At 69.1% G+C, this 56,723-nt stretch carries 52 protein-coding genes, 1 tRNA gene and 1 pseudogene (2 of these 54 running past the window's edge); 28 read left to right on the forward strand and 26 right to left on the reverse strand.

Features of this window, described 5'->3' with window-relative positions:
* From BHQ18_RS06800 to BHQ18_RS06825, 6 genes are all read left to right on the forward strand, one after another.
* Positions 1–35 carry the final stretch of a PucR family transcriptional regulator gene (locus BHQ18_RS06800; protein WP_069412837.1) on the forward strand. It extends 1,243 nt beyond the left edge of the window, so the window shows 35 of its 1,278 coding nt (coding positions 1,244–1,278); the start codon falls outside the window, past its left edge; it ends in the stop codon at positions 33–35.
* A gap of 138 nt (positions 36–173) precedes the next feature.
* Positions 174–1,094 carry an ACP S-malonyltransferase gene (locus tag BHQ18_RS06805; RefSeq protein WP_084293921.1) on the forward strand — a complete coding sequence of 307 codons (921 nt, stop codon included), beginning with the start codon at positions 174–176 and terminating at the stop codon, positions 1,092–1,094.
* 67 nt (positions 1,095–1,161) lie between these two features.
* Positions 1,162–1,464, forward strand: coding sequence for a meromycolate extension acyl carrier protein AcpM (acpM, locus tag BHQ18_RS06810; protein ID WP_068148804.1), 303 nt, complete (start codon positions 1,162–1,164; stop codon positions 1,462–1,464).
* Complete coding sequence (kasA, locus tag BHQ18_RS06815; protein WP_069412839.1) at positions 1,461–2,711, forward strand: 3-oxoacyl-ACP synthase KasA; 1,251 nt, start codon at positions 1,461–1,463, stop codon at positions 2,709–2,711. Before acpM ends, kasA begins: the two co-directional genes overlap by 4 nt.
* Before the next feature lie 22 nt (positions 2,712–2,733).
* The gene (gene kasB, locus BHQ18_RS06820) at positions 2,734–4,005 is read left to right on the forward strand and encodes a 3-oxoacyl-ACP synthase KasB (protein ID WP_069412840.1); all 1,272 of its coding nucleotides are present in this window, start codon (positions 2,734–2,736) and stop codon (positions 4,003–4,005) included.
* A gap of 36 nt (positions 4,006–4,041) precedes the next feature.
* Positions 4,042–5,463 (forward strand): acyl-CoA carboxylase subunit beta, encoded by a 1,422-nt coding sequence (locus tag BHQ18_RS06825; protein ID WP_069413027.1) that lies wholly within the window; start codon positions 4,042–4,044, stop codon positions 5,461–5,463.
* 89 nt (positions 5,464–5,552) lie between these two features.
* On the opposite strand, the gene BHQ18_RS06830 is transcribed toward BHQ18_RS06825, so the two are convergent.
* Both BHQ18_RS06830 and BHQ18_RS06835 read right to left on the reverse strand, forming a co-directional pair.
* Complete coding sequence (locus tag BHQ18_RS06830; RefSeq protein ID WP_069412841.1) at positions 5,553–7,088, reverse strand: glycerol-3-phosphate dehydrogenase/oxidase; 1,536 nt, start codon at positions 7,086–7,088, stop codon at positions 5,553–5,555.
* Positions 7,085–7,663 carry a TetR/AcrR family transcriptional regulator gene (locus BHQ18_RS06835; RefSeq protein WP_069412842.1) on the reverse strand — a complete coding sequence of 193 codons (579 nt, stop codon included), beginning with the start codon at positions 7,661–7,663 and terminating at the stop codon, positions 7,085–7,087. Before BHQ18_RS06835 ends, BHQ18_RS06830 begins: the two co-directional genes overlap by 4 nt.
* A 59-nt stretch (positions 7,664–7,722) precedes the next feature.
* Between BHQ18_RS06835 and BHQ18_RS06840 the strand changes: the two genes are divergently transcribed.
* Entirely contained in the window at positions 7,723–9,303 is a 1,581-nt protein-coding gene (locus BHQ18_RS06840) for an FAD-binding oxidoreductase (protein WP_069413028.1), read from the forward strand.
* Positions 9,300–10,196 carry a diacylglycerol kinase gene (locus tag BHQ18_RS06845; protein ID WP_069412843.1) on the forward strand — a complete coding sequence of 299 codons (897 nt, stop codon included), beginning with the start codon at positions 9,300–9,302 and terminating at the stop codon, positions 10,194–10,196. The genes BHQ18_RS06840 and BHQ18_RS06845 overlap by 4 nt, the downstream gene beginning before the upstream one ends.
* A gap of 146 nt (positions 10,197–10,342) precedes the next feature.
* Here BHQ18_RS06845 and BHQ18_RS06850 read toward each other — a convergent pair whose 3' ends face one another.
* The 4 genes from BHQ18_RS06850 to BHQ18_RS06865 all read right to left on the reverse strand — a co-directional run bounded on the left by BHQ18_RS06850 (position 10,343) and on the right by BHQ18_RS06865 (position 13,705).
* Entirely contained in the window at positions 10,343–10,855 is a 513-nt protein-coding gene (locus tag BHQ18_RS06850) for a DUF3145 domain-containing protein (RefSeq protein ID WP_069412844.1), read from the reverse strand.
* 115 nt (positions 10,856–10,970) lie between these two features.
* Positions 10,971–11,795: a serine hydrolase domain-containing protein gene (locus BHQ18_RS06855; RefSeq protein WP_069412845.1), complete on the reverse strand. Its 825-nt coding sequence runs from the start codon at positions 11,793–11,795 to the stop codon at positions 10,971–10,973.
* Positions 11,796–11,815: 20 nt separating this feature from the next.
* Positions 11,816–12,886, reverse strand: coding sequence for a class I SAM-dependent methyltransferase (locus tag BHQ18_RS06860; RefSeq protein WP_069412846.1), 1,071 nt, complete (start codon positions 12,884–12,886; stop codon positions 11,816–11,818).
* Between the two features lie 39 nt (positions 12,887–12,925).
* Entirely contained in the window at positions 12,926–13,705 is a 780-nt protein-coding gene (locus tag BHQ18_RS06865; RefSeq protein ID WP_069412847.1) for a dioxygenase family protein, read from the reverse strand.
* 38 nt (positions 13,706–13,743) lie between these two features.
* Here BHQ18_RS06865 and BHQ18_RS06870 point away from each other — a divergent pair, with 38 nt between their 5' ends.
* Both BHQ18_RS06870 and BHQ18_RS06875 read left to right on the forward strand, forming a co-directional pair.
* On the forward strand, positions 13,744–14,829 hold the full coding sequence (locus tag BHQ18_RS06870) for an S-(hydroxymethyl)mycothiol dehydrogenase (RefSeq protein WP_069412848.1): 1,086 nt from the start codon (positions 13,744–13,746) through the stop codon (positions 14,827–14,829).
* Complete coding sequence (locus BHQ18_RS06875; protein WP_069412849.1) at positions 14,826–15,455, forward strand: MBL fold metallo-hydrolase; 630 nt, start codon at positions 14,826–14,828, stop codon at positions 15,453–15,455. The genes BHQ18_RS06870 and BHQ18_RS06875 overlap by 4 nt, the downstream gene beginning before the upstream one ends.
* Here BHQ18_RS06875 and BHQ18_RS06880 read toward each other — a convergent pair.
* Entirely contained in the window at positions 15,452–16,195 is a 744-nt protein-coding gene (locus tag BHQ18_RS06880) for an SHOCT domain-containing protein (protein ID WP_069412850.1), read from the reverse strand. The genes BHQ18_RS06875 and BHQ18_RS06880 overlap by 4 nt on opposite strands.
* Positions 16,196–16,332: 137 nt before the next feature.
* On the opposite strand from BHQ18_RS06880, the gene BHQ18_RS06885 reads away from it, so the two are divergent.
* Positions 16,333–17,421: a class I SAM-dependent methyltransferase gene (locus BHQ18_RS06885; RefSeq protein WP_069412851.1), complete on the forward strand. Its 1,089-nt coding sequence runs from the start codon at positions 16,333–16,335 to the stop codon at positions 17,419–17,421.
* A gap of 3 nt (positions 17,422–17,424) precedes the next feature.
* On the opposite strand, the gene BHQ18_RS06890 is transcribed toward BHQ18_RS06885, so the two are convergent.
* The 4 genes from BHQ18_RS06890 to BHQ18_RS06905 all read right to left on the reverse strand — a co-directional run bounded on the left by BHQ18_RS06890 (position 17,425) and on the right by BHQ18_RS06905 (position 22,002).
* Complete coding sequence (locus tag BHQ18_RS06890) at positions 17,425–19,179, reverse strand: Hsp70 family protein (RefSeq protein WP_069412852.1); 1,755 nt, start codon at positions 19,177–19,179, stop codon at positions 17,425–17,427.
* A gap of 27 nt (positions 19,180–19,206) precedes the next feature.
* Positions 19,207–20,235 carry an NAD(P)H-dependent amine dehydrogenase family protein gene (locus BHQ18_RS06895; RefSeq protein ID WP_069413029.1) on the reverse strand — a complete coding sequence of 343 codons (1,029 nt, stop codon included), beginning with the start codon at positions 20,233–20,235 and terminating at the stop codon, positions 19,207–19,209.
* A gap of 135 nt (positions 20,236–20,370) precedes the next feature.
* On the reverse strand, positions 20,371–21,453 hold the full coding sequence (locus BHQ18_RS06900; protein WP_069412853.1) for a glycoside hydrolase family 183 protein: 1,083 nt from the start codon (positions 21,451–21,453) through the stop codon (positions 20,371–20,373).
* Positions 21,454–22,002 (reverse strand): hypothetical protein, encoded by a 549-nt coding sequence (locus BHQ18_RS06905; RefSeq protein WP_234794101.1) that lies wholly within the window; start codon positions 22,000–22,002, stop codon positions 21,454–21,456.
* Between the two features lie 140 nt (positions 22,003–22,142).
* Here BHQ18_RS06905 and BHQ18_RS06910 point away from each other — a divergent pair, with 140 nt between their 5' ends.
* From BHQ18_RS06910 to BHQ18_RS06930, 5 genes are all read left to right on the forward strand, one after another.
* Entirely contained in the window at positions 22,143–23,657 is a 1,515-nt protein-coding gene (locus BHQ18_RS06910; protein WP_069413030.1) for an ABC transporter substrate-binding protein, read from the forward strand.
* Positions 23,654–24,622: an ABC transporter permease gene (locus BHQ18_RS06915; protein ID WP_069412855.1), complete on the forward strand. Its 969-nt coding sequence runs from the start codon at positions 23,654–23,656 to the stop codon at positions 24,620–24,622. The genes BHQ18_RS06910 and BHQ18_RS06915 overlap by 4 nt, the downstream gene beginning before the upstream one ends.
* A complete protein-coding gene (locus tag BHQ18_RS06920; RefSeq protein WP_069412856.1) occupies positions 24,619–25,488 on the forward strand; it encodes an ABC transporter permease in 870 nt (289 codons plus the stop codon). Before BHQ18_RS06915 ends, BHQ18_RS06920 begins: the two co-directional genes overlap by 4 nt.
* Positions 25,485–27,107 carry a dipeptide ABC transporter ATP-binding protein gene (locus BHQ18_RS06925; protein WP_069412857.1) on the forward strand — a complete coding sequence of 541 codons (1,623 nt, stop codon included), beginning with the start codon at positions 25,485–25,487 and terminating at the stop codon, positions 27,105–27,107. The genes BHQ18_RS06920 and BHQ18_RS06925 overlap by 4 nt, the downstream gene beginning before the upstream one ends.
* A 150-nt stretch (positions 27,108–27,257) precedes the next feature.
* On the forward strand, positions 27,258–27,998 hold the full coding sequence (locus BHQ18_RS06930; RefSeq protein ID WP_069412858.1) for an SDR family NAD(P)-dependent oxidoreductase: 741 nt from the start codon (positions 27,258–27,260) through the stop codon (positions 27,996–27,998).
* Positions 27,999–28,050: 52 nt separating this feature from the next.
* Here the strand turns inward: BHQ18_RS06930 and BHQ18_RS06935 are convergent, their stop codons facing one another.
* On the reverse strand, positions 28,051–29,709 hold the full coding sequence (locus tag BHQ18_RS06935) for a DUF7800 domain-containing protein (RefSeq protein ID WP_084293922.1): 1,659 nt from the start codon (positions 29,707–29,709) through the stop codon (positions 28,051–28,053).
* 161 nt (positions 29,710–29,870) lie between these two features.
* On the opposite strand from BHQ18_RS06935, the gene BHQ18_RS06940 reads away from it, so the two are divergent.
* Positions 29,871–30,308 carry a hypothetical protein gene (locus BHQ18_RS06940; protein ID WP_069412860.1) on the forward strand — a complete coding sequence of 146 codons (438 nt, stop codon included), beginning with the start codon at positions 29,871–29,873 and terminating at the stop codon, positions 30,306–30,308.
* 33 nt (positions 30,309–30,341) lie between these two features.
* Positions 30,342–30,779 carry a hypothetical protein gene (locus BHQ18_RS06945; protein WP_069412861.1) on the forward strand — a complete coding sequence of 146 codons (438 nt, stop codon included), beginning with the start codon at positions 30,342–30,344 and terminating at the stop codon, positions 30,777–30,779.
* A gap of 68 nt (positions 30,780–30,847) precedes the next feature.
* On the opposite strand, the gene BHQ18_RS06950 is transcribed toward BHQ18_RS06945, so the two are convergent.
* The 3 genes from BHQ18_RS06950 to BHQ18_RS06960 form a co-directional block, all read right to left on the reverse strand.
* Entirely contained in the window at positions 30,848–32,557 is a 1,710-nt protein-coding gene (locus BHQ18_RS06950; protein ID WP_069412862.1) for a hypothetical protein, read from the reverse strand.
* 151 nt (positions 32,558–32,708) lie between these two features.
* On the reverse strand, positions 32,709–32,897 hold the full coding sequence (locus BHQ18_RS06955) for a hypothetical protein (RefSeq protein ID WP_069412863.1): 189 nt from the start codon (positions 32,895–32,897) through the stop codon (positions 32,709–32,711).
* Between the two features lie 31 nt (positions 32,898–32,928).
* Positions 32,929–34,209: an acyl-CoA dehydrogenase family protein gene (locus BHQ18_RS06960; protein ID WP_069412864.1), complete on the reverse strand. Its 1,281-nt coding sequence runs from the start codon at positions 34,207–34,209 to the stop codon at positions 32,929–32,931.
* Between the two features lie 75 nt (positions 34,210–34,284).
* Between BHQ18_RS06960 and BHQ18_RS06965 the strand changes: the two genes are divergently transcribed.
* The 6 genes from BHQ18_RS06965 (at position 34,285) to BHQ18_RS06990 (ending at position 42,367) form a co-directional block, all read left to right on the forward strand.
* Positions 34,285–35,217: a lytic transglycosylase domain-containing protein gene (locus BHQ18_RS06965; protein WP_069412865.1), complete on the forward strand. Its 933-nt coding sequence runs from the start codon at positions 34,285–34,287 to the stop codon at positions 35,215–35,217.
* A gap of 114 nt (positions 35,218–35,331) precedes the next feature.
* Entirely contained in the window at positions 35,332–37,461 is a 2,130-nt protein-coding gene (locus BHQ18_RS06970) for an alkaline phosphatase family protein (RefSeq protein WP_069412866.1), read from the forward strand.
* Positions 37,462–37,489: 28 nt separating this feature from the next.
* Positions 37,490–37,993: an AMIN-like domain-containing (lipo)protein gene (locus tag BHQ18_RS06975; RefSeq protein ID WP_069412867.1), complete on the forward strand. Its 504-nt coding sequence runs from the start codon at positions 37,490–37,492 to the stop codon at positions 37,991–37,993.
* Positions 37,994–38,899: an alpha/beta fold hydrolase gene (locus tag BHQ18_RS06980; RefSeq protein WP_069412868.1), complete on the forward strand. Its 906-nt coding sequence runs from the start codon at positions 37,994–37,996 to the stop codon at positions 38,897–38,899.
* A 94-nt stretch (positions 38,900–38,993) separates the two neighbouring features.
* The gene (locus BHQ18_RS06985) at positions 38,994–39,257 is read left to right on the forward strand and encodes an excalibur domain-containing protein (RefSeq protein WP_069413031.1); all 264 of its coding nucleotides are present in this window, start codon (positions 38,994–38,996) and stop codon (positions 39,255–39,257) included.
* Positions 39,258–39,493: 236 nt separating this feature from the next.
* The gene (locus BHQ18_RS06990) at positions 39,494–42,367 is read left to right on the forward strand and encodes an Ig-like domain-containing protein (RefSeq protein ID WP_069412869.1); all 2,874 of its coding nucleotides are present in this window, start codon (positions 39,494–39,496) and stop codon (positions 42,365–42,367) included.
* A 15-nt stretch (positions 42,368–42,382) separates the two neighbouring features.
* Here the strand turns inward: BHQ18_RS06990 and BHQ18_RS06995 are convergent, their stop codons facing one another.
* The 7 genes from BHQ18_RS06995 to BHQ18_RS07025 all read right to left on the reverse strand — a co-directional run bounded on the left by BHQ18_RS06995 (position 42,383) and on the right by BHQ18_RS07025 (position 50,560).
* On the reverse strand, positions 42,383–43,549 hold the full coding sequence (locus tag BHQ18_RS06995; protein WP_069412870.1) for a Fic family protein: 1,167 nt from the start codon (positions 43,547–43,549) through the stop codon (positions 42,383–42,385).
* Positions 43,550–43,672: 123 nt separating this feature from the next.
* Positions 43,673–43,746: transfer RNA gene (locus BHQ18_RS07000), tRNA-Ile, on the reverse strand.
* A gap of 144 nt (positions 43,747–43,890) precedes the next feature.
* Positions 43,891–44,739 carry a carboxymuconolactone decarboxylase family protein gene (locus BHQ18_RS07005; protein ID WP_069412871.1) on the reverse strand — a complete coding sequence of 283 codons (849 nt, stop codon included), beginning with the start codon at positions 44,737–44,739 and terminating at the stop codon, positions 43,891–43,893.
* A 7-nt stretch (positions 44,740–44,746) separates the two neighbouring features.
* Positions 44,747–46,120: a metallopeptidase TldD-related protein gene (locus BHQ18_RS07010; protein WP_069412872.1), complete on the reverse strand. Its 1,374-nt coding sequence runs from the start codon at positions 46,118–46,120 to the stop codon at positions 44,747–44,749.
* 3 nt (positions 46,121–46,123) lie between these two features.
* The gene (locus BHQ18_RS07015) at positions 46,124–47,641 is read right to left on the reverse strand and encodes a TldD/PmbA family protein (RefSeq protein ID WP_069413032.1); all 1,518 of its coding nucleotides are present in this window, start codon (positions 47,639–47,641) and stop codon (positions 46,124–46,126) included.
* 22 nt (positions 47,642–47,663) lie between these two features.
* On the reverse strand, positions 47,664–48,512 hold the full coding sequence (locus tag BHQ18_RS07020) for an energy-coupling factor transporter transmembrane component T family protein (RefSeq protein WP_069412873.1): 849 nt from the start codon (positions 48,510–48,512) through the stop codon (positions 47,664–47,666).
* Complete coding sequence (locus tag BHQ18_RS07025) at positions 48,509–50,560, reverse strand: ATP-binding cassette domain-containing protein (RefSeq protein WP_069412874.1); 2,052 nt, start codon at positions 50,558–50,560, stop codon at positions 48,509–48,511. The genes BHQ18_RS07020 and BHQ18_RS07025 overlap by 4 nt, the downstream gene beginning before the upstream one ends.
* 82 nt (positions 50,561–50,642) lie before the next feature.
* Here BHQ18_RS07025 and BHQ18_RS07030 point away from each other — a divergent pair, with 82 nt between their 5' ends.
* A complete protein-coding gene (locus tag BHQ18_RS07030) occupies positions 50,643–51,083 on the forward strand; it encodes a MarR family winged helix-turn-helix transcriptional regulator (protein ID WP_069412875.1) in 441 nt (146 codons plus the stop codon).
* A gap of 27 nt (positions 51,084–51,110) precedes the next feature.
* Positions 51,111–52,316, forward strand: coding sequence for an MFS transporter (locus BHQ18_RS07035; RefSeq protein WP_069412876.1), 1,206 nt, complete (start codon positions 51,111–51,113; stop codon positions 52,314–52,316).
* On the opposite strand, the gene BHQ18_RS07040 is transcribed toward BHQ18_RS07035, so the two are convergent.
* Positions 52,300–53,280, reverse strand: a complete 981-nt coding sequence (locus BHQ18_RS07040; RefSeq protein ID WP_234794103.1) for an oxygenase MpaB family protein — start codon at positions 53,278–53,280, stop codon at positions 52,300–52,302. The genes BHQ18_RS07035 and BHQ18_RS07040 overlap by 17 nt on opposite strands.
* 107 nt (positions 53,281–53,387) lie before the next feature.
* Between BHQ18_RS07040 and BHQ18_RS07045 the strand changes: the two genes are divergently transcribed.
* A complete protein-coding gene (locus BHQ18_RS07045; protein ID WP_069412877.1) occupies positions 53,388–53,954 on the forward strand; it encodes a TetR/AcrR family transcriptional regulator in 567 nt (188 codons plus the stop codon).
* A 175-nt stretch (positions 53,955–54,129) separates the two neighbouring features.
* Here the strand turns inward: BHQ18_RS07045 and BHQ18_RS07050 are convergent.
* Positions 54,130–54,603, reverse strand: a pseudogene (locus BHQ18_RS07050) (MCE family protein); the annotation flags it as partial.
* 1 nt (position 54,604) lies between these two features.
* Entirely contained in the window at positions 54,605–55,522 is a 918-nt protein-coding gene (locus BHQ18_RS07055) for an MCE family protein (RefSeq protein ID WP_372516635.1), read from the reverse strand.
* On the opposite strand from BHQ18_RS07055, the gene BHQ18_RS30450 reads away from it, so the two are divergent.
* Positions 55,487–56,299, forward strand: coding sequence for a hypothetical protein (locus BHQ18_RS30450; protein WP_372516634.1), 813 nt, complete (start codon positions 55,487–55,489; stop codon positions 56,297–56,299). The two genes, BHQ18_RS07055 and BHQ18_RS30450, sit on opposite strands and share 36 nt — an antisense overlap.
* 3 nt (positions 56,300–56,302) lie before the next feature.
* Here BHQ18_RS30450 and BHQ18_RS07065 read toward each other — a convergent pair whose 3' ends face one another.
* Positions 56,303–56,723, reverse strand: partial view of an amidohydrolase family protein gene (locus tag BHQ18_RS07065; protein WP_069412881.1) — the end only. Its footprint extends 761 nt past the window's final position; only the last 421 of its 1,182 coding nucleotides appear in the window; the start codon falls outside the window, past its right edge — the gene reads right to left on this strand; its stop codon occupies positions 56,303–56,305.

A 56,723-nucleotide genomic window follows, 5' to 3' on the forward strand; every position in this document is an offset into this window, starting at 1 on the left:
CAGTGACGCGTCCCACACCCGCGCTTTCCGAGTAGCAGAAGGCCTTATGTAGCGGACCGATATCGGAAATGTCGCAGCACAGGCTGTTTTGTAGGGTTTCCACAAAAACATAAGACGAGGTTCATAATCTCTTACACGGCGCAAACCCGTCTTCACAGTGTTCTCTTAGAGACGTGCCTCAACACGCGATAGCACTCCTTGCGCCCGGACAGGGTTCCCAGACACCCGGCATGCTCGCCGCTTGGCTGGAGCTGCCCGGTGCCGCCGAGCGGCTCGCGACCTGGTCGCAGATCGCCGGCCTGGACCTCGCGCAGCTGGGCACCACCGCCTCGGCCGAGGAGATCACCGATACCGCGGTGACCCAGCCGCTGGTCGTGGCGGCCACGCTGCTCGCCCACGAGGAGCTGACCCGGCGCGGACTCGTCGCCGACAAGCAGACCGTGGTCGCCGGCCACTCCGTCGGTGAGATCGCCGCCTACGCGATCGCCGGCGTCATCTCCGCCGATGACGCGGTCAAGCTCGCCGCCACCCGCGGCGCCGAGATGGCCAAGGCCTGCGCGCTGGAACCGACCGGCATGGCCGCGGTCCTCGGCGGTGACGAGGCCGAGGTACTGGCCCGCCTCGAGGCGCTCGACCTGGTGCCGGCCAACCGCAACGCCGTCGGCCAGATCGTCGCCGCGGGCGCCGTCGCCGCGCTGGACAAGCTCATCGAGGACCCGCCGGCCAAGGCGCGCGTGCGTAAGCTGGCTACCGCCGGCGCGTTCCACACGCACTACATGGCCCCGGCCAGCGCCGGATACGCTGCGGCCGCCGAGGGTGTAACGACCTCGGAGCCCACCACGACACTGCTGTCGAACGTCGACGGTGAGCCGGTTGCTTCGGCCGCGGACGCCATGAGCAAGCTGGTCGCCCAGATGACCAAGCCCGTGCGCTGGGATCTGTGCAGCGACACGATGCGCCGACACAACGTGACCGCGATCGTCGAGTTCCCGCCCGCCGGGACGCTCGCCGGTATCGCCAAGCGCGAACTTCGGGGGGTACCGACGCACGCCGTCAAATCCCCTGCGGATCTGGACGGGCTTTCACAGCTTTAGCCAGTACAACCACATATCGATCGTCATTTTCCCACCAGGTAACAACCCCAAAGAAGAAGGAGCCACTGTGGCCGCCAGTCAGGATGAAATCATCGCCGGTCTCGCCGAGATCATCGAAGAGGTCACCGGTATCGAGCCGTCCGAGGTCACCCCGGAGAAGAGCTTCGTCGACGACCTGGACATCGACTCGCTGTCGATGGTCGAGATCGCCGTGCAGACCGAGGACAAGTACGGCGTGAAGATCCCCGACGAGGACCTCGCCGGTCTGCGCACCGTCGGTGACGTCGTCGCCTACATCCAGAAGCTCGAGGAAGAGAACCCCGAGGCCGCCGCGGCCATCCGCGCGCAGATCGAAGCCGATCGGGCATGAGTCGACCTTCCACTGCTAACGGCGGTTTTCCGAACGTCGTCGTGACCGCCGTCACGGCGACCACGTCGATCGCGGCGGACATCGAGAGCACGTGGAAGGGGCTGCTGGCCGGCGAAAGCGGGATCCGCATCCTCGAAGACGAGTTCGTCACGAAGTGGGACCTGCCGGTCCGCATCGGCGGCCATCTGGTCGACTCGATCGACGACCACATGACGCGACTGGACATGCGGCGGATGTCGTATGTCCAGCGCATGGCCAAGTATCTGTCCGGCCAGCTCTGGGAGACCGCGGGCACCCCCGAGGTCGACCCGGATCGCTTCTCCGTGGTCGTCGGCACCGGTCTGGGTGGCGGCGAGAAGATCGTCGAAACCTACGACGCGATGAACGAAGGCGGGCCCCGCAAGGTCTCGCCGCTCGCGGTGCAGATGATCATGCCGAACGGTGCGGCCGCGGTGATCGGCCTGCAGCTGGGCGCCCGGGCCGGGGTCATCACCCCGGTGTCGGCGTGCTCGTCGGGCTCGGAGGCCATCGCCCACGGCTGGCGCCAGATCGTCATGGGTGACGCGGACATCGCCGTTGTCGGCGGCGTCGAGGGCGGAATCGAAGCGCTGCCGATCGCGGCGTTCTCGATGATGCGCGCGATGTCGACCAACAACGAGGATCCCGCGGGTGCGTCGCGTCCGTTCGACAAGAACCGCGACGGATTCGTCTTCGGCGAGGCCGGTGCGCTCATGGTCATCGAGACCGAGGAGCACGCCAAGGCCCGCGGTGCCAAGCCGCTGGCCCGCCTCATGGGTGCCGGCATCACCTCGGACGCCTTCCACATGGTGGCTCCGGCCTCCGACGGCGCCCGCGCCGGACAGGCGATGAAGCGTGCGATGGAGACCGCGGGCCTGGATCCCAAGGACATCTCGCACGTCAACGCGCACGCCACCGCGACGTCGATCGGTGACGTCGCCGAGGCCAACGCCATCCGCGTGGCCGGTGTCGAGCACGCCGCGGTGTACGCGCCCAAGTCGGCGCTCGGCCACTCCATCGGAGCGGTCGGTGCGCTGGAGTCGGCGCTGACGGTGTTGTCGCTGCGCGACGGGGTCATCCCGCCGACGCTGAACTACGAGACGCCGGACCCCGAGATCGATCTCGATGTGGTTGCGGGCGAGCCTCGTTACGGCGACTACCAGTACGCCATCAACAACTCGTTCGGCTTCGGTGGACACAATGTCGCCCTGGCCTTCGGGCGCTACTGAGCAAGAAGGATTTACACGCAGGATGGGAGGGTCTGCAGCGTTGGCTCCGCTTTCCACGGGAAACGGTTTCCCGAACGTCGTCGTCACCGGCATCGCGATGACGACGGCCCTGGCGACCAGCGCTGACGACACCTGGAAGAAGTTGCTCGACGGTCAGAGCGGCATCCGCAAGCTCGAGGACCCGTTCGTCGAGGAGTATGACCTGCCGGTACGCATCGGCGGTCATCTCCTCGAGGACTTCGACCAAGAGTTGACGCGGGTCGAGCTGCGCCGCCTGTCCTACCTGCAGAAGATGTCGACGGTCCTGGGCCGGCGGGTCTGGGAGAACGCCGGCAATCCCGAGGTCGACCCCAAGCGGCTGATGGTGTCGATCGGCACCGGCATGGGCTCCACCGAGGAGCTGGTGTTCAGCTACGACGGGATGCGCGCCAAGGGCCTCAAAGCGGTTTCGCCGCTGGCCGTTCAGATGTACATGCCCAACGCCGCGGCCGCCGCGGTGGGCCTGGAGCGCAAGGCCCGCGCCGGGGTGGTCACCCCGGTGTCGGCCTGCGCGTCGGGTTCCGAAGGCATCGCGCACGCGTGGCGCAACATCGTGCTCGGTGAGGCCGACGTCGCGATCTGCGGCGGCGTGGAGACCAAGATCGAGGCGGTGCCGATCGCCGGTTTCGCGCAGATGCGAATCGTGTTGTCCACCACCAACGATGACCCCGCCGGTGCGTGCCGCCCGTTCGACAAGGACCGCAACGGTTTCGTGTTCGGCGAGGGCGGCGCGCTGATGGTCATCGAGACCGAGGAGCACGCCAAGGCCCGCGGCGCCAACATTCTCGCCCGCATCATGGGCGCGAGCATCACCTCGGACGGCTACCACATCGTCGCCCCCGACCCCAACGGTGAGCAGGCCGGTCACGCGATGACGCGGGCCATCCAGCTCGCCGGGCTGCAGCCCACCGACATCGACCACGTCAACGCGCACGCCACCGGCACCAGCGTCGGCGACGTCGCCGAGGGCAAGGCCATCAACAACGCGATGGGCGGCCACAAACCGGCCGTCTACGCCCCCAAGGCCGCGCTGGGCCACTCGGTCGGCGCTGTCGGCGCGGTGGAGTCGATCCTCACCGTGATGGCCCTGCGGGACGGACTCATCCCCCCGACGCTGAACCTGCGTAACCTGGACCCGGAGATCGATCTGGACGTGGTCGCCGGTGAGCCGCGGTCGGGCAACTACCAATACGCGATCAACAATTCGTTCGGATTCGGTGGGCACAACGTCGCGCTCGCCTTCGGCAAGTACTGATACACGCCAGAGGTCCGGGCGCTACAGGAGGTTTTGATGACGACGATGGCCCCCGAAACAGTCGGCGAATCGCTGGATCCGCGCGATCCGCTGCTGCGCCTGAGCACCTTCTTCGACGACGGCAGCGTCGAGCTGCTGCACGAGCGGGACCGCTCGGGTGTGCTCGCCGCGGCCGGCACCGTCAACGGTGTGCGGACCATCGCGTTCTGCACCGACGGCACCGTCATGGGTGGCGCCATGGGCGTCGAGGGCTGCGCGCACATCGTCAACGCCTATGACCAGGCCATCGAGGAGCAGAGCCCGATCGTCGGCATCTGGCACTCCGGCGGCGCCCGACTCGCCGAGGGCGTCAAGGCGCTGCACGCGGTGGGCCTGGTGTTCGAGGCGATGATCCGGGCCTCCGGGTACATCCCGCAGATCTCGGTCGTCGTCGGATTCGCCGCGGGCGGCGCCGCTTACGGCCCGGCGCTGACCGACGTCATCGTGATGGCACCGGAGAGCCGCGTGTTCGTCACCGGCCCCGACGTCGTGCGCAGCGTCACCGGCGAGGACGTCGACATGGCCTCCCTCGGCGGCCCCGACACCCACCACAAGAAGTCCGGCGTGTGCCACATCGTCGCTTCCGACGAACTCGACGCCTACGAGCGCGGCCGCCGGCTGGTCGGATTGTTCTGCCAGCAGGGCCATTTCGACCGCGCGAAGGCCGAGGCCGGCGACACCGACCTGCACGCGCTGCTGCCCGAATCGGCCCGGCGCGCCTACGACGTGCACCCGCTCATCGAGGCCCTGCTCGACGAAGGTGTGCCGTTCGAGGAGCTCCAGGGCAAGTGGGCCCCGTCGATCGTCATCGGCCTGGGTCGGCTGGCCGGCCGCACCGTCGGCGTCATCGCCAACAACCCGCTGCGCCTCGGCGGTTGCCTGAACTCCGAAAGTGCCGAGAAGGCAGCGCGTTTCGTGCGCCTGTGCGACGCGTTCGGCATTCCGATCGTCAACGTCGTCGACGTGCCCGGCTACCTTCCCGGCGTGGACCAGGAGTGGGGCGGGGTCGTGCGCCGCGGCGCCAAGCTGCTGCACGCGTTCGGTGAGTGCTCGGTCCCCCGCGTCACGCTGGTGACCCGCAAGATCTACGGCGGCGCCTACATCGCGATGAACTCCCGCTCGCTGGGTGCGACGAAGGTCTACGCCTGGCCGGACGCCGAGGTCGCCGTGATGGGCGCCAAGGCCGCGGTCGGCATCCTGCACAAGAAGAAGCTGGCCGCCGCCCCCGAGGACGAGCGCGAGGCGCTGCACGAGCAGTTGGCGATCGAGCACGAGAGGATCGCCGGCGGCGTCGATTCGGCGATCGAGATCGGCGTGGTCGACGAGAAGATCGACCCGTCGCACACGCGGTCCAAGCTGACCCAGGCGCTGGCCGAGGCGCCGGCGCGCCGCGGCCGGCACAAGAACATCCCGCTGTAGGCCTGACCTTCGGCCGACTGGCCACTTATGGCGCGCAAACCTCGCAGGTCCGCGCTTTAAGTGGCCACTCGGCGTCGAAACGTAAGAGGTCAGAGGACGCCCGCGAGCATCTCCTCGGCGACCGTGAGCACCGTCTGCCGGTCGGCCTCGACCAGACCGATGCGGGTACGACGGTCCACGATGTCCTCGACGGTCAACGCGCCCTCGTGGCTGACCGCGTACTCGAACTCCGCGCGGATGACGTCGATGCCGTCGGCCACCGGATCGGTCGGCCGCTCGCAACTGGCCGCGGCGATGACGTTGGGCGCCTCGGCGCCGTAGCGGGCCACCAGCGACCCGGGCATCTGCATCGGATGACGCAGCGTGGCAACGGGATTCGACGGCGCTCCGACCAGCGGCAGGTTGCGGGTGCGGCAGTCGCCGGCGGGCAGACCGCGCAGCGCGATCGCCTGATCCAGCACGTCCTCGGCCATGTAGCGGTACTCCGTCAGCTTGCCGCCGATCACGCTGATGACCCCCGACGGCGACACCGTGACCGCGTGGTCGCGCGACACGTCGGCGGTGCGACCGGCTCCGGCGTCGACCAGGGGCCGCAGTCCCGCGTAGGCGCCGACCACGTCGGCGGATGTCAACGCCGTGTCCAGCGCGGTGTTGACGGTGGCCAGCAGGAACGACACCTCCTCGGGCGTCGGCTCGGGCACATCGGGAACCGGGCCCGGCGCGTCCTCGTCGGTCAGGCCGAGATAGACCCGGCCCAGCTGCTCGGGCATCGCGAAGACGAACCGGTTCAGTTCGCCCGGGATCGGAACCGTCAGCGCCGCAACGGGATTACCGAACGTCGCGGCGTCGAACACCAGATGCGTGCCGCGGCTGGGCCGCAGCTTGATCGACGGGTCCACCTCCCCCGCCCACACCCCGGACGCGTTGATCACCGCGCGGGCGGTGACGTCGCACGACTCGCCGGTGAGCCGATCGGTCAGCGTCACCGAGGTGCCGGTGGCGTTCGAGGCCGCCACCCCGGTCAGGATCCGGGCCCCGTGCTGGGCCGCCGTGCGCGCCACCGCGGTGACCAGTCGGGCGTCGTCGATCAGCTGCCCGTCGTAGGCGAGGAAGGCGCCGTCGAGACCGTCGCGGCGCACGGTGGGCGCCAGTTCGACGGCCCGTTGGGCGTCGATGCGCCTGCTGCGCGGCAGCGTGGCCGCCGGGGTGCCGGCCAGCCTGCGCAGACCGTCGCCGGCCGCGAACCCGAACCGCACCAGCGCGCGCGACGGCTTGCTCATCGACGGCAGCAGCGGCACCAGTTGCGGCATGGCGGTGACGAGGTGAGGGGCGTTGCGCGTCATCAGGATTCCGCGTTCGATCGCGCTGCGCCGGGCGATGCCGACGTTGCCGGTCGCCAGGTAGCGCAGCCCGCCGTGCACCAGCTTCGAACTCCACCGGCTGGTGCCGAACGCGAGGTCGTGCTTTTCGACGAGCGCGACGCTCAGCCCGCGGGTCGCCGCGTCCAGTGCGATGCCCACACCGGTGATGCCGCCGCCGATGACGATGACGTCGACGCGGTCACCGTTGCCGAGCGCCTCGAGTTCGGTGCGGCGGCGTGCGGCGTTCAACGCGGTGGAGTTCATGGTGCGAGGTATCCGTTCAGCGAGCGGGCGAGTTCGGCGCTGAGCGCCTCGCGGTCGAGGATCTTTTCGACCATCTGCGCCGACTGGATCGTCGACTGCGTGATCAACAGGCACATCACAGCCATCTCGTGTGGATCGCCCTCTCGGACACTGCCGCCGGCCTGCGCGCTGCGAATCGCCTCGGCCAGCGCGTCGACCAGGATCATCTGGCTGGTGCCCAGGCGTTCGGCGATGTAGACCATGGCGAATTCGGGGGCGTCGTGCAGCACCGACATCACGACCTCGTCGGTGCGCACATGCTCGGCCACCGCCACCGCCCGCGCGACCAGCGTTTCGCGGTCGCGGCCGCCGTCGGGCACCGCGTCGAGCACACCGGCGATCCGCGACGTCATCAACGCACCGAGCACACCGTTGGTGTCCGACCACCGGCGATAGATGGTCGGGCGGCTCATCCGGGCCCGGCGGGCGATCTCGGTCATCGTCACCCGTTTGACGCCGACGGCCAGCACACACGACGCGGCGGCCTCGAGGATGCGGTCCTCGACAGTCGGTTCATCGTTACGGATTGACGACATGTGTAATACTGTAACGCATGACGCGCCCTGACGCTCGCGACGCCGACCTGCTGCCTCCGATGAAGTGGAACGCCTGGGGTGACCCGCGCCAGGCGAAACCGCTGTCCGAGGGCATCCGGGCGCTGCTCGAGCAGGCGCTGGGAGTGACGACGTCGACGGTCGCCGAGTTGGAGGCCGACGAGGTGCGCCTGCGGCCGTCGTCGCTCAGTGACACCGACCACGACGCGCTGGCCCGCATCGTCGGGCCAGAGTACTGCCACGTCGACGACCAGTCCCGGCTGCTGCGAGCGGGCGGCAAGTCGACGCTGGACCTGTTGCGCCGCAAGGACTCCGGCGAGCAGGACGCCCCCGACGCGATCCTGCTGCCCGCCGGTGACGACGAGATCGGCGCGATCCTGCGCTACTGCAGCGAGCACCGCATCGCGGTGGTGCCGTTCGGCGGCGGCACCAGCGTCGTCGGCGGTCTGGACCCGCTGCGCGGGGACTTCACCGCGGCCGTCTCGCTGGATCTGCGCCGGCTCGACGAGCTGCACTGGCTCGACGAGGTGTCCGGCGAGGCCGAGCTGGGTGCGGGCCTGACCGGCCCGGCGGCCGAACGGCTGCTCGGTGAGCGCGGTTTCTCGATCGGTCACTTTCCGCAGAGTTTCCAGTTCGCCACGATCGGCGGGTTCGCCGCGACCCGGTCGTCGGGTCAGGACAGCGCCGGCTACGGCCGGTTCAACGACATGGTCCGTGGGTTGCGGGCGGTCACTCCGATCGGCGTGCTCGACCTCGGCCGCGCGCCCGAGTCCGCGGCCGGTCCCGATCTGCGCCAACTGCTGATCGGCTCGGAAGGCGTCCTCGGTGTCATCACCCGCGTGCGGGTCCGCGTGCACCCGGTGCCGACCGCGACGCGGTACGAGGCCTGGTCGTTCCCCGACTTCGCCACCGGCGCCGACGCGCTGCGTGCCGTCGTGCAGACCGGAACCGGGCCGACGGTGATCCGGCTGTCCGACGAGGCCGAGACCGGCGTCAACCTGGCCACCACCGAGAACATCGGCGAACAGCAGATCACCGGAGGGTGCCTGGCCATCACGGTGTTCGAGGGCACCGAGGCGCACGTCGCCAGCAGGCACGCCGAGACACGGGCGGTGCTCGAGGCCGCGGGCGGCACATCGCTGGGCGAGGAACCGGCGCGCGCGTGGGAGCACGGCCGGTTCAACGCGCCGTATCTGCGCGACTCGCTGCTGTCGGCGGGCGCGCTGTGCGAGACGTTGGAGACCGCGACCACCTGGTCGAACATCCCGGCGCTGAAAGCCGCAGTGACCGAGGCCCTGACCGGCGCGCTGGCCGATACCGGCACGCCGGCCCTTGTGCTGTGCCACATTTCGCACGTGTATCCGACCGGAGCGTCGCTGTACTTCACCGTCGTCGCCGCCCAGCGCGGCAACCCGATCGAGCAGTGGCGCACGGCCAAGGCCGCCGCCTCCGACGCGATGATGCGCACCGGCGCGACGATCACCCACCACCACGCCGTCGGCGCCGACCACCGGCCGTGGATGCACGACGAGGTCGGCGAAATCGGCGTCGCGATCCTGCGGGCGGTCAAGGCCACCCTCGATCCGACGGGAATCCTGAACCCGGGCAAGCTGATCCCATGACCGCGCTGGGCCGCATCACGATGTTGACCAACCCCGCATCGGGGCACGGCAGCGCACCGCATGCGGCCGAACGGGCCGTCGCGCAGTTCCACCGGCGCGGCGTCGACGTCGTCGCGATCGCCGGCACCGACGCCGCGCATGCGCGCAAGCTCGTCGAGGGTGCGCTCGAACGCGGGATGGACGCGTTGGTCGTCGTCGGCGGAGACGGCATCATTTCGCTTGCGCTGCAAGTGCTCGCGCAGACCGGGATACCGCTGGGCATCATCCCGGCCGGCACCGGCAACGACCACGCCCGCGAATTCAGGATCCCGACGCGCGATCCGGAGGCGGCCGCCGACGTGGTGGTCGACGGGGCCGCCACCACGATCGACCTGGGCCGAATCCGCGCCGCCGACGGCACCCAGAAGTGGTTCGGCACGGTGATGGCGGCCGGTTTCGACTCGCTGGTCACCGACCGGACCAATCGCATGCGCTGGCCGCACGGCCGGATGCGCTACAACCTCGCGATGGTCGCCGAACTGTCGAAGCTGCGGCTGCTGCCGTTTCGGCTGTCGTTCGACGGCGAAGAGGTGACGACGGAGTTGACGCTCGCGGCGTTCGGCAACACCCGCAGTTACGGCGGCGGCATGCTGATCTGCCCGGACGCCGACCCGACCGACGGGCTGCTCGACGTCACGATGGTCGCGTCGGCGTCGCGCACCAAGCTGATCCGGTTGTTTCCGACGGTGTTCAAGGGCACCCACACCGCACTGGACGAGGTGAGGACCGCCCGCGCGAAGACAATCACCGTCGACTCCCCCGGCATCAACGCCTACGCCGACGGCGAGTACATGTGCCCGCTACCGGTCGAGGTGTCGGCGGTCCCGGGGGCGCTGCGAATCCTCACGCCCTAGCGCCCCGGTTTTCCTGCGCGAACAGACGCAAACTGCCCCTAATTTCGCCGAAAGTAGGGCACTTTGCGTCTGCTCGGCAGGGACAGCTACCCGACTCCGCTGCTGGATGTCGTCGGCTACCCGACTCCGCTGCTCAATGTCGTCGGCTACCCGACTCCGCGGCTCAGCCAACTGACCTCCGCGCCCGCACCGCCGTCGCGGTAGGGCTCCAGAGCCTCGTCCCACGCGGTGCCGAGCACCGAGTCGAGCTCCGCGGCGAGCATGTCGGCGCCGGCGGCCATCAGCGACCGCAGCCGCATCTCGCCGACCATCACGTCACCGTTGGCGCTCATCGCGCCGCTCCACAGGCCGAGCTGCGGGGTGTGGCACCAGCGGTGCCCGTCCACGCCGGGGCTGGGATCCTCGGTCACCTCGAAGCGCAGCACCGACCACGAGCGCAGCGCGCTGGCCAACGCCCCGCCGGTGCCGACCGGGCCCACCCAGTTGGTGACCGCGCGCAGCTGTCCGGGCATCGCCGGCTGCGGGGTCCACTTGAGGTTCGCCCGTGCTTGCAGGGTCGACGACAACGCCCACTCGACATGCGGGCATACCGCAGCGGGTGAGGCATGGATGTAGACCACGCCCGTCGTCGCTTCGGCGAACTGGTTCGACGCACGCATCAGCTACTCCTTCGGCTCCACGAGGGACGTCTTCCCCAACGGCCTCTGCGGATCCGAACTGCGCAGCAGATATGTGTCGTGCGTGTCTATTGTGCCTTGTGAGACGCGTGTTGCGCTAGTCCGAGGCAAATTCTCTCAGGACTTCGTCAGACACGGCCGGCCACAGCGCGTAGGCCCACTTGCCGAAGTCGCGGTCGGTCAACACCACCAGCGCCAGATCGGCGCGCGGGTCGACCCACAAAAACGTCCCTGACTGGCCGAAATGCCCGTACGTCGCCCGCGAGTTCGCCGACCCCGTCCAGTGCGGGGACTTGTCGCCGCGGATCTCGAACCCCAGCCCCCAGTCGTTGGGGCGCTGCACCCCGAACCCGGGCAGCACCCCGTCGACGCCGGGAAATTGCACCGAGGTGGCCTCGGCGTGCAGTTCAGCCGACACCGTCACCGGGCGCAGCAGGTCGCCGGCGAACGCCGCGAGGTCCGCGACGGTCGACGTCGCGCCGTACCCGGCCGCCTCCGCGCCGCCGTCGAGCGTCGAGTCGGACATCGCCAGCGGTTCGAACACCGCCTCGGTCAGGTAGCGGCCGAACTCGATGTCGGCGGCCGCCTCAATGGTCGACGCGAGCACGCCGAACCCGTAGTTCGAGTAGACGCGGCGCTTGCCGGGTTCGGCCATCGTCTCCGCCGAGTGCATGGAGTAGCCGGCGGTGTGTGCCAGCAGATGGCGCACGGTGGCGCCCGGCGGGCCGGCGTCGGTGTCGAGGCCGACGGCGCCCTCCTCCACGGCGACGTGCGCGGCGCGCGCGGCCAGCGGTTTGGTCACCGATGCCAGCGCGAACCGGTGCCGTACGTCCCCGTGCTCGGCGAGCACGCCCGACGGGCCCACCACCGCGGCGGCGACCGTGGACACGGGCCATTCGGCTATTGCATCGAGCGCGCTCACTGCGCCGACTCTATCGGCCCCTACTTGCCAGCGATGTAGTAGCAGTTCACCGGGTCGGACTCGATCTCGTGCATCCGCACGTCGGTGAAACCGGCGTCTTCGAGCATCGACGTGGCCAGTTGATGACCCCAGCAGGTGCCCAGCCCGGCGCCGTCGAGGCCGAGCGACACGCTCATGCAGTGCATCGTCGACACCGTGTACAGGTAGGTGGCCAGCGGCGCGCCGACGTTGTCCTCGAGCCGCGACGACGCCTTGATGTCGACCATCACCAGGTAGCCGCCGGGCCGCAGCGCGCGGTGAATGTTCGCCAGCACCGCCGCCGGCGCCGCCTGATCGTGGATGGCGTCGAAAACTGTTATCGCATCGAAACTTTCGGGCATGTCCAGCGCGGCCACGTCGGCGGCGACGAACGACGCGTTGGCCAGACCGAGCCGGCTCGCCTCGGCGCGACCGACGGCCAGGCCCTCCTCGGAGAAGTCGATGCCGGTGAACCTGCTGGCCGGGAACGCCTGCGCCATCACGTTGACCGCGTGCCCGCTGCCGCAGCCGATGTCGGCGACGTCGATACCGTCGCGCAAACGCTCCGGTAGTCCGTCGGCCAGTGGCAGCACGACGTCGACCAGCGCGGCGTCGAACACCTCCCCGCTCTGCTCGGCCATCACTGAGTGGAACCGCGGATACTCGCTGTAGGACAGGCCGCCGCCGGTGCGGAACCGCTCGATGATCTTCTGCTCGACCTCGCCGAGCATCGAGACGAACTGCGCGACGCGCGCGAGGTTGTCCGGCCCGGCGGACCTGGCCAGTACCGCGGCGCGGTGCGCGGGCAACACGTAGGTCCCGGCGGCCGGGTCGTAGTCGACCACCCGCGCGGTGACCACCCCGCCCAGCCATTCGCGGACATACCGTTCGTTGAGGCCCGCGGCGTCGGCGATCTGCGCGCTGCTCGACGGCGGCAGCCCGGACATCGCGTCCCACAGGCCGGTCTGGTGCCCGATCGACAGCAGCAGCGCCAGGCTCGCGCTGTCGATCGCGCCGACCATGCGTCCGGCGAACTCTTCGGTGGTGTCGACGAGATCAGCGGTGTCGGTCATGAAGCGTCCTTCCCTCGGTACCGCTCCATTGCACACCGGTCAAACGAGTTGGATCGACCGTTTCGCCAGGCCCATCCAGTAGCCGTCGATCACCTGACGCGGCGCCTGCCCCGGATCCGCCGACGCGCCGAGCGCGACGAACAACGGCGCCCAGTGCTCGATCGTCGGATGCGCGTACGGCATGCCGGGTGCGCGGTGCCGGAAGTCGATCAACGCGTCGGCGTCGCCGGCGGCGAACCTCTCGGCCGCCCACGCGTCGAACTCCACCGACCAGTCCGGCGGCGTCGCGTTCGGCGTCCAGTCGTCGAGGAACGGCAGCCCGTGGGTGGTGAATCCGGAGCCGATGATCAGCACCCCCTCGTCGCGCAGCGGGCGCAACCGCTCGCCCAGACGTAGCAGCGTGCGCGGGTCCAGCGTCGGCATCGAGATCTGCAGCACCGGGATGTCGGCGTCGGGGTACATCACCGTCAGCGGGACGTAGGCGCCGTGGTCGAGGCGGCGGTCGGGGTGACGACGCACGGGGCCGTCGAGCGACAGCAGCGACTCGACGCGGCCGGCCAGGTCGACCGCGCCCGGCGCGTCGTAGGTGGTCTCGTAGTAGCGCTGCGGAAAGCCCCAGAAGTCGTAGGTCAGCGGGACGTCCGCCGACGTGGCGCCGATGGTCAGCGGCGCCGACTCCCAGTGCGCGGAGACGACGAGGATCGCCTCCGGCCGGGGCAGATCGCGGGCCCACGCCCCGAGCTGTCGGACCCACAACTCGTCGTCGACCAACGGGGGCGCCCCGTGCGACAGAAAGAGCGCCGGAATGGGATCAGCCATAGTTCGAGTGTGCCCTCTTTCCCTTATAGGTTGTAGGCATGAGTCAAACGGTGCGCGGAGTGATCTCACGGAAGAAGGGCGAGCCGGTCGAGGTCGTGGATGTGGTGATCCCCGACCCGGGTCCGGGCGAGGTGGTGGTCAAGGTGACCGCCTGCGGGGTGTGCCACACCGACCTGACCTATCGCGAGGGCGGCATCAACGACGAGTTCCCGTTCCTGCTGGGCCACGAGGCGGCAGGCACCGTGGAGTCGGTCGGCGACGGCGTCACCAACGTCGAACCCGGGGACTTCGTCATCCTCAACTGGCGCGCGGTGTGCGGCCAGTGCCGCGCGTGCAAGCGCGGGCGCCCGCATCTGTGCTTCGACACCCACAACGCCGCCCAGAAGATGACGCTCACCGACGGCACCGAGCTGACGCCGGCGCTGGGCATCGGCGCGTTCGCCGACAAGACCCTGGTGCACGAAGGTCAGTGCACGAAAGTCGATCCCGAGGCCGACCCCGCGGTTGCGGGACTGCTGGGCTGCGGCGTGATGGCCGGCCTCGGCGCCGCCGTCAACACCGGCGCGGTCAACCGGGACGACACCGTGGCGGTGATCGGCTGCGGCGGTGTCGGCGACGCCGCGATCGCCGGCGCCGCCCTGGTCGGCGCCCGGCGCATCATCGCCGTCGACACCGACAACAAGAAGCTCGAGTGGGCCCGCGAGTTCGGCGCCACCCACACCGTCAACGCCCGCGAACTCGATCCGGTGGAGACCATCCAGGATCTGACCGACGGGTTCGGCGCCGACGTCGTGATCGACGCGGTCGGCCGCCCGGAGACCTGGAAGCAGGCGTTCTACGCCCGTGACCTCGCCGGAACCGTTGTGCTGGTGGGTGTTCCGACACCCGACATGACGCTGGAGATGCCGTTGATCGACTTCTTCTCCCGCGGCGGGGCGCTGAAGTCGTCGTGGTACGGCGACTGTCTGCCCGAACGCGACTTCCCCACCCTGATCAGCCTGTACCTGCAGGGCCGACTACCGCTGGAGAAATTCGTCACCGAGCGCATCGGGATCGACGACGTCGAAGCGGCGTTCGACAAGATGCACGGCGGCCAGGTTCTGCGTTCGGTGGTGATGTTGTGAACGGCGGACCGATCGGCCGGGTGGTGACCCACGGCACCTTCGAACTCGACGGCGGCAGTTGGGAAGTCGACAACAACATCTGGGTCGTCGGCGACGACTCCGAGGTGGTGGTGTTCGACGCCGCCCACGACGCCCGCCCGATCGTCGAGGCGGTCGGCGGCAGACACGTGGTCGCGGTGGTGTGCACGCACGGTCACAACGACCACGTCACGGTCGCCCCGGAGCTGGGCCAGGCGCTCGACACCCCGGTGCTGCTACATCCCGCCGACGACGTGCTGTGGCGGATGACGCACCCGGACATCGACTTCCGCTCGGTCGCCGACGGGGACACGCTGCGGGTGGCCGGAACCGAACTACGGGCGCTGCACACCCCCGGGCACTCACCGGGGTCGGTGTGCTGGCACGCGCCCGAACTCAACGCGGTGTTCTCCGGCGACACCCTGTTCCAGGGCGGGCCGGGCGCGACCGGTCGGTCGTATTCGGACTTCCCGACCATCCTCGAGTCGATTTCGGGCCGGCTGGGCAAGCTGCCCGGCCACACCGTCGTCTACACCGGCCACGGCGATTCGACGACCATCGGCGACGAGATCGTCAACTACGACGACTGGGTCGCGAGGGGGCACTAGCCGCGCAGGATGCGGCGCTTCTCGGCCTGGAACTCGTCCTCGGTCAGCGCGCCCGAATCCCGTAGCGCGGCCAGCTGTCTCAGCTGCTCGAGCCGGATGCCCTGGTCGCTGGGCGGGCGTCCCGCCGAGATCGTGGGCACCGCCGACAGCGGCGGCGGGTTGTCGAGCGTCATCACCTCGTGCGGCGCCAGCGGGCGGGCCGCCTTGTTGACCCGCGCCGACCACAGCAGCGCCGCGACGAGTTCGACGACCCCGACCGCGATCAGCGCGCCGCACACCCACAGCAGCCAGCCGTACGAGCTGCCGTGGCCGAACGCCAACCGGGGGGTGATGTAGCCGCCGACGTCGCCGTCGGTGCTGACCTGGTACTCGCCGGCCTCCGCGACGTCGACCACCCACACCCGCACTCGGGTGTCGCTGTTCACTGTGGTTGTGCCGCCCACACTTTCGGTGACCACCGGATCGGCGACGCCGGACGGCGGTTCGATGCTGACACTGATCTGCGGGATCGGGAACCCGCTCGTGGGCTGACCGGTGACCACGGTGTGGAAACTGACCGTCACCTCCCCGGCGGGCAGTTCGACGGTGCCGGTGCCCGGGATCGGCACCTCGCCGTAGGCGTCGAACTCGTCGAACACGAACGCGCTGAGCACCAGGGTGAGCACGAACCCGACGGTGGACAGCACCAGGGTGATCACGGCGACGGTGACGGCGACCCGCGAAGCGACCCGTGCGCTCATGCGCGAAAGTCTTTCATGACAGGTGTCACGGCGTCGCGCCAACGCGCAGCGTTTTCGGGCCGCACGGGCGCCGCCGCGCCGTTGGGACTACGGTCGGTACCGATCGATCTGTCGTTTGCACGTCCACGGAGGTCGCGATGCCCGAATCCAGCATCGTCGTGCGGCCCGAGCCGATGGACAGCGGGAAGTACACCGCCGGCTCGCGGCTGCAGGCGGCCGGATTACAGCCGGCGATCAAGCTGTTCGAGGATGCGGCGGGCGCGGTGCCGATGCCGCGGGCCCCGCAACCGCTCGTCATCGCCGACTACGGGGCCTCGACGGGACACAACTCGCTGCTGCCGATCTGCTCGGCAATCGAGGTGCTGCGCAAGCGGACCCGCATGGACCACTCGACGCTGGTGGTGCACACCGACGTACCGGACAACGACTTCACCAAGCTGTTCCGGACACTCGCCGAAGACCCCGACAGCTACCTGAGCAAGGACGCGAACACGTTCGCCTCGGCGATCGGGCGGTCCTTCTACAGCCAGATCATGCCGTCGAGCAGCGTGCACCTGGGCTGGAGCTCGTGGGCGGTGCAGTGGCTCAGCCGGGTTCCGGCTCCGGTCCCCGACCACATCCACGTCGCCTACAGCCGCGACGCGGGCGTGCGCGCCGCCTACGCCCGGCAGGCCGCGCACGACTGGCACGAGTTCATCGCGTTCCGCGGGCGCGAGTTGCGCCGCGGCGGCCGCCTGGTCGTGATGACGATGGGCGTCACCGACGACGGCGAGATCGGCCACCGCCCGGCGCTGACGGCGCTGCTCGACGCGATCGACGAGCTGGCGTCGGCCGGGCTGGTCACCGCCGATGAGGTGCTGCGGATGGGGCTGCCGATCGTCGGCCGCTCCGAGTCCGACTTCTGCGCCCCGTTCGCGCCGAAGGGCCGCTTCGAGCAGCTCGAGATCGAACATCTGGAGATCTTCGACGCCGAGGACCGCTACTGGGATCAGTACCGCGTCGACGGCAACGCCGAGGCGTTCGGCGCGCAGTGGGCGGCGTTCTGCCGAGCGGCGGTGTTCCCGACCCTGATCACCGCGCTCGAGGGCGGCGCCGCCGATCCGCGGGCGGCGGAGTTCGCCGACCGGCTCGAGCGCGGGCTCGCCGTGCGCCTGGCCGCCGCGCCCGAGCAGACCCACATCCCGATGGCCCACGTGGTGCTGCTCAAGCGCCCGAAAGTGGCCTAGCGGTCAGGGTCCGGGTGGCGCGGGGATCTGCGGCGCCGGCACCCACGGCAGGCCCGGGATTGTCGGGTACGGCGCGGTCGGGGGGCTCCACGTCGGCGGCGTCCAACCCGGCGGGTCGGTGGTCGGCGGCGGTTCGCTCGTCGGCGGCGGTGGAGGCTCGGGGGTGCTCGGCGGGGGTTCCGGGGGCGGTTCCGACGGCGGCGGCTCCGGCGGCGGCGCGGTGACGGTCTGCGTGACCGGCGGCGGCTGGTAGACCGTCTGCGGCGGCGGCGCCTGCGTGGCCGGTGGTTCGGGGGACGGCGGCGTCGTGGTGGCGGGCTTGGGGGTGACGGTCATCGGCGGCGCGGTGGTCGACGCGGGATCCGGCGGCGACTCGTCACCGGCCATCACCCACACCACCGCGGCCAGCAGCGCCACCAGCACCCCGATCACACCGGCGGCCAGCGGGACGGCCGGGTTGCGGTACCAGGGCACCTTGCGCGGCGGGACGTCGTCCCACGACTGGTCGTCGTCGAACTGAACCTGCGGGCGCACCTGTCCGGCGTCGCCGTAGTCGTAGGGGTCGGGGGCGGTCACCTCGGGCGGCTCGTCGGCGTCCGACCACGCCAGCGCCCCGACGCTGCCGGACTGCGGCGCGGCGTCACCGACGGGCACCTCGGGTGCCATCGCGGTCGCCGCCGCGGCGGCAGCGGCCGCAGCCGGAGCCGGTGACATCGCGGTCGCGCCCTCGTCGACGCTGCCGCGCACCGCGGCCAGCCCGCCGCCGATCGCCGCGGCCAGCTCGGGTTGGCCCATCGTGATCACCGGTACGCGGAACCGTTCCGACAGCGTCGTGGTGATGATCGGGATGCGGGCCCCGCCGCCGACCGACGCCACCGCCGCCAGTCCCCGAACGCCGTTGCGCTCGATGGTGTCGGCCAGCGCGTCGGCGAAGCCGGCCAGCGGGCCGCGCAGCACCTCGTCGAGTTCGGTGCGGGTCAACCGCACATCGCTGCGGTGCCCGGGCAGTTCGGCGACCAGCGACGTGAACGACGCGGTCGAGAGCCGCTCCTTGGCGCCGCGGCACTGGGCGCGCAACCGGGTCAGCGACCCGATCGACGAGGTGCCCGTCAGGTCGATGGTCCCGGCGGCCGACAGGTCGTCGAGGACGTGTTGCAGCAGCGCCTGGTCGACCAGATCGCCGGACAGGTCGGTGTGGCGGACCGTCGTGCCGATCGGCGCGAAGCCGTTGGCGGCGTCCACCAGCGTGATGCTGGTGCCGGAACCGCCGAAGTCGCACAGCGCGATCACCCCGCGGCCCGGCAGTCCGGGGTCGTCCTGCAGCGCGGTCAGCGCCGCGGCCGAGTCGGCCACCAGCGCCGGGTTGTGGAACTCGTCGAGGTCGGCGAGCGCGGCGCGCAGCGCCTCCACCGCCGGCGGGCGCCAGTGCGCGGGGTGGGTCACCGCGACGGGGTCGGTGACGGGCCGCCCACCGCCGACCGCGTACAGCATCGCCCGCAGCGCGTCGGCGAGTACGACCTCCGCGCGGTGCGTCGAGCCGTCGGCGGCCACGATGCCGACCGGGTCACCGACGCGGTCCACGAAGTCGGTCAGGATCAGGCCGCGCTCGTTGAGGTTGCGGTTCTCGCCGGGCACCCCGACTTCCGGCGGCCGGTGCGCGAACCGGGTCAGCACCGGCGACCGGGTGAGCGCGGTCCTGCCCACCACGACGGCCGCCAGGTTGGTCGCACCAACCGACAGCCCTACGCCGTCAACCATCGCTCCCCATCCCGAGTTCGAGTCCCGTCAGCGGATGGTGCCCGCGCCGGGGATCAATGGCAAATCCAGTGCCGTCACCCAGCCCGGTGACAGGTCGTTGACGGCGGGCACCGCGTTGAGCGCCCGCAGCCCGGTCGCCAGGCATCCGGCGGCCGCCGCGTCGCGGCCCGAGCCGTCGGTGAACCGGAACGCGGTCTCCTGGAAGATGCTCGGGGTGCCCTCGATGTCCACGCGGTAGACGTCGCTCTGATTGCCCGACGGCCACTCCGGCGCCGCGTCGTCGCCGATGCGGTTGACGTGCTCGAGCTGGATGCGGGTCTGCCCTTGGTACACGCCGTTGATGGTGAACCGCACGGCCGCGACGTGGCCCGCCGGGATCACTCCCTTGGCCGACGCGCGGTCGGTGGGCGTCACCCACTTGTCGTAGGTCGTGGTGATCTCGTCGAGCATGATCCCCGCCGCGTGCGCGATCATCGGAACGGTTGCGCCCCAAGCGAATACCAGGATGTCCGAGGTTTCGAGCATCGCCTTCTTCTCCGGCGGGCGCCCGATGCCCATCTCGCGTTCGTAGTCGCCGGTGTAGTTGGTGTAGTCCAGCAGTTCCGAAGCCCGCACCGTGCGGACCTCCGAGCACAGCCCCATCAGCGTCATCGGGAACAGGTCGTTGGCGAATCCGGGGTCGATACCGGTGGTCAGACAGGACGACTCGCCGAGTTCGCACGCCTCGGTGATCGGCTCGATCCAGTTCGGCGGGTTCAGGTGCATGGTCGGCCACACCCAGGGCGTCATCGCCGTCGAGCAGACGTCGATGCCGGCCCGCAGGAAGCGGGTGATCAGCCCGATGTTGTCGTCGGCGTGCGCGGCGGTGGGCCCGTAATGCACCAGCGCATCGGGTTTCAGCGCGATCAGCGCGTCGATATCGTCGGTCGCGTTGATTCCGACCGGCTCGGGCAGCCCGCAGATCTCGCCGACGTCGCGGCCCACCTTGTCGGGGCTGCTCACGCCCACGCCGACCAACTCGAACAGCGGATGCCGGACGACCTCGGGGATGACCATCCTGCCGACGAACCCGGTGCCCCACACCACGACCCGTTTGGCGTCGGAACTCCCAGAAATCCCAGCCACGATCCGCCTTCCGCTCGACCTCCGGCCTACACCTTAAGCGGGCGAATCCGCCGGCAGCGGCGAATGTCAGAGGTTGATCGGATCGCCCGGCGACGACGCCCTGGTGCTGTCGCGCAGCGATGCCTTGAATTGCATTGCGCGATAGGGCCACCCGGTGCCGGTGTTCCACTGGGACACGATCATCCCGATGCCGCCGTCGATGTCGAAGCGCGATCCGGGCAGCAGGTATCCGCCGTAGAGCTGCGCGACGTGGTTGCGGTGGTGGTTCTCGGCGTCCCACGTCGAACCGGTCACGGGGGTCTGGATCTCGGTGGTGTGCATGTTGGCCACCGGCGAGGCGACCACGCGGTAGCCCAACGCGTACGCGGAGGCGAAGAACCCGCCGAGCACCCACTTGCCGGGCGCCAGGCGGCGGAACGCCAACTCGCCCCAGCGCTCGCCGACCGGCGTGATCGGGGTCGCGGCCGTGCCCCAGCGCCAGCGGCCGTCGCTGAATCCCCAGCTGTGGTAACGGGTCCGGTCGCCGATGTGGCGGGGTCGCACCCGCATCAGGATGATGCCCTTGTCGCGTTGAAAGCCGGTGGCGGCCACGTAAACCCACCCGTCGTCAGGGTCGTGGTCCCACGCCCAGCACTGGGCGTGGCCGCCGTGCAGCTCGGCGGGGAATTTGGCCTTCTCCCCCATGTGTGTCCAGGTGACGCCGTTGTCGTCGGAGCGCCAGATCTCGGTCCACACCACGGTGCCGAAACCGCGGTTGACGATGGCGTGCAGGTACATCGAGTCGCCGACAGTCAGCAGGTCCGACGGGATCACCGTGCTGATCCCGCCGCGGCGCCAGCCGCCGGACGCCTCGTCGTGCACGTAGTGCCACAGTTGACGCGCATAATCGGGGTCGCTTCCGCCGGCCCGCTCGTAGACGATCTCGTGGTCGGCGTCGCCGGTGCCGATCAACACCACCGGCGAACGCCAGTCGCCGTCGCCGACCCGGGTGCCCGAGAACGTGTCGCCGAACACCGACACCAGCTTGCCGTTCGGCGCGGTCACCGACGCCCCGAGGTCGGTGCAGGTGACGCCCCAGCGATCCGTGCGCCCGGGGCCGGTCAGGTCGACCGCCTTACCGCTGCGCAGCGGCAGCCGCGGCCGCGTCATCTAGAAGCAGCGGCGAAGGCCGCCGGGCTCGCAGATCAGCGGGTACGGCGTGACCGGAATGGCCAGCGGCTCCTTGAACGACATGGTCAGCGGCAGCTCCACCATGCCGGCCGGCTGACCGCACACCTCGGCGTTGTTGAAGATCTGCACGCTGCCGGTCAGCGTCGCCCCGTCGAACGCGTAGATCTCCTTCTGCAGCCCGGTGCTGCCGTCCGGGCACTTCTTGATCGAGTCGAACGTGTTGGACTGGAACTGCCACCGGCCGCCGACCTGGCTGGCCTCTGCCCCGCCGCGGCCGGCGGGAGTGACCTTCAGCCGGCACCCGACCGGCAGGATCAGCGGTTCACGCAGGTCGCCGACCGTCGGCACACAGATCGGGTAGATCTCCCACGTGGTTTCGGCCTGACCGTCGATGCGCACCGTGTAGACGCCTTCGGGCGTGTCCGGCGACTTCACGTCGCCTTGGGCGCCCGCGGCGCCGGCAGCGCCGAGCGCGACGCCGGCGATCAGCAGCGCGGCGACGAACATCCGCGTGATCGTCTTCCTCAACCTCGTGCCCTTCCGCCGTCCCTGGTGCCTACGAGTATCACAGTGTGCACCGCGGGCCGTCACAGCTTTGCCCGGCTCCGCGTTTCGGCCACCGCACCGACGGGGTAGACACGGCTCACGATCTTGAGGATTTGGGGTTGATGAAGCGACTGGTGGTTGCGTTGATCGCTGCGCTGGTCGTTGTCGGCTGCTCCACCGGCGATCGGGTCGACCTCGGACAGTCCTCGGGCAACCTGATCGCCGCGATCGCCGGGGAGCCCGACCAACTCGACCCGCACAAGACCAGCGCGTACTTCTCGTTCGAGGTTCTCGAGAACGTGTTCGACACGCTCGTCGAACCCGACGCCAACCTCGAGATGCAACCGGCGCTCGCGCAGTCGTGGGACGTCAGTCCCGACGAGCTGACGTGGACGTTCCGGTTGCGCCCCGGGGTGACGTTCCACGACGGCAGCCCGTTGACCGCCGACGACGTCGTCTACTCCTATCGGCGCATCATCGACGAACAGCTGACCAACTCAGACAAGTTCAGCGCCGTCTCCGAGGTCCGCGCGGTCGATCCGCTGACCGTGGTGATCCGGGTCAACGCGCCGACGCCGAACCTGCTGACCAATCTCGGCGGGTTCAAAGGCATGGCGATCGTGCAGCGGCGCAACGTGGAAAGCGGTCAGATCGCCACGCACCCGGTCGGGACCGGTCCGTTCGCGTTCCAGTCGCAGAAGAGCGGCGACTCGATCACGTTGAGCGCCAACCCGTCCTACTGGGGCGGCGCCCCGCCGATCCCCGGGGTGACGTTCCGGTTCATCTCCGAACCGTCGACCGCATTGTCGGCGCTGCAGGCCGGTGAGATCGACTGGACCGATTCGATTCCGCCGCAACGGGTCACACAGCTGCGCGACGACGACTCCCTGCACCTGGCCGTCACCGCGAGCAACGACTACTGGTATCTGGCACTCAACGAGGCCCGCCCGCCGTGGGACGACGTGCGGGTCCGCCGGGCGGTGGCCTACGGCATCGACCGCGACGCGATCGTGGCCGCCACCACCTACGGCACCGCGGCGGCCAACCAGTTGGCCATCCCCGAGGGCAATCCCTGGTACACCGACTACGACCGCTACCGCTACGACCCCGACACCGCAGGCCGACTGCTCGACGAGGCCGGTGTCGGCGACGTCCCAATGGACATGCTGGTCACCAGCGAGTACCCCGAGACCGTCACCGCCGCCCAGGTGATCGCCGATAACCTTGCGCCGCTGGGCATCACGGTGAACATCCGCACCGTCGACTTCGCCACCTGGCTCGACGAACAGAACTCCGGCAACTTCGACATGCTGATGATGGGCTGGCTGGGCAACATCGACCCCGACGACTTCTACTACGCCCAGCACCACACCGACGGAACCAGCAACGCGCAGAAGTTCTCCGACCCCGAGGTGGACCGCCTGCTCGACGCCGGCCGCGTGGAGACCGACCGGGCCGCGCGCGCCGAGGTGTACCGCCGCGCCGCGACCCGCATCGCCGATCTGGTCAGCTACATCTACCTGTACAACCCGTCGGTGATCCAGGCCTGGGTGCCCGGCCTGTCGGGCTACCAGGCCCGCCGCGACGGCGCGGTCCGGTTCCGCACCGCGGACCTGGCCGGAGGCGAAACCGCATGAGCCGCTTGGTGAGCAACCCCGTCGTGCGCTTCGTCACGCGACGGCTGGCGTACTCGGCGGTGGTGCTGCTCGGAGTGCTGGTGGTCAGTTTCGCGTTGGTGCATCTGGTGCCCGGCGACCCGGTGCGGATCGCGCTGGGCACCCGTTACACCCCCGAGGCCTACGAGGCGTTGCGCGCGGCCAGCGGCCTGGATCAGCCGATCGTCACGCAGTTCTTCTCCTACATCGGGTCCGCGCTGACCGGCGATCTGGGGGTGAGTTTCCGCAACGGCGACCCGGTGACCGAAATCCTGCTCGACCGGCTCCCGGCGACGGTGTCGCTGGCCGCGGTGGGCATCACGATCGCGCTGCTGATCGCGATTCCGGCCGGCATCTGGTCGGCGCTGCGCGAGGGCAAGGTCAGCGACGCGATCGTGCGGATCGGCAGCCAGTTCGGGGTGTCGATCCCCGACTTCTGGATGGGGATCCTGCTGATCGCGCTGTTCTCCACGACGCTGCACTGGCTGCCGACGTCGGGCTACCGCCCGCTGCTCAGCGATCCGGGTGGCTGGCTGCGCCACCTGGTGCTGCCCGCGCTGACCGTCGCCCTGGTCGCCGGCGCGATCATGACGCGCTATGTGCGTTCGGCGGTGCTGGAGGTCGCGGCGATGGGGTACGTGCGCACCGCCCGCTCGAAAGGCCTTGCGCCGCGGGTCGTCACGCTGCGGCACACCGTGCGCAACGCGTTGATCCCGATCCTGACGATCACCGGTATCCAGCTCGCGACGATCATGAGCGGGGTCATCGTGGTGGAGGTGGTGTTCGCCTGGCCGGGACTGGGCCGGCTGGTCTACAACGCGGTCGCCGCGCGTGACTACCCGGTCATCCAGGGCACGGTGCTGCTGATCGCGGCGCTGTTCCTGTTGATCAACCTGATCGTGGACGTGCTGTACGCGGTCGTCGACCCGAGGATCCGGCTGTCATGAGCACCGGGACCAGCACCTCGTCGTGGCGGCTGCTGATGGCCAACCCGGTCACCGTGGTCAGCGCCGCGCTGCTGGTGATCATCGCGTTCGTCGCGGTCACCGCGAGTTGGATTGCGCCGTACGGGATCAACGACGTCGACGTACCGAACGCGCTGCAACCGCCCAGCGGGGCGCACTGGTTCGGCACCGACGAGCTGGGCCGCGACGTGTTCTCCCGCGTGCTGGTCGCCACCCAGGCGTCGATGCGGGTGGCGGTGGTCAGCGTCGCGTTCGCGGTGGTGGTGGGCGTGACGGTCGGTGTCATCTCCGGCTACCGCGGCGGCTGGCTGGACACGGTGTTCATGCGGGTGGTCGACGTCATGTTCGCGTTCCCGGTGCTGCTGCTGGCGCTGGCGGTGGTGGCGATCCTGGGTCCCGGTGTGACGACGACGATCCTGGCGATCGGCATCGTCTACACGCCGATCTTCGCCCGGGTGGCGCGCGCGAGCACGATGAGCGTGCGGGTCGAACCGTTCGTGTCGGTGTCGCGCAGCATGGGCACCGGGCACCTGTACATCCTGGGCCGCCACATCGTCCCCAACATCGCCGGTCCGCTGGTGGTGCAGACGTCGCTGTCGCTGGCGTTCGCGATCCTCTCGGAGGCGGCCCTGTCGTTTCTCGGCCTGGGGATTCAGCCGCCGCAGCCGTCGCTGGGCCGGATGATCTTCGACTCGCAGGGTTTCGTCACGCTGGCCTGGTGGATGGCGGTGTTTCCTGGCGCGGCGATCTTCGTCACGGTGCTGGCGTTCAACCTGCTCGGCGACGGCCTGCGCGACGTGCTGGACCCCAAGCAGCGCACCATGATCGAAGCGCGGAGAAAACAGTGACCGCCCCGGTGTTGAGCGTGCGCGACCTGCGGGTCGGCATCGGCAGGCGCGAGATCGTGCACGGTGTCTCGTTCGACGTGCACCGCGAGCAGACGCTGGGCATCGTCGGCGAGTCGGGGTCGGGCAAGTCGATGACCGTGCTGGCCGCCACCGGTCTGCTCGACGCCCCCGGCGCGAACGTCGCCGGAACCAGCACGCTGACAACGGAATCGGCGACGGTGCAGTTGGTCGGCGCGTCGGGCCGGCAGCTGCGCAGTGTGCACGGCGGCCAGATCGGGTTCGTGTTCCAGGATCCGGGGACGTCGCTGAACCCGTTGCTGACGTTGGAACGCCAGATCACCGAATCGCTCGAGGCGCACCGCAAGATGACCCGCAGGCAGGCCAGGGCGCGCGCGCTGGAACTGTTGGCCGCCGTCGGCCTGCCCGACCCCGAGACGAAGTTGGCGGCCTACCCGCACCAGCTGTCCGGCGGGCAGAAGCAGCGGGTGATGATAGCGATCGCGATGGCGTGCGATCCGGTGCTGCTGGTCGCCGACGAGCCGACCACCGCGCTGGACGTGACGACCCAGGCGCAGATCGTCGAACTGGTCGCCGCGCTGCAGCGCGACTTCGGCACCGCCGTGGTGTGGATCAGCCACGACCTCGGCGTGATCGGCCAGGTGGCCGACGACGTGACGGTGCTGCGCGACGGGGACGCGGTCGAGCAGGCCTCGATCGGCGACGTGTTCGACCATCCCGGCCACGAGTACACCCGCGAACTGCTCGCGGCGCGGCCGCTGATCGGCCGTCCCGGCCCGCCCGCGGCGCCCGACGCGCCGGTGCTGCTCGACGTCGCCGGCCTCGACGTCCGTTTCGCGATCAGCACGCCGGTGGGCAAGTCGAGCGTGCACGCGGTCAAGGACCTGTCGTTTCAGATCCGGCGCGGCACCACGCTGGGGCTGGTCGGCGAGTCGGGGTCGGGTAAGTCGACGGTGGCCGCGGCGCTGACCGGTCTGGTGCGACCGGATGCGGGGACCGCGACGCTCGACGACGTCGACGTGTTCGGGGTGCGCGGGTCGGCGCAGAAGGCGATGCGCCGACGGATCGGGCTGGTGTTCCAGGACCCGTTCTCGTCGGTCAACCCGCGCACCCGCGTCGCCGCGGCGATCGGCGAGCCGCTGATCGTGCACCGCCTGGCGAAGGGCAGGCGCGCCCGCACGCAGCGGGTGGCCGAACTGCTCGACCTGGTCGGGCTGCCGGCGGAGTACGCGTCGCGGTTCCCGCACGAACTGTCCGGCGGCGAACGTCAGCGGGTCAGCATCGCGCGGGCGCTGGCCGGTGAGCCCGACCTGCTGATCCTCGACGAAGCGACTGCCGCACTTGATGTGTCGGTCCAGGCGCGGGTGCTGGACCTGTTGGCGCAGCTGCAGCGCGAGCTCTCGTTGACCTACCTGTTCATCGCCCACGACCTGGCGATCGTGCAGCAGGTCAGCCACGACGTGCTGGTGATGCGCGACGGCACGGCCGTCGAGTACCGGCCCGCCGCGGAGCTGTTCGACTCGCCGCACGACGAGTACACGCGCGCACTGCTGGCCGCGGTCCCGCCGGAACGGCCGCGGGTCTCGAGCGCGCCGAAATAGCGCGGCGCGGCCGCTCGACCCGCCCGACTGCGGATTTTGCGCACAGGGTCGTGGATCCGCCGACCCGACTACCCTCAACGCAGAAACCCGCCCGGCCGTCGCGAGCAGCCCTCACGTCTCACTCGGCACGGCCGTGAGAAGGTCATGCCCATGACTCAACTCAGCGGCAAGGTCGCGTTGGTGACGGGCGCGTCGGCGGGGCTGGGCGCGGCGGTCGCGCAGCTGTTCGCCGAACGCGGGGCGACGGTGTTCGGGATCGCGCGTGACGCCGAGCGCATGGCGTCGGTGTTCGAGGCCGTACCCGGAGGGCGGTTCGCGTCGGTCGACGTGACATCGCCGGCGGCGTGCCGCGACGCCGTCGCGCAGTGCGTCGCCGAGTTCGGCCGGCTCGACGTGCTGGCCAATGTCGCGGGCTTTCACCAGATGCGGCACACCACGTCGATGACCGACGACGACTGGGACCGCGATCTCGCGGTGAACCTCAACGGCCCGTTCTACCTGTGCCGCGCGGCGCTGCCGCACCTGTTGGAGTCCGGCGGCAACATCGTCAACGTCGCGTCGATCGCCGGCGTGGAGGGCGAGGTGTACTCGGCGGGCTACTGCGCGGCCAAGCACGGCCTGATCGGGCTGACCCGCGCGTTGGCCGTCGAGTACACCAAGGACAAGATCCGGGTGAACGCCGTGTGCCCGGGCGGTATGCCGACCGCGCAGACCACCGAGTTCACCGCGCCTGAGAACGCCGACTGGGACCTGATCATGCGCATCGCTTCGCCGCGCGGGTTCATGGACACCGTCGACGTGGCCAAGACCATCGCGTTTCTGGCCAGCGACGACGCGGCCGCGATCCACGGCGCGGTGTACCGCGTCGACAACGGAAAAGGCGCCGGCTGACAGATGATTTCGGTGCGTTACCTGTCGCTCGCCGACTGGGAGCGCCTCGAAATCACAGCAACTTGTGCTCGATCACAGCGGTCATGCGAGGTTTGCGCCAGCTGCCGGTGACCTTCTCGATCCGCACACCCATCTCTCCCTTGGCGATCTCGAGCGTGCCGATCTGGTTGCGGAAGTGCGGCTGCGTCACCGGCCGCCAGCGCAGCCGCGGCGTGCCCACATCGACGGTCCTGGCCAGTAGCGAGCCGACCTTCTCGGCGACCCGTGTGTGCCCGAGCCGCAACACCACCCGCTCCACCGCCGACGGTTCCTTGCGCAAACCCGAGCACACCACCTGCCACACTTTGGTCTTCGCGGGTGGGGCGTCGTCGGGCAGCGAGACCTCGTCGACCCAGCAGTGGTGCACGTCGCCGCCGAACAACACGATGGAGTCGGGCGCGCGTCCGCGCTTGCCGCTGACCGTCTCGAAGACCAGATCCTCGAACTTGCGGTAGCTGTCCTGGAAGCACGCCCAGTGGTCGAGGTTCGCGGCGATGCGCACCTTCTCCCCCACCGCGCACATCCGTCGGCCCCACGCCCCGTCGGTGACCGCTTCGGACCACGCCTCGATGTGGTGCATCCCGTAGGGCAGCAGGATCGGCAGCGAGCTGGCGAACAGCAGGTGCTCGTACTCGCCGTCGACGTGGGCGGTGATCCAGTCCCACTCCTGGTCGGTCATGATCTTGCGCTGCCCGGGCCGCAGCTGACGCCCGGTGCGGGCATCGGCGACGATCAACCGCGTCGAACCCAGATCCCGACACATGCTGAAATGCGAAGCGCCGTCGTCTTTTTCGGCCATGTGCGCGAGCTCCCGAATTGGCTCGGCGCCGCAGCGGCTGGCGGTGACCTGCTGGAACGTGTCATCCTTGGCCAGTTCGTCCGGCGACATGTTGCCCAGATGCTGGTAGATCCAGTACGCCATCAACCCGCCGATGATGCGAGTCTGGTACCAGTCGGTCTTGCGCATCTCCTCGAGCCACGCCTGCGAGGTGTTCCACTTGTCGTTGATCTCGTGGTCGTCGAACATCATCGACGACGGCACCGTCGAGAGCATCCAGCGCACCACCGGATCGCTCCACGCGTCCCAGTAGCCGATGCAGTACTCCTCGAAGTCCTCGAGGACCTCGACCGGGCCGTTGGCGTGCACTTCGCGTTCGGCCACAAGATCTTTGATCGTGTCGTTGACCTGGTCGGCGTAGAGCTGATCGCCCATCATGAGCAGCGCGTCCGGCCACGTCGCCGACGGCTGGCGCAGCATCCGCAGACCGAAAGTGCGCAGCACGTCGATGCCCTGACCCTTGGGGTGCCACCAGTGCTGGTGGGTGTAGGGCGGGTGGTGCGGAGCCGACGCGCGGCAGGAGCCGAAGAGCAACCGCAGCGACCCGTCGCGGGGCATCAGCCGGATCCGCGGCGCGGGGAACTCGTAATCCGGCGGCGGCCAGGCGGTGTGGCCGTCGAGGTGGACCTCGTACGGGTGCTCGCGGTCGGGGTCAAGATCGGTGATGCACACAATCGCGAAGTGGTGCCCCTCGACCTCGAAGGTCAGGGCGCTGCTGCCGAGAACCTCAACCTCGCAGGGCTTGTCGGTCTCGACCCAGACGGTCGCGTCAGTCGTGCCGACGTGCCGGAGCAGGGGCCCCACGCGAACTTCTGGCATCGCCCCATCATGCATCAGTTATTGACGCCCGCGCACCCCCGGGGGGCCTACCAATCCGGAGGCTGCTGGAGTACCCGACTACGCTAGGCCGGCCCTCCGGCGGCGGACACCATTTGCGTTGTCACACAAATCGTGGATTCCGAACAACGGTATCCACCATCCGAGAGGGGAATCCGATGGCCCGATTATTGCAGGGCAACGTGCGCGTCGAGGGCGTCGACCACGAAGACTTCACCGCCAACGAGCATCCGACCGACAAACTGCGCAACTTCCAGATCGTGCTGGAGCCGGGACAACCGGAGCAGAACATCCAGATCGAGCCGGTCAAGTGGGGCGGGGAATGCCGCGTCGAGGTCGAGTTGAACGCCCGGCCGGTCGATGCGAGCACCGCCAAGCTGTCCGGCGAGGCCCGCTTCTACGAAGGCGGCTCCGAACAGACCGACGAGCTCGAGGACACCCAGTCCATCGACTTCACGGTGCCCCGCACCCTCGGAGCCAGCCCGCCTCGCCAGCACCACGTGAGCCTGCGCAACACCGTGTTACTCGGAGCAGAAGACACAGCTGATGTGTTCCTCACCGTGTCGAATCGGCTCATCGAAACCGACGACGAATAACCAACGACAGCAATGAAAGACAGGACTACGGCCATGGCACGCCTACTGACGGGAAAGATCACCGTTCACGGAACCGACCACGAAGACTTCGGAGCAAATGAACATCCCACCGACAACGTCCGACAGGTCGGACCGCTGATCATGCATCCCGGGCAGGGCTTCATCGACCTGGGTAAACCAACGGTGTCATGGGGCGGTGAGTGTCGCGTCGAGGTCGATCTGGAAGCGCACCTGACCGATCTCAACGACGCGATCCGCGTTCATGGATGGGCATACTTCTTCGAAGGCGCTTCAGAGCACACCAACGAACTCGAGGACCACAGAGAGTTCGACTTCCACGTCAACCGGACGACCGGCACTTCTCCGGAGACCACGTTCTCGGTGCCGTTGCGCAACAGCACCGTGGTCGGCGCCGAAGATCACGCCGAGGTGTTCTTCGCGTTGAGCAATCGGATCGTCGAAGAGGAGTGACCCCGAAGCGATTTCGGCGTACCCGGTTGCGCTGACCGCAACCGGCTACGCCGAAATCACGCGTGCGCTCAGTGCTCGGGCCGGCGACGGCCGAGGAAGAACGCCAAGCCGATCGCGCCGAATCCGAGTGTGCCGATCACGCCGGCCGCCACCATCAGGAAGATGTCGCGTCCGCTCAGACCGGCCGACGAAGCCTCGTCGGAGGCCAGCCGCAGCCGGTAGTCGCCGGGCAGCGGGCCCTCGGCCGGCTCGCTCAGACCCGGGAACTGCTGGGTCTTGCGGATCTCGAACTGCCGCTCACCGCCGGCGGTCTGGGTCCACTCACCCCAGGCCGGGGTCGCGCCGTCGAGCAGCACCTTGCGGCCGCCGTAGACGGGATCCTGGCCGACATCGACGATCTGACGCACCCGGAACGGCTCGTAGCGGGCGTTCGAGTAGTTCACCAGCACCGGCACGTTGTCGTAGCGCAGCACCGGCGGCGGGGGCGACGGCAACGGCAGCCCGGCACCCGGGAAGTAACCGCCGCCGAAGAAGCTGCCGACCGCGATGCTCGTCGCCGCCTGCGCGAAGTCGATCGCCGCGTTGATCGGGGCGAGCACCGCGGCGGTGAAGCTGTACGCCGCGAACTGCGCCACCTCGAGCACCATCCGCGCCAGCGGCGGGATGTACACGATGCGCGGGCGCATGTCGTAGACGTAGACGATGCGCACCGGATCCCGGAACGGGTTCATCAGCACCGGCCGGTAGTACTCGTCGTACTCGATCCAGTCGGGCCGCCACTGCCGCACGTTCGAGACCAACTCGAAGTCACGGTCGCGCTTGGCGTCGATCTCGGCGCGGGCGCTGGCGCTGGCCTCGTTGCCGTTGAGGCCCAGCGTCAGATCCACCGATTCCTTGAACGCGTCGATGTCCTGCTCGGGGGCCGGTGCGACCTCGGGCTCGAAGATCGGCTCGGCCTTCTTGGCCAGCTCGATGTCCTCGGCCGGCGCCTCGAGTGTCTCCGGGGCGAGGGTCTCGATCTCCTTGGCCGCCTGCTCGATCGACACGGTCGGGGTGTCGGACTGCTCGCTGCCTTCTTCGGCGGACTCGCTGGTCTCCGATTCGCCGCTCTCGCGCGCGGCGCTGGTCTCGCTGGTCTCGGTGCCGCTGGCCGGGGTCTCCGAGGCGCTGGTCTCGGTGCCGCTGGCCGGGGTCTCCTTCTCCGACGAGCTCTCGGTGGCCGGCGCCAGTGCGGCCGACGACTCGGGGCTCGCGGTGGGCTCGTCGGCAGCCGCGGACGTCGTCGCCGGAGCGCTGGTCGCGGCCGTCGTCGACGGTGCGGCTGTGGTCGACGGTGCGCGTTCGGCGGTGGTCGACGGCTCGGCGGTCGGGGTGGCCGGTTCGGCGGTCTCCACCGCGGTGGAGGTCTGCGGTGCCGGAGCCCGGGTCGGCGCCTGAGTCTGCGGCGCCTGGGTCTGCGGGGCCTGGGTCTGCGGGGCGGGCTCGGGCTCGACGACGACGGGTACCTGCGGGGCCACCTGCGACGGTGGCGCGGCGGGCGTTGCCGGCGCGGCGGGCGTTGCCGGCGCGGCGGGCGTTGCCGGCTCAGCGGTGGGAGCCTCGACTGTCTGCTCGGGCTCGGGGGCACTGACCTCGGGTTCCGGGGCGACGGTCGTCACGACGTCGTCGGAGTCCGGCTGCGCGACGGCCGGCGACAGACCGGCGGTCAGCGCGGTCAACGAGATCACGACTCCGGACGCCAGAACCGCGACGCCGTTCTTGTAAAGCGGTGCACCCATCGTGCACGACTCCCTTCTCATCCGTGGCGCTCAGCGCCACTCCCCCGACCTGCGACAGACCTGCCTGGTACGGGTGCCCGAAGGTGGCCCGGTTCCAGTCTCAGAAGGTTCATCGCTGGGCTGGCTCAGGTGTTACAGCCAGACGCTCACTCTAAGGTTTGCGCTTGCGCGTGCCGCCGATCACGAGCGCCACACCGACCAGCGCGATGATCGGCCCGAGTACCGACCAGGTCGTGGTGTTGCTCATCGGGCTGCCGCCGACCACGCCGAACCCCTGCAGCGCGAACAGCAGACCGAACAACGCGACGACCACTCCGACGAAGACGATGGCGAATCTCATGGCTCCACCTTCTCCCGTCGGGCGACAGAAGTCACCGGCGACGGGACAGATACTTCTGGTACGCCTGCGCGGCGGCGGCGAGTTCGGGTCGCGCGTCGAGCACCGGTTGCATCTTCTGGCGCGCCTCTTCGCGCTTGTAGGGCAGGAACTCGGTCGGGAAGTCGCCCTCGTGCGGCTGGTAGTCGCGCAGCACGCGGCGCGCGACGGTGGCCTTGTGCACCTCGTCGACGCCGTCGGCGATGCCCATCGTCGGCGCCGCGGCGTACATCGCCTGGATCGGGGTCAGATCGGTGGTGCCCAGCGACCCGAGGATGTGCAGGGCGTTGAACGAGACCTCGCGCAGCACCTTGGCCATCGTGAACTTGACCGCCGCGATTTCGGTGCGCGCTTCCTGGGTGGAGGTGTTGTCGATCTTCCACGCGGTCTCGAGCACGAACAGCCGCAGCATCTTGATCATCGCGTAGGACTCGGCGATCTTCTCCTGCACCATCTGGTGCTCGGCGATCACCTTGCCGTGCGACTGGCGGCTCAGCGCGCGCTCGCACATCATGTCGAACGCCAGGGTGCACTGCGCGATCGTGCGCATCGCATGGTGAATGCGCCCGCCACCGAGTCGCCTCTGCGCCAACACTTTTGCGCCGTCCTCGGGACCGAGCAGATGGTCGAGCGGCACCCGCACGTCGCGGTAGACGATGTGGTTGTGGTTGCGCGGTTCCGGTTTGATCTCCACGCCCGGGGTCTTGCGGGGCACCACGAACATCCCGTTGGTGCACATCACGAACAGGATGTCGGCGACGCGGCCCGCCGAGGTGAACCATTTCTCGCCGTTGATCACCCATTCGTCGCCGTCGCGCACGGCGTGGGTCTTGAACAGGTTGGGGTCGCTTCCGCCCTGCGGTTCGGTCATCGAGTACGCCGAGAACATGTCCTGGTTGAGCAGCGGGGTGAGCCAGCGCTGTTTCTGCTCCTCGGTGCCGTAGGCCGCGAGCATCTCCATGTTCCCGGTGTCCGGCGCCGACGCCCCGAACATCTGCGGGGCCCCGGGGTAGCGCCCGATGATTTCGTTGAGCAATCCGAGCTTGAGCTGACCGAAGCCGGGCCCGCCGAGGTCCTTGTCGAGGAAGATCGCCCACAGTCCCTGGTCTTTGACCTCCTGCTGCAGTTCGCGCACGTAGGCCTTGACCGCGGGATCCGGCGAGCGCACCGCGTGCGGGAAGACGTGGTCGAGCGGGGCGACCTTCTCTTCGCAGAACTTCCTGACCCAGTCGAGTTTGCGCTGCCATTCCGGTTCGGTACTGAAATCCCAAGCCATGCAGGTCTCCTCGGCTCCTAGTATTGGCGGGCGCGGCGCTCGCCCGGCGCCACGCTATCGGGGGCAGGAGGAGCGATGTCGGTGATCGCCGCGATTCGGCGCGCCGCGACCGTCGTCGTGGTAGCGATCGCGCTCGCGTCCTGCGCGACGCCCGCCGGGCCGCCCCCACCCCCCGCGTCGGCCCCGCCGGCGTCGTCGGCACCACCGGCTGCACCGCCCCCGCCGCCGATCCGCCGTGAACTGGCGACCGACCCGGCGCAGATCGCCGACGGCCTGGTCGAAGACGAACGCGCACTGCGAGATCCGGCGTCGTCGGAGGAGCTGCTCACCGCCGCTGCGCACCGTCAGCAGGCGGCCTACCGGGCGATCGGACGGCATCGTGAGTGGGATGCGGTCGTGCGGCCGCGGATCCTGCCCGAGCTGCTGGATTTCTACGACGGCAATGTCAGCGCGCGACGGCACCTGACCGCGCTCAGCGAGGGCACCGAACAGGACACCGTGCCTGCGTGGCGGATCGTCGACCCGACGCCTGCCGACGAGCTGCTCGGCCACTACCGCGAGGCGCAGACCGCGTCGGGCGTGCCCTGGAACTATCTGGCAGCGATCAACTTCATCGAGACGGCTTTCGGGCGCATCGCCGGCGTGAGCACGGCCGGCGCGCAGGGGCCGATGCAGTTCCTACCGTCGACGTTCGCGGCATACGGCGAGGGTGGGGACATCAACTCACCGCGCGACGCGATCATGGCCGCCGGCCGCTACCTCGCCGCCAACGGCTTCGCCCGCGACCCCGACCATGCGCTGTTTAGGTACAACAATTCGTACCACTATGTGCGCGCGGTCAGCGGTTACGCTGCGTTGATGGCCGCCGATCCCGCCGCGTTCCCGGCTTATCACCGCTGGCAGGTGTACTACAAGACGACCATCGGTGATCTGCTCTTGCCCGTCGGCTACTTCGCGCAGACGCGAATTCCGGTTGAGCAGTACCTGGCCTCCCGGCCGCCGCGTTGACACGCCATACTTCGGCGATTCCGGCAAACGGGCAGCCGAGTGGGCGTAATTTGCGGGACAGCATATTTCCGCGCGGCGCGGTCGGGCCGCTGCGTGAGCCGAAAGGACATCGTCATGGGCTATGCCAGGTATATCGGTCGGGTCGGAGCGCTGGCGGTCACGCTCGGGGTCGGCGTCGCGGTGGCCAGCACTCCGGGGATCGCTTATGCCGATGAGACCGGGTCGTCGCCGTCAGCAAGTGGCTCGACGACGTCGACTTCGACCGGCGGCGGGTCGCCGACGGGCGCGGAGGGTGGCACAGCAGGTACCGGGACCAACGGCGACGACGACGATGATGCCGGCACCGAGGCGACGGACCCGTCGGACACCGAAGAGGACGACGACGAAGTAGAACCCGCCGAGGATCAAGAAGACGCCGACCTGGGCGACGACGAACTCGCGGATGGCGAACTGGACGACGTCGACGAGGACGACGAAGGCTCCGGCGACGAGCAGCAACAAGAGCCCCCGGCCGCACCCGACCAGACCTCCGAGACCGGCAAGAACGACGACAGCCCGGCCGGCAACGACGACGGCGTTCAGCAGCAGGACTCCGCCGCCACGAACGCAGCCGTCACCGCCGAGAGCAACGACCCGGCTCCGGTCGGCGACGACGCCACCGAGTCCGAGTCCAAGCCCGAGCTGTCGCTGATGTCGTTCACGAGCACGGACGGGCCGGAGACCTTCGACAGCGCGGCCGCGTTCCGCACCGCCGCGACGACCACTACCACCACCACGCCGGTGACCGCGCCGGTGCCGCAGCCGCTCGAGGTGCTGGTGCAGCTGGTGAACGACGTGGTCACGGCGATCTTCCAGCCGTTCCTGGGCCCGGGCAACTGGTCACCGTTCAACTCGTCGTTGCTCACGGGCATGTTGTCGTTGGTGCGCAACGAGTTCGACCGGATCTCGAACCGCCGCCCATCGCAGTACTCGGTCACCCAGATCGCCGGTCCGTCGCTGCTCGCCGATTCCAACCCGAACGTGTTGGTGATCGGCGTGGACGGGACGAACCTGAGCCGGATCCTGGCCGACGACTACAACCAGAACTTCTTCGCGTTGATGGACGACGGCACCACGGCGGCCTCGAGCATCGTCGGGCACACCACGCTGTCGAACCCGTCGTGGACGTCGATCCTGACCGGCGCGTGGGGCGAGAAGACCGGTGTCATCAACAACATCTGGACACCGTGGACCTACGACAAGTTCCCGACGGTGTTCACGCTGTTGGAGAACCACAACCCCGACATCGACACGACCAACATCGCGAACTGGGACGTTATCAACGCGATCGCGGGCACGGGTGAGCGCTACGTGGACACCAACATCTTCGTTCCGCACCTGCCGAACGATCCGTACTGGGATGCCACCGACGACGCGATCGGCCAAGCCACCGTCGACGCGATCGCGGCGACCGCGACGGGCAAGCCGACGTTCATGTTCAGCTACTTCGTCGGTGTCGACGAGAACGGCCACGCCTACGGCGGCGCGTCCGAGGAATACAAGCTGTCCATCCGCAACGTGAACGACAACCTCGGCGCCATTCTCCAAGCGATCGAGGACTGGGAGACCGCGAACCCCGACGAGGGCGAGTGGACGGTCATCGTCGTCACCGACCACGGCCACCAACCGCAGCGCGGCTTCGGGCACGGCTTCCAAACACCCAGCGAGACCGCGACATTCGTGATCGCGTCCGGGCCGGACTTCAAGGACGGGTGGGTGAACCCGGAGTATGAGATCGTCGATACCACGCCGACGGTGCTGACGCTGTTCGGGGCGCCGGTGCCCGGCTACAGCGACGGCGTCTCGCTGACGTCGCTGGCCGGCAGCGACGAGGATCCCGTCGATCTGCACCAGGCGCTGCAGGACATGATCGCCACGAACACCAACCCCGGACTCATCACCACGGTGGCGCTGGGGACGCGCACGATCTTCTCGTCGATCCCGTACTTCATCATGGACTTCACCACCGGGACGCCGTTCGCGATCCTCGGCGACATCCTTTACGTGCCGACGAACTTCGTGGCGCAGATCGTCGCGCTGCTGACCGGTGTCCACGGCGCCCGGATCTTCCCGATCCTGCCGCCGCCGGCGCCGACGTGGCCGCCGGACACCGAGCAGCAGCAGCAGGCGACAGTGCTGGTGCTGAACTGCCGAACAGCAGGTGTGGCGGACGAAAACGCCTGCGGTGCGGGGAGCGTCGCCTGACGTAGCCTCCGCTGACTACGCTGGGGCGATGCGCGAGACACTTGCGATCGCCGGTGTGCTGGTGCTGCTCGCGGGGTGCGGCCCGGCGGAGGCGCAGCCCGACCGCGGCACCGCGGACGTTCGCGAGACCCGGCCGGGCCCGATCGCACACCTGGCCGACGTGCGGGTGGGCGTGCACGAGAACTTCGACCGACTGGTGCTGGAGTTCACCGACCGGGTGCCGGGTTACACGGTCGGATACCGGGCGCTGCCGGCTCATCAGGATGCCTCCGGCCACGAGATTCCGCTGCCCGGCGCCGACGCGATGGTGCAGGTGACACTGAACCCGGCGACGGCGAGCGGATGGACGGACGGCGAACGAACCTATTTCGGGCCGTCGACGGTGAGCGCGGACACGACGACCGTGACCGAGGTGAGCGAGGGGGGCGATTTCGAAGCGGTGCTGACGTGGGTGACAGGACTGCGGCAGCAGGTGCCGTTCGGCGTGTCGGTGCTCGACGGTCCGCCCCGCCTGGTGGTGGACTTCGGCTGAATGGGGCTGTCGTCATTCCGGTCCGCGCGGGCCCGTGATGCGTACGTCGCGCGCTACGACGAATCGCTGTCGGCCAGCAGCGTCCCGATCACGGAATCGGACGTGCCGACGTCGTTCGGACGAACCCATGTGCTGACCGCCGGCGATCGTTCGAAGCCACCGCTGGTCGCGCTGCACGGGTCGTCGAGCAGTGCCACGGCGTGGGTGCCGAATCTGCCTGTCCTCACCGCGACCCACTGTGTGACGATGGTCGACGCAATCGACGAGGTGGGCAAAAGCGTAGCGTCCAGGCCGACGACCAAAAGCGCCGATCTGGTCCGGTGGCTCGACGATGTGTTGTGCGCGTGCGAAATTCAGCGGTCGGCGTTCATCGGCGCGTCGCGCGGGGCGTGGATCGCGACGCATTACGCGTCGGCGCACCCGGAGCGGGTGGAGCGCCTCGCACTGTTGAGCCCGGTCGGGATCGCGTGCGGGACGAGCCCGCGGTTTCTGATTCACGGCCTGACGACCATCGGGGTGTGGCCGACGGAGCGGCGGGTGTGGTCGATGCTCGAATCGCTGGTCACACCCGCGACCCGCAGTGCGCTGCGCCAGCCGCCGTGGAGGATGCTCAATGATCAGTTCGTCGCGGGCGCACTGTATTTCAAGACGTCGATGTCGAATCCGCAGCCGCGGCCGTGGCCGCTGCACAGCGACTGCGATCTGAGACCGATTGCGTCCGCCCGGATCCCGGTCCTAGTGGTCATCGGTGAGCAGGAAACGGCGAACGACGGACCGAAGTCGGCCGCCCGGCTGCGCAGGCAATTGCCGCAGGCGCGGATCGAGTTCGTGGCGGACGCGGGCCACGGGCTGGCCCAGGACCGACCGGAGGTGGTCGACAAGCTGCTGGGCGAGTTCCTCAGCTGACTTCGAGCCGCAGGAGAACTCATTTCAGCAAACCCGATGGACAACGTTGACGGCCTAGTTAGTATTTGCCCTCGTGGGCAGATTCGCGTCGTCGATGAGTGGTTCGGTAGTGGCAGTGGCGCTGGGCGCGGTCGCCACGGGCCTGGCGAGTGCACACCCGATGAGCCTCGATGCACCTCTGAGGCAGAGCTCCGATTGCGACTCGAACTACTCCGGGTGCGTTCCCGTCGCCAGCGATGTGGATTGTGCAGGCGGCAGCGGGAACGGTCCCGAGTACGTGGCAGGTCCCATCACCGTGATCGGTGACGACATCTACGAACTCGACCGCGACGGCGATGGGACCGCGTGTGACAGCTGACCGCCCGCGCTGTTGACGTCGCGTAGGCGCGGACCGGGCGACAGCTTTATCGTTTCGCGCGTCAATTTACGTTGCCAGGTCCTGTGTTGCTGTTACTGTTCGACAGCCGGGCAACTTTGCCCTGTGACACGGGGGCCTGTCGCCAGCCAGCGTTCCCTTTGCCCTGGAGGCGGGACACAGTGGTCGATACGAACGCAGCCTGTTCAGAGTTCCCATCACCGGTTCGGGTCCGCCGGGTGGCGACCTATGTGGGACGCGTCGGGGCGCTGGCGGTGGCGCTGGGCGTCGGGATCGCGGTGACCGGATCGCCCGGCGTCGCGTGCGCGGATACCGCGACGACGAGCCCCTCGTCGGACTCGCCCACTCCCGCCAATATCGGCGACACCTCGGCCGAGACCGACGTTTCCATCGGGGACGTCGACGAATCGACGTCGGGTTCGCCTGTCGAACAGTCGCCCGGCGCTGCTGAGGAGAACGGCTCGACGACGCCGCCGTCGACGCAGGAAACCACGGAACTTCCCAACGGCGTGACGATCTCGTCCTCGGGCGGTGCGCACACGTCAGGTGAGTCGGACGAGACTGACGAGGACGAGCCGGACCCCGAACCGGAGCAGGAACTCTCGGCGCCGGCGCCGACCGTCACGGCGCCGGTCGAACGCAACAGGTCAAAACAATCGACGGCTGCCGTCGCATCGCCCGCGCAGAACCGCGCCGCGACCGAGAGCACCGCCACAAGATCCAGCGCTCGCGGCGCGCAGCCGTCGGACAGTGCACCCGTCTCGGAGACCCTCGGCGCCGCCGAAACCACCACCGCGAGTGTCGACGTGCCGACTCCGCTCGTCGCTGAGCGGCACGCGCAGGTGCTCACCGCAGTGCCCAATCCGATCGCCGGCCTCGTCGCGATACCGGTCGGGATCGTGTCGGCGGTGGTGCAGACACTGCTGTCGCCGTTCATCTCACCGGGCGGCCCGGGGCCCGCGCAACCGCCGCTTCTGTGGGCGGTGCTCGGATGGATACGGCGCGAGATTCAGACGACGTTCTTCAACCGCCGACCGGTGCTGGCCGCCCCCACCGACGTCGAGCAAGTCGACCGCGCGGTCACCGGTGTTGTCGTCGGGTCCGATCCGGACGACGACGCGCTGACCTACACCGTGCCGTCGACGAGCGCGGGCGGCGGCACCGTGACGATCGACGACCAGGGCGAGTTCACCTATATGGCACCCGAAACATGGGATGGCACATCGCTGTTGACCGACAGTTTCACGGTGACGGTCAGCGACAGAGGAAACGGGTGGCATGTACACGGGCTCGCCGGCCTGTTCGGAGGTAAGCACACGACCACCAGGGAGATCAGCATCGCGTTGGTTCCCACGACAACCGAACCCACCGCCACGGCGGTCGGGGAAGTCACGGTCCCGACGACGTCGGCCTCGTCGGCGCAAGGATCCGACGGCACGTTCGCCGTCACCTATCGGACGGGTTCCGGCACGTCCGCCGACCCGTACCGCACGACCATCACGGTGGTACGCCCCGGCCGGGACCCCGTCACGGCCGATGTTCTCGGCTCGATAAGGGGCTCAGTCAATGTGCTTTCCGACGGCACGGCGGTGGTCACCACCACCAGCGGGTCGGGAAGTGAGGTCGACCCCAGCATGGTCACCTTCACCGTCATGCGGCCGGGGACGGCCACGGAAACGAGTACCACGGCCGGGACGGCCGCCATTGCGGTGTCGAACACCCGTGGGACGGCGGTAGCCGGCATCAATTACATTCCGGTCAACGGCGGATTCCAGATGAGCCTGCGGGTGGCCCGGGTGGGTGAAGCGCCGATCGTCATCGCCATCGATGAACTGCCGCAGTTCTTCCCGCCGGCGGTGACACCCGACGGCACAGTGGTTTTCACGACCAGCTTGGAGGATGCCGAGGGAAGGAAAACCTCCCGCACCGTACACGTCCTGCGCCCCGGTAGCGCCGTCGTCGAGAAGTACGCCTTCGCCGAGGACGGCCCGTCACGGCTGGTCGGAGAGCCGGTCGTGGGCGGCGACGGGACGGTCGCCTTCGCGACGACCTCGGGGTCGGGTGCCGCCGGCGACCCGTTCGTGACGACCGTGACGGTCCTGCACCCCAAGCAGGACCCGGTCACCAGCAATGCATTTGGCACCTCCAGCGGTATCGCCGTCGGCAAGGACGGCACAGTGTCCTACGCGACGGGGTCCGACGGCGGCGTGACGGTGACAGTGCTGCGAGCCGGACACGGGGCCGTCGTGTCGACGGCGGATGGCGCGCTCTACGGTACGCAGATCGGTGACGACGGAACGGTCGCCTACCAGACCTATACCGGTTCGGGCAGTTCGGCGGATCCGTACCAGCTCACCGTCACCGTGCTGCGCCCAGGCCAGGGTCCGGTGGTGGCGAGGACGACCGCCGGATTCCTCAATCCCCTGCTGATGAGCCCGGACGGCACGGTCGTGCTCAATGCGCTGACCGGCCCGTCGGGCGGATGGTATCGGGAGTACGTCGTCCTCCGCTCCGGGGCGGACCCCGTGTCGATCCCCATCACCGATGTCCCGGGCAGTACCGCGGCCATCGGCGCCGACGGGACCTTCGCCGTTGTCACCTCGCGTGGCGTCGGCACGGTCGAAGACCCCACACGTACTGAGATCATTGTCCTGCGGCCCGGGCAAGTGAACCCGACGCCGTACAGCGCGCCCGGTAGCCCGCGCGGCGCCCCGATCGTCGGCGCTGACGGAACGGTCGCAGTGGTCGCCCAGATCGGTTCGACGGCAAGCGCGTTCACGGTGGTGCGTCCCGGACAGGAAGCCCAGACGTACCCCGGCGCGGGCATTCCGCAGTCGCCGGCGACGATCGGACCCGGCGGCGTCCTCTACCAGCTGCTCGAGTCGAACCCTCGAGGAAGCGCAACGCTGCTCGTGGTCGAGCCGTCCGGCGAGTCGACGGCGCTGCCGTTCACGGGCACGATCAGCGGCTTCACGGTCCATCGGACCGGCGGGGCAACCCTGCTGATGTCAGTTACCGACGCGGAGACCGCCACGACGACTGTCACGTCGTACGAGATCACGACGGGGCCGTACCGCCCGTCGTCGTTGTGAGTGGGGTGGGCGGGGTCAGGTGGTCCGTCGGCCGGCACGTGCGGCGAACGCATCGAGGGCGGCGAGCACTTCGGGAGAACACCACACTCGGTTGCGGCGGCCACTGGTCGTCTCGATAAGGATTCCCGACTCGGTGAGTGGGTTGAGGTAGCGGTGAGCGTTGGTGGAATCGATTCCCAATTCCTGCTGCAGCAGCGCGGCATTCACCACCGCGCGGCGGGTTAGTAGATCGGCGACCTTCCACACCGCCGAGTCCGACCGCGCGGTAATGACGTCGTTCCACTTCGCTCGAATGTCGCGAAGGTCGGCGACCAGTTGGCGCCCGTTCGCGATGGCAAGGACAGTCGCCCCCGAGACGCATTCGACGATAGGCTCAGCGTCGCCGTCGCGGTAGCTGGTCAGTGCGGCGAAGTACGCGCCCGTGTCGGCTAACAGCCCGGCCGAGACCGGGACCGTCACCTGACGTGTCAATCGCTTGTTGCGCAACATGGCTTGAAGCAATACACGGCCAGTGCGGCCATTCCGGTCGGTAAAGGGGTGAATGGTCTCGAATTGTGCATGGGCCACTGCGATCTGCGGCAAGCCAGGGACGTCGGCGCGCTGCGCGAATTTGATGAGGTCGCGAATCGCGCCGGGCACGATCTCGTGGCGCGGACCGACGAACGTGGCCCCGATGGGTGTGGCTCCGCCGCCGATCCACACCGGCTCGGTGCGGAATTCGCCAGGTGTGTGGCGTGAGTCGTTGGCCATCAGAACGCGGTGCATCCGCAGGATGGCGTCAGCGTCGAGGATGTCAGACAGCGCAATGGCTGCTTGCATCGCAGCGGTGTTGGCAACGATCATCTCGGCATTGCGCTTGGGCTTGGCGCCGGGTAGCTCGGCCTCGGCAATCGCACGCGCTGATGCCGTCAGGTTCTCGATCTGCGAGCTGGCAGCGGCCTCTGAGCGCAGTAACACCGCAGAGAACGGTGCGATCTCGCCTCCGAGTTCGGCGTCGAAGCGGGCTATCTCCTGGCTGGCATACTCGGCTTGCGCGAACGCGGATGCCGACAAGTCCAGAGCCAGATGTTCGATCTTGACCGGCACGGCGGGGTGGTAGGTGCACGCCGCGACGCTCCCAGACCGGTTCCCCTGTGGGTCCCAACGGACGTCCTCGTAGGTGACCGGACGAAGTGAAGTCACAACGTCATCGTAACTTCACTTGAGTAATTAAGTGAGGTTAAAGATATGAACGAGCTTCGCTTGACGCAGATGCCGAGGCGGAGTAGTGCCATCCAGAGGGGAGTTAACCGAAGGGATTCGAAGTGGGGCGGGCGGGGCTCGAACCCGCGACCAACGGATTATGAGTCCGCGGCTCTAACCGACTGAGCTACCGCCCCCGGCGCGTGACGCGGGCACCATGATCCCACACCCGCTCGTGCCAGCCTCACAGCGACTTTGTCGCGCAACCGAGGACCGCCTGTAGTAGGTGAGCGACAATGTCGCTCCGAGGCTGGCAGGAAAACACATGTACCCCCGAGCCCCTATGCGATGTCCGCGTACACCGGTTGGCCGTCCTCGCCGATCGAGTACCGCTCGGTGCCCGCAGCCACCCGCGGCGTGTCGGCACCCAGCGCCACCGCGATCTTGTTGCACGCGTTGCGCATGACGTCGAGCGTCAGCTCCCACCCCTGCTTGCGCGAGAAGTGGTTGCGCACCCCCTCTGCCACCTCCGGCGGGATCGTCGACGGCGACCAGATCAGCGCGTCGACGTACCGCAACGCCGCCTTGTGCGCCTCGCTCAACCCCTCCGCCGCCTCGTACCGCTCGATCTGCCCGTACAGATCCTCTGACCCGCCCGCGTCCAACGCATCCCCGTCGCGCAGCGACTTGCACAGCCGGCAGTTGTGCTGCGTCGCGCCTCGCAACCGCACGATCTCCGTCGTCACCGGATCCAGTTCCCGCAGCTGCGCCACCGCCGGCGCGAAGCCGTTGAGCAGCGCATCGACCGGATCCGACGCGACGTCGACAGCCGCTTCGCCGTGCCCCGGCCGGCCCAAGCCGATCGCCTCGCAGCCCGCCCACACCCGCGGCACGAAGTCGGCGATGAAGATCGTCACCGCGACCCGGAACGCGTTGTCGCCGAACACTTCCAGGAACCGCGCTCGCTGGTTGTCACCGATCCCCGACACGTCGACCGCGAACTGCTCGACGAACGCCGCCAGCACCCGATCCTCACCGGTCGGCTCGTCGAGCAGATCCTCGCGCAGCGGCAGCGGCGGCAGCGACAACGCCCGCCCGCACGTCAACCGGATCAGCGTGTCGCGTCCGCCGTCGCCCGACGACATCGCGACCAGTCCGGCGATCCGCTCGGCCACACCATCATCGCCCATCCGCCGATTATTGCGCCTGACTGACCGATGACATGTGAAAGTCCGGAATCCGCAGGGTCGGCATCGCCGCCCGCGTCGCCCAGTCGCCCCATTCGCGCGGCAACGTCGCCTCGCTGACCCCGGCTTCGGTCGCCCGGCGCAACACATCGAGCGGGCTCTCGTTGAACCGGAAGTTGTTGACCGCCGCGGTCACCTCACCGTCCTCGATCAGGTACACCCCGTCGCGGGTCAACCCGGTCAACAACAGCACCGCCGGGTCCACCGTGCGGATGTACCACAGCGTGCTCAACAACAGTCCGCGTTCTGTGCGCGCGATCATGTCCGCCAGGCCGGCCTCCCCGCCGGTCATCAGCAGGTTGTCCGCCGGCACCGACGGCACCGTGTCGAACTCGGCGGCCGCCGCCCGCGGGTACGCCAGCGCGTTGATCGCGCCGTCGGAGATCCAGTCCACCCGGTTGATGTCCATCCCGTTGTCGAACACCGACACCCGCGCCGACGACGTCGCAGTCGCCACGAACGGTGTGCACGCCAGGCCCTCGGCGAACGGGTCCGAGTACAGCGTCAGCGGCAGGTCGGTCAGCTTCTCCCCCACCCGCGTGCCGCCGCCCGGCGCCGAGAACACGGTGCGCCCCTCCTGCGCGCCGCGGCCGTCCATCGCCCACGACATGTAGATCATCAGATCGGCCACCGTCGACGGCGGCAGGATCGTCTCGTACCGTCCGGCGGGCAATTCGACCGTGCGTCGCGCCCACCCCAACCTGGTCTCCAACTCGTCGAGCATCGAATCCACCGGAACCTCAACGTAATCCGGCGTGCTGACCCCCACCCAGGCGCTGGCGCCGTCGCGCTTGGCGTTGATCTCCACCGACCCCGTCGGCTGGGTGAACCGCCGCCGCAGCCCACCCGAGGTCGCGACGAACGTCGTCTCCAGGATGTGGCGCGCATACCCGTACAACTGGGCGCGGCCGCGAAATCCCCGCACCAAACCGTCTGCGACAGAACCGAACACGTCGGCACCGGTCACCGGCAGCGGCGCATCCCAGTCCGGCGGCGCGTCGCCGCTGGACAGCAGCGGCGCGCCGTCGCGGGCCGCCGGCGCCGAGCGCGCGGCCTCCTGCGACGACGCCACCAGCGCTGCGATCGTCGCCGGGTCGACCTCGCTGGAGCGCACCGACCCGACGTGGGACTCGCTGCCGCGGCGCACGATCGACACCACCGTGGTGTTGCGGCTCCGTGACTCCCCGTTGGTGGTCATCGAATTGCCCGCCCACCGCAGCGACGCGTCCGCGCGGTCGGTGACCAACACGATCGTCTCGTCCGCGCCACCCAACCGCGACGCCTCGGCCAGCGCGCGTTCCACCACCTGCTGTGCACCGATCATCGGTTACCGCCCCGCCTCGGCCACGGTGTTGAGCACGTTGACCCCGCGGAACAACGCCGACGGGCAGCCGTGGCTGACCGCCGCGACCTGCCCGGGTTGTGCCTTGCCGCAGTTGAACGCCCCGCCGAGACGCCACGTCGACGGCCCGCCCACCGCCTCCATCGACCCCCAGAAGTCCGTCGTCGTCGCCTGATACGCCACATCACGCACCTGACCGTCCAACCGGCCGTCGCGGATCCGGAAGAACCGCTGCCCGGTGAACTGGAAGTTGTAGCGCTGCATGTCGATCGACCAACTCTTGTCACCGACGATGTACAGCCCGTCGGACACCCGCGCGATCAGGTCCTCGGTGCTGACGTCCTCGGCCGCCGGTTCCAGCGACACGTTGGCCATCCGCTGGATCGGGACGTGGTGCGGTGAGTCGGCGTACGAGCAGCCGTTGGAGCGGCCGACGCCGAGCCGCGGCGCGAACACCCGGTCCAGCTGATACCCGACGAAAATCCCGTCGCGCACCAGATCCCACTTCTGCGCCCGCACCCCCTCGTCGTCGAAACCGATCGACGCCAGGCCGTGGTCGACGGTGCGATCGGCGGTCACGTTCATCACCGGCGAGCCGTAGCGCATCGTCCCGAGCTTGTCCGGTGTGGCGAACGACGTCCCGGCATACGCCGCCTCGTAACCGATCGCGCGGTCGTATTCGGTGGCGTGGCCGATGGATTCGTGGATCGTCAACCACAGGTTCGACGGGTCGATCACCAGGTCTGTCGGCCCGGCCTCGACGCTCGGGGCCTTGACCTTCTCGGCCAGCCACACCGGCAGCTCGGCCAGCTCCGATGACCAGTCCCATACCTCGTCGCCGGCGGCGTACTCCCAGCCCCGCGCCGTCGGCGGCGCCAGCGTGCGCATCGTCTCGAAGGTGCCCGCGGCGGCGTCGACGGTGACGGCCTCCAACGACGGCTGCACCCGCACCCGCTGCTGGGTGATCGACGAGCCGAACGTGTCGGCGTAGAACGTCTGCTCCTTGGCCGCATGCCATCCCGCCGAGACATGGTCGACACCGTCGGCGGCCAACAGCCGGCCGGAGTACTCGCCGAGCACCGCCAGCTTGTCGGCGGCCGCGACCTCGAACGGGTCGATCACGTAGTCCGACACCCAGCTCACGTCGGTGTAGACCGGTTCGGCGGCCAACTCGATGCGCTCGGCGTTCAGCGGCGCCAGCGTCCGCGCGACCCGCACCGCCCGGCGCGCGGTCTCGGCCGCCACGTCGACGTCGAGCTCGGCGTGCGAGGCGAAACCCCAGGTGCCGTCGACGATCACGCGCACCGCCAGGCCGATCTCGCGGTCGACGACCGCGGCCTCCAGTTCCCCGTCGCGCAACTGCATCAACTCGGTGGTGATCGCGTGCACGCGCAGGTCGGCGTAACTGGCGCCCTCGGCCAGCGCGGCGGACAGCGCCGCATCGGCGAGCGCAGACCGCGGCAGCGCGAGAAAGTCGGAATCGACTCGTCGGGTTGCTGTCACGGTCACCACCGTAACGGTGAGGTCAGCGGGTCACCGCGCTGGTGCCGAGCACCGTCAGCTCCAACGCCAGGGCCACCCCGCACACCGCGGCGACGATCAGCATCGCCCACCAGTCGATCGCCTTCGGACGCGACGGCGCCGCCGAGATCTGCCCGGCGCCGCCGCGCGCGGTGATCGCGTCGCCCATCTCGTCGGCCCGCCGCAAGGCGACGGTGATCGCCGCGGCCAGCATGTCGATCGCCTCCATCCACCAGCGCCGCCAGTGGCCGCGCCGGCGCGGGGCCGCCGGTTTGGGTCGCAGCCGGCGCGCGGCGTAGAGGATCCGGAACTCGTCGATCAGCATCGGGAACGCGCGCAGCGCCAACGCCAACGCGACCGCCCACTCGTCGACCGGTATCCGCAACACCCGCAGCGGGCGCCCCAAAGTCGCGACGGCGGGCGCGATCTCGGCGACGTTCGTCGTCCACGACACCATCGCGCCCAGCCCGAGCAGCACGATCGACAGCGCGGTGATGCGCAGGAAGTTCAGCAGTCCGCCCAACCCCACCTCGACCGAGCCCAGCCCGATCACCGGGTCGCCGCCGGCGAAGGTGGCGGTCAACCCGCCCAGGAACACCAGGAAGATCAGCCAGCCGGGGATGCTCGGCAACACGCCGCGCTGGATGCCGGCCAGCCGCGCCGCGACGAGCACCAGCACCGCCACCGCGCCGATCGGCACCCAGCCCGGGTAGAACGTCATCAGCACGCCGATCGCGGCGACCATGAGCAGTTTGGTGCCCGCCCACAGCCGGTGGATGACGCTGTCGCCGGGGACCGGCCGCAGCAGGACCACCGAGCGGCGCTGGCGGCGACCGGTCGACGGCGCGCTCATGCTCGTCCGCCCGCGGCCGTCGGGGTGGGCACCAGTGCGCCGCCTTCCAGATGCAGTGTGCGCGGGCACAATTCCTCGAGCCCGGTGAAGTCGTGCGAGATCACGACGACGGTGAGGTTCGCGGTCCGGCGGAGCTGGGCCAGCAGCCGCAGCAGGCCGCGTCCGCTCGCCGCGTCGAGACCGGCCAGCGGTTCGTCGAGGATCAGCGCGCGCGGCTTGCGGGCCAGCAGGCCGGCCAGCACGACGCGGCGCATCTGACCGCCGCTGAGCTGGTCGATGCGCCGCTTGGCCAGTGACGCGTCCAGGCCCACCGTCGCCAGCGCTTCGGTCACCCGGGCCGACTCCCGCACCGAAAACCCGGCGGCCGAGGCGATCTCGAGGTCGACGCGGCCACGCATCAGCTGCAGCCGGGCGGCCTGGAACGAGATCGCGACGGCGCCGACCTGATCGGCGACCGGGGCGCCGTCGAGCAGGCAGTCGCCCTCGGTCGGCACGGTCAGACCGGCCACGATCCACGCCAGCGTCGACTTGCCCGACCCGTTGAGCCCGTGGATCAGCACGCCGTCGCCCTCGTTGACGGTGAAGCTGATGTCGCGCAGCGCGGTCGCCGCCCACGGCGTCCCGCTGCCGTACTCGTGGCTGACGCCTCTGAGCTCCAGCACCGGGGCGGTGTCGTGGCCGGGGACGGCCGTGGCGGTCGGCGCCTCCGACGTCTCCACCATGTCGGTGTTGTCGTCCCCGCCGGGGCCGCCGGTCAGGTCGACGGTGCGGTCGGCGGCGTCGGCCTCGTCGTTGTAGTGGGTGATGTGCACCAGCGACATCTGGTGGCGCCGGGTCAGCCCGGACAGCACGCCCATCAGCGCGTCGCGGCCCTGCTGGTCGACCATGCTGGTGACCTCGTCGGCGATCAGCAGCGACGGTTCGCGCGCGAGCGCGGCCGCCACCGCGAGCCGCTGCAGTTCGCCGCCGGACAGGCCGCCGGTGTCGCGTTCGGCCATCCCGTCGAGGCCTACTTCCTCGAGCAGTTGCGGCACGTCGGTGACCGCGCCGGGCGGCAGCCCCCACACCACGTCGTCGGCGACGCGGGTGCCGAGCACCTGGCTCTCGGGGTGCTGCATGATCACCGCTGTGCCGCCGATGCGGCCCAACCCGACGGCGCCGGGGCGTTCGATCCGGCCCGCGGTGGGTTCGCGGCCGGCCAGCATCAGCATCAGCGTGGTCTTGCCCGAACCGTTGGCCCCGGTGATCGCGAGGTGCTCGCCCGGTTCGACGGTCATGGTGAGCGGGCCGAGTGCGTCGTGGTCGGCCGACGGGTAGCGGAAGTGCACGTCGCGCAGCCGGGTCGGCACCGGGGCGACGGCCTCACCGTCGGATAGGGCGTCGGCCGAGGCTTCCAGCTTGTGCACGTCGGGGATGCCGAAGAGGCGGTCCATCACCCGCGACAGCGCCCACCAGCCGACCAGGCTGACGAACGTGATCGACACCACGCCGGAGCCGAAGAACAGCAGCGGCCAGTAGTCCAGCGCGATCGCGAAGTCGTGTTTGAGCCGCTCGGCCACACCCTGCATGTTCGGGATGCGCGCGATGATCGCGGCGGTGCCGGTGACGTTCGCGGTGACCGACTCGAACAGCAGGTGGCGCAGCCGCGAGAGCACCGACAACGCCACCACGACGGCCGCGCCGAACGCGGCGCCGGCGACGAGCGCGGCCACGAACACCGTCGGCGTCCCGCGGCCGCGGCGTTTGACGATGCCGGTCAGCCCGCCGATATAGGCGCAGTTCACCACGGTCATGAACCCGCCCATCCCGGCGATCAGGAACGCGATGATGCCGCCGGCGACGGTCGCGGTGAGCAGCACCCGCAGTCGGTAGCGGTACGCGAGCAGCCCCATCGGCACGGTGCCGAGCAGCGACAGCCCCGCCGCGAACGGCACGACGACGGCGATGATCGCGGTGGCCGCGCACAGCGCGGCCATCACGGAGGCCTGAGCCAGTTCGACCGGACGCAACGCACCCTTTCGTCGAGGTGGTTGCCCGGTCGCGGTCATTGCACGATTCTGCCAGCCGCGATGACGGTGGCCCGCAAGCAGACCGTTTGAAACACATAGCGTGACTATGTAATCTGGCCGCATGGCTCGAACGCTCGGTTCCGACCTGCTGTCCGTCGTCGCCCGGATCAACCGCCTGGCCACCCAGCGGGTCCGTCTTCCGCTCGGCTACGCCCAGGCGCGGCTGCTGTCCACGATCGAAGACCAGGGCCCCACGCGCATCTCGGACCTGGCCGCGCTCGACCACTGCTCGCAGCCCACGATGACCACTCAGGTGCGCCGATTGGAGGACGCCGGCATGGTGACGCGCCGGGTCGACCCCGACGACGCCCGCGCGGTGCTCATCGAGATCACCGCCGAGGGCGTGGACACGCTGCGGCAGGTCCGCATCGATCGCGGCGCGGCGATCGACCCGTATCTCGATCGCCTGGACGACCAAGACCGCGACACGTTGGCCGAAGCCGTCCGCGTGCTGCGCCGGTTGCTCGAGGACGCGTCGACGCCGACGACTGTCACCAAATAAAGGCCAACTAAAGGAGGGTGCGCCCGGATGTGGCGTCAACCGAAAGCTGTCTGGGCCGTTGCGTTCGCGTGCGTCGTCGCGTTCATGGGCATCGGCCTGGTCGACCCGATCCTCAAGCCGATCGCCGAGAACCTCGATGCCTCACCGTCACAGGTGTCGCTGTTGTTCACCAGCTACATGGCGGTGATGGGGGTGGCGATGCTGATCACCGGTGTGGTGTCCAGCCGCATCGGCCCCAAACGCACTCTGCTGCTCGGTTTGGCGGTGATCATCGTCGGCGCCGGGCTGGCCGGGATGTCAGCCACCGTGATGGAGATCGTCGGCTGGCGCGCATTGTGGGGCCTGGGCAACGCGCTGTTCATCGCCACCGCCCTGGCCGCGATCGTGAACTCCGCGAAAGGATCTGTGGCACAGGCGATCATCCTCTACGAGGCCGCGCTGGGCCTGGGTATCGCGGTCGGCCCGCTGGTCGGCGGGGCGCTCGGCACGATCTCCTGGCGCGGACCGTTCTTCGGGGTGTCGGCGCTGATGGCGTTCGCCTTCGTGGTCACGGTCTTCCTGCTGCCCCCGACGCCGCGCGCCGAACGCGCGACCACGCTGGCCGACCCGTTCCGCGCGCTGCGGCACCGCGGCCTGTTCGGCGTCGCGGTCACCGCGCTGTTGTACAACTTCGGGTTCTTCACACTGCTGGCGTTCACGCCGTTCCCGCTCGACATGAGCGCCTCCGAGATCGGGTTCATCTTCTTCGGGTGGGGTGTCGCGCTGGCGTTCACGTCGGTGGTCGTCGCACCGCGGCTGCAGCGCCGCTTCGGCACGCTGCCCGTGCTGCTGGTCAACCTGGTGGTGATGGCGGCGACGCTGGCCGTGATGGCGATCTTCACCGACGACAAGGTGGTGCTGGCGGCCTCGGTCGTGGTGGCCGGATTGTGGTGCGGTATCACCAACACGCTGATCACCGAGACCGTCATGAAGGCCGCCCCCGTCGAACGCGGTGTGGCCTCGGCGGCCTACAGCTTCATGCGGTTCGGCGGCGCGGCCGTCGCGCCGTGGCTGGCCGGGGTGCTCGGCGAGCGGATCAACGTGCACCTGCCGTACTGGGTGGGTGCGGCCGCCGTGCTGGCGGGCGTCGGCGTGCTGGCGTTGACCCGGTCTCACCTACGCGGCATCGATGCCGAAGAGTCCGAACTCGAGCAACTCAAAGACGAGGCGACCGCGCTCACCGTCGGAGATTGAGACCCCACCTATCCGCGCCGCTCACGCGCTGACCAGTGCAGCCGCCGCGGCCCGGGCCCGCGACTGGCGCACCTCGCGGATCACACCGTCGCCGAACACGTTCAGCAGCGCCTTGGTCGCCCGCCGGCGCGCCAGCCGCCCCGCAGCCGTGAACTTCGGGGTGTTCATCAGCTGCTGAGCCCATCGCGGGTGCAGATCCCTGTACCGCCCACTCGATCAGCGAGTACAGCGGGCGCTGAGGCCGCGGATAACGCCACGGGGCAAGCGGATTGAGGTAGCGAACGGTCGGGATCGTGACCGCGAGCTGGGGCACCGAGTCCTCGAGCACCTGCATCACCCCGGCCCGGGTGGTCGGCACGTCGACGCCGCCAAGCGCCTCACCCATGCGGGCGTATTCGGCGAAAAACTGTTCGAGCCGTTCGCCTTCGAGTGGGCGCGGGTGATAGGCCGTGTGCGCGGCCACCAGTCCCCACGCCTGCGTGGCGTAGTTCCACGTCAGCAACTCCGGATCGTTGGCCCGGTACGCGTGCCCGTCGGGGCGCACACCCTCGATCGTGTCGTGCATGGCGCGCACCGTCCGGCACACCTGCTCGGCGACGGCCGTCGGGCCCATCGCCACCCCGAGGAAGAACGCCACCGAATGCCCGGTGCGTGAAGACATTCCCTTGTCGTCGAAATTGCCGGTGGGCGCCCCGTCGGGGCGGCGCTCGATGGCCCTGGTGTGCTCGTAGCCCATCCACGCCATGGTGGGGTGAAGCGTCTCCATCATCGCCGCCGCGGCCAACCCGATCTGGAAGGTCGGCAGGTGCGAGTGGACGTACCACATGGCGCTGTCGGGTCCGTACCAGCCGGGATCGCCGACGGGTTCGTCGAACCGCACGCCTTTGAAGAACTGCCGCCGCACGGGTTCGAACAGCTTGTCCATCGCCCGATCAGACAGGTCGCGCCGCAGATCGCTCACCATGGCACTACCGTAATGCGAGTATCTAATCGCATACTAGTCGTGTTCAAGAGAAGGTCGTGGCGCAGCAGATTCCCAGAAAAGTGCCTCGTCAGCAGAGGTCCCGCCAGATGGTCGACCGGATTCTGGACGCGGCCGCTCGCCTCCTTGACGTATCCGGGTACGACGGGGTGTCAACCCACCGCATCGCCGCCGAGGCCGGCGTCAGTCCCGGCAGCATCTATCAGTACTTCCCGAACAAGGACGCGATCGTCGCCGCCACCGTCGAGCGGATGATCGAGCGCATCGCCGCACAACTGGCCGAGGCCTTCGACACGGTCACCGGAACCGGCGGCGCCGATCCCGTGCGGCGCATCGTCACCGCGGTGCTCGACGCCACCGAACGCAACCGGGAACTGGTGCGGGTGCTGGTCGAGCAGATGCCGCGGTTGGGCGGCTCGGCCGAGATCCGGACCATCGAGCAGCGCGCCACCGATCTGGCCTCCGGCTATCTGGCCGGGGTCACCAACGGCATTCCGATGCGGCGTCCGGCGATGGTGTGGCTGGCGGTACAGGCGTTGGAGCAGATCACGATTCGCTACGTGCTCGACGAACCGGCGATCGACCGCGAGGAGTTCGTCGCCGAGTTGAGCCGGCTGATCACCACGTTCACCACGCTGTCGGTCGTCCCGCGGTAGCGGCCTCACGCCAGCGCGGCCTTCACCGCCTTGTCGACCTCGAGGTCGAGCACGGTCAGGTTGGCGCGACGGAATCCCTCCGCGACCCAATGCTCGGGCTGCAAACCCGGCCACACGACGCACAAGCCGATCGAGTCCCAGGCGTCGAAAGCGAAGAACCGGTAGGCGCGGCGGCCAGCTTGTCGCGCGGCAACGCGTCCAGCCCGCGGTTGACCGAGTCCAGGATCGGGCCGATCTCGGCGGGCACCGTGGTGTCGACGATGGTCTGCCCGTCGGCGAGATGGCCTGGCGCGGCGGGCTGATCGGCTTCGGTGACCAGGTCGACGTACTGCTCACCCACCGCGGACACCGAGTGCACGTTGGCCGCCACTCCGGCGGGGATCCGGTAGCGGTCGTCGATGCTCATCGTGGCGGTGACCCCGTCGCGGGTGGGACGCACGTCGGTGACCTTGCCGACGGTCACGCCGCGGTAGGTCACGTTCGCCGTCGCGTAGAGCCCGCCGGAGGACGGCAGCTTGGCGTACACCGTGTACTGACCCATCCCGGCCATGGTCGGCAGCCGCAGGTAGTACACGCACAGCACGGTCACCGCGATGATCGTCAGCAGCGCGAAGACCACCAGCTGGATGCGAACGAAGCGGGTCAGCACCTCACTCGGACCTCTCGATCAGCGGTCCGCCGGGCGCGGTGAGCGGGTTCGGCGTGAACCGGATGTCGGGCACCATCGTGTTCGGGTCGCGGCCCCACGCCTGTTCGAGTGCGCGCAACGCACCCGAGAACCGGGTGCCGGCCAGGAACGAGTTGTCGATGGTGCTCAGCGTCAGGTCGAAGGTCGGCGAGAGGTTGATGTAGTCGCCGCGGACGAACTTGCCGACCTCGTCGGCGGTGAACGGCAGCGTCAGCAGGATCTCCAGCGCACCCGGCAGATGCGGGGCGGCCCGGCCCAGTTCCTTGAGCGGGCGCTGCAGCAGCCGCAGGTTCTCGTGCAGGTCGGCGCGTGCGGCGGCCATCGTGCGACCGGTGACGTCGCTGAACCGGCCGAGCGCTTCGACCGACCCGGTGAACAACTCCCGCTGATCGGCGAAATGCGCCACCAGCGGCGGGAAGTCGGTCAACACCCGGTCGAGGGTGGCGTCGTTGTCGACGACGATGGTTAGTAGCTCGCGCACTTCCTCGATGGCGCGGGCGATCTCGTAGCGCTGCGCGTTGAGCGCGGTGGTGAACGTGTCGAGCTTGCCGATCAGCGACCGGATCCGGTCGGCGTTGCCGGACAGGATGTTGTTCACCTCGGTCGAGATGACCTCGAGGTGTTCGACCCCGCCGCCGCGCAGCACGCTGGCGACGCTGGCCAGGGTGCGCTCGGTGGTCGGATAGGCCGACGAGTGGCTCAGCGGGATCGTGTCACCGTTGCGCAGCGGCTCCGTCGACGGCTCCGGCGGAGCGGCGAGTTCGAGGTGCTGGGTGCCCAACAGGCTGGTCTGGCCGATCCTGGCGGTGGCGTTCTCGGGGTGCTCGCCGAGTCCGGTCCCGTCGTGGAACAGGCGCGCGACGTGTTCTCCTCGATGCACGACACGCTGCCGCAGCTGCTGGCCAACACCACCATCCTGCTCGACATGCTCAAGCGTTACGACAATGGGCTCGAACAGTTCCTGGTGATCCTGCCGCAGGGCGCCTCGGTCGCGCAGACCGTGCTCGCGCCGTTCCCCGGAACAGTCGGGCTGAACTTCAACCTGACCATCAACAACCCGCCCGCGTGCCTGACCGGGTTCTCGCCGCCGGGCGAGTGGCGTTCGCCCGCCGACACCACGACCGCCCCGCTGCCGACCGACGTGCGGTACTGCAAGATCCCCAAGGACGCGCCGAATGTGGTTCGCGGCGCCCGCAACTACCCGTGCGTCGACGTACCGGGCAAGCGCGCGGCCACCCCGACCGAATGCCGCGGCAGCGAACCGTACGTCCCCATGGGCACCAACCCCTGGTACGGCGACCCCAACCAGATCGTCGACTGCCCGGCCCCGGCGGCGCGCTGCACCGTCGCCGTCGAACCGGGCCGGGTGCGCCCCGCCCCCACCATCAACACCGGGGTGAACCCGATGCCGGCCGACCGGCTGCCCCCGACACCGGGCCCGGTCAGCGACCCCCTGACAGCGCCCGGCGCGGGCAGCGTGGAATGCAATGGGCAGCAACCTAACCCGTGCGTGTACCACCCCGCGCCGATACCGACCGCCGGAATCTACTCACCGGCCAGCGGTGAAGTCGTCGGACCCGACGGCGTCACCTACCGGGTGCAGAACTCGGCGCCCGACGCCGACAACGGCTGGAAGCAGATGCTCGCGCCGCAGTAGCGCTCAGCCGACCGGCGCGGGCACCCTCGGGAACCGCAGCATCCGCCGCGCGTTCTCCTCGACGATCAGCGAGCACTCGTCGTCGGGGACTCCGGCCAGCACCTCGGCGGCCCGCTTGCGCGAGTTCGGCCAGTTCGAATCCGAATGCGGGAAGTCGATTTCGAGCGTGATGCGGTCGACGCCGACGGTGTGCCGGTTGGCCAGCCCGTGCTCGTCGTCGATGAAGCAGCCGTAGAAGTGGCGTCGGAACAGGTCCGAGGGCCGGGTGTCGAAATCGATCGGCTGGTAGTAGCGGTGCCGCTCCCAGACGTAGTCGGTGCGCTCGAGAATGTAGGGCACCCAGCCGATCCCGCCCTCGGACAGCGAGAACTGCAGGTCGGGGAACTTCTGCAGCTTGCCCGAGAACAGCAGGTCCACCGTCGTC

Origin of the sequence: Mycolicibacterium flavescens, assembly GCF_001722335.1 — a bacterium.
GTDB classification, from domain to species: Bacteria; Actinomycetota; Actinomycetes; order Mycobacteriales; family Mycobacteriaceae; genus Mycobacterium; species Mycobacterium flavescens.

Excerpts from the sequence above, each read along its gene's own strand:
- BHQ18_RS06860 (WP_069412846.1), bottom strand. The coding sequence starts at position 12,886 with ATGACCGACACCGCTGATCTCGTCGACACCACCGAAGAGTTCGCCGGA.
- BHQ18_RS06980 (WP_069412868.1), top strand. The coding sequence starts at position 37,994 with ATGGGGCTGTCGTCATTCCGGTCCGCGCGGGCCCGTGATGCGTACGTC.
- BHQ18_RS06870 (WP_069412848.1), top strand. The coding sequence starts at position 13,744 with ATGAGTCAAACGGTGCGCGGAGTGATCTCACGGAAGAAGGGCGAGCCG.
- BHQ18_RS07010 (WP_069412872.1), bottom strand. The coding sequence starts at position 46,120 with ATGATCGGTGCACAGCAGGTGGTGGAACGCGCGCTGGCCGAGGCGTCG.
- BHQ18_RS06890 (WP_069412852.1), bottom strand. The coding sequence starts at position 19,179 with ATGGTTGACGGCGTAGGGCTGTCGGTTGGTGCGACCAACCTGGCGGCC.
- BHQ18_RS06840 (WP_069413028.1), top strand. The coding sequence starts at position 7,723 with ATGAAGTGGAACGCCTGGGGTGACCCGCGCCAGGCGAAACCGCTGTCC.
- BHQ18_RS06960 (WP_069412864.1), bottom strand. The coding sequence starts at position 34,209 with ATGGCTTGGGATTTCAGTACCGAACCGGAATGGCAGCGCAAACTCGAC.
- BHQ18_RS06930 (WP_069412858.1), top strand. The coding sequence starts at position 27,258 with ATGACTCAACTCAGCGGCAAGGTCGCGTTGGTGACGGGCGCGTCGGCG.
- BHQ18_RS07035 (WP_069412876.1), top strand. The coding sequence starts at position 51,111 with ATGTGGCGTCAACCGAAAGCTGTCTGGGCCGTTGCGTTCGCGTGCGTC.
- BHQ18_RS06880 (WP_069412850.1), bottom strand. The coding sequence starts at position 16,195 with ATGAGCGCACGGGTCGCTTCGCGGGTCGCCGTCACCGTCGCCGTGATC.
- BHQ18_RS06975 (WP_069412867.1), top strand. The coding sequence starts at position 37,490 with ATGCGCGAGACACTTGCGATCGCCGGTGTGCTGGTGCTGCTCGCGGGG.
- BHQ18_RS06945 (WP_069412861.1), top strand. The coding sequence starts at position 30,342 with ATGGCACGCCTACTGACGGGAAAGATCACCGTTCACGGAACCGACCAC.
- BHQ18_RS06985 (WP_069413031.1), top strand. The coding sequence starts at position 38,994 with ATGAGTGGTTCGGTAGTGGCAGTGGCGCTGGGCGCGGTCGCCACGGGC.
- BHQ18_RS06895 (WP_069413029.1), bottom strand. The coding sequence starts at position 20,235 with ATGGTCATCCCCGAGGTCGTCCGGCATCCGCTGTTCGAGTTGGTCGGC.
- BHQ18_RS07030 (WP_069412875.1), top strand. The coding sequence starts at position 50,643 with ATGGCTCGAACGCTCGGTTCCGACCTGCTGTCCGTCGTCGCCCGGATC.
- BHQ18_RS06865 (WP_069412847.1), bottom strand. The coding sequence starts at position 13,705 with ATGGCTGATCCCATTCCGGCGCTCTTTCTGTCGCACGGGGCGCCCCCG.
- BHQ18_RS06910 (WP_069413030.1), top strand. The coding sequence starts at position 22,143 with ATGAAGCGACTGGTGGTTGCGTTGATCGCTGCGCTGGTCGTTGTCGGC.
- BHQ18_RS07005 (WP_069412871.1), bottom strand. The coding sequence starts at position 44,739 with ATGGGCGATGATGGTGTGGCCGAGCGGATCGCCGGACTGGTCGCGATG.
- BHQ18_RS07040 (WP_234794103.1), bottom strand. The coding sequence starts at position 53,280 with ATGGTGAGCGATCTGCGGCGCGACCTGTCTGATCGGGCGATGGACAAG.
- BHQ18_RS06850 (WP_069412844.1), bottom strand. The coding sequence starts at position 10,855 with ATGCGTGCGTCGAACCAGTTCGCCGAAGCGACGACGGGCGTGGTCTAC.
- BHQ18_RS07025 (WP_069412874.1), bottom strand. The coding sequence starts at position 50,560 with ATGACCGCGACCGGGCAACCACCTCGACGAAAGGGTGCGTTGCGTCCG.
- BHQ18_RS07045 (WP_069412877.1), top strand. The coding sequence starts at position 53,388 with ATGGTCGACCGGATTCTGGACGCGGCCGCTCGCCTCCTTGACGTATCC.
- BHQ18_RS06965 (WP_069412865.1), top strand. The coding sequence starts at position 34,285 with ATGTCGGTGATCGCCGCGATTCGGCGCGCCGCGACCGTCGTCGTGGTA.
- BHQ18_RS06950 (WP_069412862.1), bottom strand. The coding sequence starts at position 32,557 with ATGGGTGCACCGCTTTACAAGAACGGCGTCGCGGTTCTGGCGTCCGGA.
- BHQ18_RS06955 (WP_069412863.1), bottom strand. The coding sequence starts at position 32,897 with ATGAGATTCGCCATCGTCTTCGTCGGAGTGGTCGTCGCGTTGTTCGGT.
- BHQ18_RS06825 (WP_069413027.1), top strand. The coding sequence starts at position 4,042 with ATGACGACGATGGCCCCCGAAACAGTCGGCGAATCGCTGGATCCGCGC.
- BHQ18_RS06845 (WP_069412843.1), top strand. The coding sequence starts at position 9,300 with ATGACCGCGCTGGGCCGCATCACGATGTTGACCAACCCCGCATCGGGG.
- BHQ18_RS06900 (WP_069412853.1), bottom strand. The coding sequence starts at position 21,453 with ATGACGCGGCCGCGGCTGCCGCTGCGCAGCGGTAAGGCGGTCGACCTG.
- BHQ18_RS06830 (WP_069412841.1), bottom strand. The coding sequence starts at position 7,088 with ATGAACTCCACCGCGTTGAACGCCGCACGCCGCCGCACCGAACTCGAG.
- BHQ18_RS06835 (WP_069412842.1), bottom strand. The coding sequence starts at position 7,663 with ATGTCGTCAATCCGTAACGATGAACCGACTGTCGAGGACCGCATCCTC.
- BHQ18_RS07020 (WP_069412873.1), bottom strand. The coding sequence starts at position 48,512 with ATGAGCGCGCCGTCGACCGGTCGCCGCCAGCGCCGCTCGGTGGTCCTG.
- BHQ18_RS06885 (WP_069412851.1), top strand. The coding sequence starts at position 16,333 with ATGCCCGAATCCAGCATCGTCGTGCGGCCCGAGCCGATGGACAGCGGG.
- BHQ18_RS06915 (WP_069412855.1), top strand. The coding sequence starts at position 23,654 with ATGAGCCGCTTGGTGAGCAACCCCGTCGTGCGCTTCGTCACGCGACGG.
- BHQ18_RS06940 (WP_069412860.1), top strand. The coding sequence starts at position 29,871 with ATGGCCCGATTATTGCAGGGCAACGTGCGCGTCGAGGGCGTCGACCAC.
- kasA (WP_069412839.1), top strand. The coding sequence starts at position 1,461 with ATGAGTCGACCTTCCACTGCTAACGGCGGTTTTCCGAACGTCGTCGTG.
- BHQ18_RS06970 (WP_069412866.1), top strand. The coding sequence starts at position 35,332 with ATGGGCTATGCCAGGTATATCGGTCGGGTCGGAGCGCTGGCGGTCACG.
- BHQ18_RS06935 (WP_084293922.1), bottom strand. The coding sequence starts at position 29,709 with ATGCATGATGGGGCGATGCCAGAAGTTCGCGTGGGGCCCCTGCTCCGG.
- kasB (WP_069412840.1), top strand. The coding sequence starts at position 2,734 with ATGGGAGGGTCTGCAGCGTTGGCTCCGCTTTCCACGGGAAACGGTTTC.
- BHQ18_RS06920 (WP_069412856.1), top strand. The coding sequence starts at position 24,619 with ATGAGCACCGGGACCAGCACCTCGTCGTGGCGGCTGCTGATGGCCAAC.